This window comes from Aquabacterium sp. (assembly GCF_044226965.1).
Taxonomy (GTDB): domain Bacteria; phylum Pseudomonadota; class Gammaproteobacteria; order Burkholderiales; family Burkholderiaceae_C; genus Pseudaquabacterium.
Genome location: NZ_JBGAGA010000013.1, coordinates 1 through 55375 on the forward strand (window position 1 = coordinate 1; position 55375 = coordinate 55375).

Below are 55375 nucleotides of genomic sequence, written 5' to 3' on the forward strand. Positions count from 1 at the left end.
GGTGGTCACGGTGCGCGCGAAGCTGGACAGCCCTTCGTGAGCCTGCGCGCGCTCTACGAGGTGCCGGCGCCGGCCAAGCTGAATCTCTTCCTGCACGTGATCGGCCGCCGTGCCGATGGCTATCACCTGCTGCAGTCGGTGTTCGTGCTGATCGACTGGTGCGACACGCTGCACTTCGAACGTCGCGCCGACGGTCGCCTGCAGCGTCACGACCTGGGCGCCGCCTTGCCGGAGGACGACCTGAGCCTGCGCGCGGCGCGCGCACTGCAGGCGGCAAGTGGCTGCCGGTTCGGTGCCGACATTTCGCTGCTCAAATCCGTGCCCTGGGGTGCGGGGCTGGGCGGCGGCAGTTCGGATGCGGCCAGCACCTTGCTGGCGCTGAACCGCCTGTGGGACCTGCACTGGCCGCGCGAGCACCTGCTGCGCATCGCGCTGACGCTGGGCGCCGACGTGCCGTTCTTCGTCGGCGGCCACAACGCATTCGTCGAAGGCATCGGCGAGCTCTTGCACCCGATGCCGTTGTCGGCGCAGCGCTTCGCCGTGGTCAAGCCGGCCGAATCGATTGCCACGCCTTCAATTTTTCGCAGCCCCTTGCTGCGACGCGATACGGAAGCTGCTATAGTCGCAGGCTTTCTCGCAGACACCCAGCTGCAGCAGAAGTTGATCGAAGGGTACGGTTGCAATGACCTGCAGCCACCGGCCGAACAGCTCTGCCCCGAGGTGACGCAAGTCGCCCGCTGGCTGGAAGCCCGCTTCGGCAACAGCCGCATGTCGGGCTCCGGCAGTGCAGTGTTTGCGAGAGTAGGCACAGGCAACCCGCCTGGGGCGACTGAGATGACGGAGCCGTTGAAGGATCTGCCAGCTCACTGGGTCGGTCGCATGTGCCGCAGCTTGCCGCAGCATCCGCTGGTTGGCTGGGCAGGCTGAACAGGTTTGAAGGGTTCGGCGCGAGCCGGGTCCTGTGTAGGGGAGTCGCCAAGTTGGTTAAGGCATCGGATTTTGATTCCGACATGCGAGGGTTCGAGTCCTTCCTCCCCTGCCAAACATCTGATACGCACCCTTCCCAGCAGCCTTGAAAGCCCCCACGGAGCGCGCCGTGCTGTTCAACACCGTGCTGTTCACCGGCAACGCCAACCCTGGCCTGACGCAGGAAATCGCCAAGAGCCTGGGCGTGGAGGTCGGCAAGGCCAGCGTCGGCCGATTCTCCGACGGCGAAGTCACCGTCGAGATCCAGCAGAACGTTCGCGCCCGTGACGTGTTCGTCGTGCAGCCCACCTGCGCGCCGACGAACGAGAACCTGATGGAACTGCTGATCATGGTCGATGCGTTGAAGCGCGCCAGCGCGCGCCGCATCACCGCCGTGATCCCCTACTACGGCTATGCCCGGCAGGACCGCCGCCCGCGTTCGATGCGCGTGCCCATCAGCGCCAAGGTCGTCGCGAACCTGCTGGAAACCGTCGGCGTCGAGCGCGTGCTGACGATGGACCTGCACGCCGACCAGATCCAGGGCTTCTTCGACATCCCGGTCGACAACATCTACGCCTCCCCGGTGCTGCTGTCCGACCTGAAGAGCAAGGCCTATCCCGACCTCGTGGTCGTGTCGCCCGACGTCGGCGGCGTGGTGCGCGCACGCGCGCTGGCCAAGCAGCTGGGTTCGGACCTCGCCATCATCGACAAGCGCCGCCCGAAGGCCAACGTGTCCGAGGTGATGCATGTCATCGGCGAGATCGAAGGGCGCAACTGCGTGATCATGGACGACATGATCGACACCGCCGGCACGCTGGTGAAGGCGGCCGAGGTGCTCAAGGAGCGCGGCGCCAAGCGCGTCTTCGCGTATTGCACGCACCCGATCTTCTCGGGCCCGGCGATCGAGCGCATTGCCAGCAGCAAGCTCGATGAGGTCGTCATCACCAACACCATTCCGCTGTCCGAGCCGGCAGCGGCCTGCAAGAAGATCCGGCAGCTGTCGGTGGCCTTCCTGTTCGCCGAGACCATCCGCCGCATTTCCGATGGCGAGTCGGTGACCTCGCTGTTCGCGGAGCAGAACAATAACTTCTGAGTGAAGCGGGTCGCGTTGCGGCCCGTTTCGCATTTGTCGGCGGCCTGCGTGCCGCCTTTACCTTGATGCCTGGTCGCGGGCATCCCACATGGAGCACACCATGAAATTCGTCGCTTTCGAGCGCAACCTGCAGGGGACCGGAGCGAGCCGCCGCCTGCGCATTGCCGGCAAGGTGCCGGGCATTGTTTACGGGGCCGGCGAGCCGAAGATGATCGAGCTCGACCACAACGCGCTGTACTTCGCGCTGAAGAAGGAAGCCTTCCATTCCTCGATCCTCGAGATGGATCTGGCCGGCGCCACGCAGAAGGTGCTGCTGCGCGACTTCCAGATGCATGCCTTCAAGCAGCAAGTGCTGCACGTCGACTTCCAGCGCGTGGACGACACCACCCGCCTGCACAAGAAGGTGCCGCTGCACTTCCACGGCGAAGAGAATTCGGTGGCCGTGAAGACCGACAAGTGCCTGGTCAGCCACGTCGCCAACGAGATTGAAGTGGAATGCCTGGCCACCCAGCTGCCCGAGTTCATCGAGGTGGACCTGGCCGGCCTGACCAAGGGCCAGTCGCTGCACGCCACCGACATCAAGCTGCCCGCCGGCATCAAGCTGGTGCGCCACGGCAGCCTGAACCCGGTGATCGTGTCCGCCACTGCGCCGAAGGCCGAAGAGGAAGCCGCGCCGGAAGCCGCTGCAGCCGCACCGGCCGCCCCGGCCAAGGGTGGCAAGGCGCCCGCCAAGGCCGCGCCGGCCAAGGACGCCAAGAAGAAGTGAGTCTCGACGGGCCTGCAACACAGGCCCCGCGAAGCGAAGGGCCCCGCCGCGTGCGGGGCTTTTTCTTGGCCGCTCTGGATCGCGCCTAGGCAATCAGCTGCTCGGCCGGCACATAGCGGTAGCCCAGCTGCTCGGCCACCGGTGCGCAGGTCACCTGGCCCTGCGCGACGTTCAGGCCCGCGCGCAAGTGCGCGTCGTCCTTCAACGCCTTGCGCCAGCCCTTGCCGGCCAGCGCCAGCGCATGACCCAAGGTCGCGTTGTTCAATGCGAACGTCGACGTGCGGGCCACGGCACCGGGCATGTTGGCCACGCAGTAGTGCACGACCCCGTCCACGACGAAGGTCGGCTCCGCATGCGTGGTGGCATGCGAGGTCTCGAAGCACCCCCCCTGGTCGATGGCCACGTCCACCACGACCGCGCCGGGCCGCATGCGCGACACCATCTCGCGCGTCACCAGCTTCGGGGCCGCGGCACCGGGGATCAGCACGCCACCGATCACCAGATCGGCCGCCAGCACCGATTCCTCGACGCTGTGGGCGGTGGAGTACAGCGTGTGGATGCGGTTGCCGAACACCAGGTCCAGTTGCCGCAGCCGGTCGACGTTCTTGTCCAGCACCGTGACGCGTGCGCCCATGCCCACCGCCATCTGCAACGCGTGCGTGCCGACCACGCCGCCGCCGAGGATCACCACCTGCGCGGCCTCCACGCCTGGCACGCCGCCCAGCAGCACGCCACGACCGCCCTTGGACTTTTCCAGATGCGCCGCGCCGGCCTGTACCGCCATGCGGCCCGCCACCTCGCTCATCGGTGCCAGCAGCGGCAGGCCGCCGCCAGGACCGGTGACCGTCTCGTAGGCCACGCAGACGGCGCCCGACTTCACCAGCCCGGCCGTCTGTGCCGGATCGGGCGCCAGGTGCAGGTAGGTGTACAGCAGCTGGCCCTCGCGCAGCATCGCGATCTCGCCGGGCTGCGGCTCCTTGACCTTGATGATCATCTCGCCGCGGGCAAAAACCTCCTGCGCATCGGCCGCCAGCTTCGCCCCGGCGGCCAGGTATTGCTCGTCCGGCAGGCCGATGGCCGCGCCGGCGCCGGCCTGAATCCACACCTCGTGGCCATGAGCGACCAGCTCGCGCGCGGCGGCCGGCGTCAGGCCGACGCGGTACTCGTGGTTCTTGATTTCCTTGGGGACTGCGATGCGCATGGTGAATGCCTCCTGGGCTCCTCGTTGAAACTGGGCGCGATTGTCAAAACGCGACGCCGCGCCACGAAGCTGCATCGCGAGATGTGCGACTACATTAGCGCCACTGATTCGCCCCCTCCATTCACGGGATGCACGCCTTCGACCCCGCCGCGCTCGAGTGCCTGGCCGCGTTGGCCGACGGCGGCAGCTTCGACCGCGCGGCGCAGCTGCTGTCGATCACGCAGTCGGCGGTGTCACAGCGGCTGCGCGCACTGGAGACCAGCCTGGGGCGCCTGCTCGTCGTTCGCTCTCGCCCGCTGCGGCTGACCCCGGCGGGCAAGGTGATGCTGCGCTATGCGCGGCAGATGCAGGCCATGCGTGCGGACCTGTCCCACGAACTGGGCGCCACGCTCGGCCAGGACGAACGCCTGCCCATCGCGGTGAATGCCGACAGCCTGGCCACCTGGGTGCTGCCCTCGCTCGATCCGGTGGTGCAGGCCGGTCATCGGGAGGGCTATGGGCTGGAGCTGATCGTCGACGACCAGGACTTCACGCACGACTGGCTGCGCGAAGGCGCGGTGCTCGGCTGCGTCAGCACGGTGGCCGAAGCGCTGCGCGGCTGCAGCGTCGAGCCCCTGGGCGCGATGCGCTACATCGCGGTCGCCAGCCCGGCGTTCTGCCAGCGCCAGCTGCCGCAGGGCCTGAACCGGGGCAATTTCGCGCAGGTGCCATGGCTGGTGTTCAACCGCAAGGACGACATGCATGCGCTGTGGGTCGGCCTGGCCTTCGGGCTGCGCGGCCCGCACCTGGTGGAACGTTACGTGCCCTCGACCGAGGCGCACGTGCGCGCCGCGGTGATGGGCTGGGGCATCGGCGTGATGCCGGAGCAAATGGCCGCCCCCTGGCTCGCCGCGGGCCAGTTGCAGGCGCTGTTCCCCGAGGTGTTTGTCGACGTGCTGCTGCACTGGCACCAGTGGCGGCTGCGCGCGGACGACGCGCCCGAGCCGCCCGCGCTGCGCGCCGGCGCGCTGGACCGCATCGGCCAGGCCTTGATCGAGGGGGCGCGCAGGGCCTTGCGACACCTGCCGCCCGGATAATCCCATCATGATCAGCCCCCAGCTCACTCTGTTCGCGCCCCCCGAGGGGGGCTTCGTGCCCTTCGGGCGGCCGGGCGGGCACGAATGATTCGCTTGCTGGTCGGCCTGGGCAATCCGGGCGCTGAATACGAGGGCACCCGTCACAACGCGGGCTTCTGGTGGATCGACGCCGCGGCCGACAAGCTCGGTGCGCGGCTGGCCTACGACCGGGCCTACCACGGCATCGTCGGGCGCGTGAATCCACCGGGTCTCGACGGCCCGGTGTGGTTGCTGCAGCCGCAGACCTACATGAACCTCTCGGGCAAGTCGGTCAGCGCGCTGGCGCGCTTCTTCAAGATCGAGCCGGCGCAGATCCTCGTGATCCACGACGAACTGGACCTGCTGCCCGGGCAGATGAAGATCAAGCAGGGCGGCGGCGTGGCCGGCCACAACGGCCTGAAGGACATCCAGGCCCAGTTGGGCACGGCCGAGTTCTGGCGCCTGCGCATCGGCATCGGCCACCCGGGGGTACGGGCCGAAGTGGCCAACTGGGTGCTGCGCAAGCCGGCGCCCGAGCATCGCGAGGCGATCCTGCAGTGCATCGCGCAATCCATCGAAGCGCTGCCGCTGCTGCTCGAAGGGCCGATGGACCGGGCGATGATGAAGATCCATGCCAAGCCGCCGCGGCCCAAGGCGCCGCCGGCGAACAAGCCAGCGGAGGAGACGCCTTGAATCGACCACCACGCGCGGCCCTCGCCGCCCTCTGCGCCGGGTGGCTGGCGCTGGGCAACGCAATGGCCCAGTCAGCGAGCACCGACACGGTCTACCGCTGCGGCCCGGACGGTCGCAGCTACTCCAGCACCCCGTGCGCCAGCGGCAAGCCGGTGGCAGTGGCCGACCCGCGCAGCGAGGCCCAGCAGCAGGCCGCACGGGATACCGCGCAACGTGAGCGTCAGCTGGCCGACAGGATGACGGCCGAACGGGTGCAGCGCGAGAAGTCCATCGTCCCGGCCGCGGCCGGCAACCTCGGCCCCCACACGCCCGCTCCCAAGGCCTCGGCGCCCAAGAGCGCCAAGCCGAAGAAGAAGCACGGGAAGCACCGGCCGTCGGCCGATCCTATGACGCGTTAGGCGCCACCAGCAGCCGGTACTTGGCCCAGAGCTCGTCGCGCGTCTCGATGTGCTGCGGGTTCACCGGGATGCAGGCCACCGGGCAGACCTGCACGCACTGCGGCTCGTCGAAGTGGCCGACGCATTCGGTGCACTTCTTCGGGTCGATCTCGTAGATCTCTTCGCCCAGCGAAATCGCCTGGTTCGGGCACTCGGGTTCGCAGACGTCGCAGTTGATGCAGTCGTCCGTGATCATCAAAGCCATGGTGGCAACGCGCGTCAGGCCTCCGGGTTGTTGGCCACGCGCTCCTTCAAACGGTTGAGCACCGACGGTGCCACGAACTTCGAGACATCACCGCCCAAGGTGGCAATCTCGCGCACGAAGGTGCCGCTGACGAACTGGAACTGGTCCGAAGGCGTCAGGAACAGCGTCTCGACATCGGGCATCAGCTGGCGGTTCATACCGGCCATCTGGAACTCGTACTCGAAGTCGCTGACCGCGCGCAGCCCGCGCACCACGACCTGGCCCTTGTTGGCGACGACGAAGTCGCGCAGCAGGCCGCGGAAGGCGACGACCTCGACATTGCGGTAGGGCAGCGCGATCTCGCTGGCGATTTCCAGCCGCTCGGCGATCGTGAACATCGTGCGCTTGTGGTGGCCGGCGGCCACCGCGAGGATGAGCTTGTCGAACAGCCGCGAGGCCCGGCGCATCAGGTCTTCATGGCCCAGTGTCATCGGGTCGAAGGTGCCCGGATAGACGGCAATCAGCGGCTTGGGGTGGTCCAGCACTCAGCGCTCCTCGTCGGCTGGCGGCGAGTTTAGCTGCTGCGCCGCAGCAAGTGGAAAGCCACCTGGCCGGCGCGGCCGGCGCGCCAGAGCTCGAATCCCGGCGGCGCTTCGGTCAAGGCTTCGCCGCACTCCAGGTACAGGAAGCCGCCCGGCACGACGAGCGGCTGCGCGGCGGTCAAGGCCGGCACCGCAAGGCCGGCATCGAAGGGCGGATCGAGCAGCACGAGCTCGAACCGGTCCGGCGCGCAGCGCCCCATCCAGGCCAGCGCATCGGCAGCTTCGATGCACAGCGCAGACGCCTTCAAGCGCGCCTGGCTCATGCGCAGGCTGCGCACCAGCTCGGCATCGCGCTCGATCATCACCACCTCGGCGGCACCGCGCGAACCGGCCTCGAAGCCCAGTGCGCCGCTGCCGGCGAAGGCGTCCAGGCAGCGCCAGCCGGTGAGGTCCTGGCCGAGCCAGTTGAACAGCGTCTCGCGCACGCGGTCCGGGGTGGGCCGCAGGCCCGGCTTGTCCGCCACCGGCAGCTTGCTGCGCTTCCACTGCCCGCCGATCAGCCGCACCTCATGCGGCGGCGCGACGCGGCTGCGCCTTGGCGCGGTCAAGGCCGCACCGGAATGCCGCGGCTGGCGAGCAGGGCCTTGGCCTGGCCGACGCTGAACTCGCCGTAGTGGAAGATGCTGGCCGCCAGCACCGCATCGGCCCCGCCGATCTGGATGCCTTCGGCCAGGTGCTCGAGCGCGCCGACGCCGCCAGAGGCAATCACCGGCACGGGCACGGCGTCGCTGACCGCCCGCGTGAGCGCCAGGTCGAAGCCGATCTTGGTGCCGTCGCGGTCCATGCTCGTCAGCAGGATCTCGCCGGCGCCATGCTCGGCCATCTGCCGCGCCCAGGCGACCGCATCGAGCCCCGTGTTCTTGCGTCCGCCATGGGTGTAGACCTCCCAGCCCTGGCCATCGGCCCGCGCCTTGGCGTCGATCGCCACGACGATGGCCTGCGCCCCGTACTTGCCCGAGGCGTCGCGGATCACCTGCGGATTGGCCACCGCGGCGGAATTGAAGCTCACCTTGTCGGCGCCGGCATTGAGCAGGCGGCGCACGTCTTCCACCGTGCGCACACCGCCGCCCACGGTCAGCGGAATGAAGACCTGCGAGGCCACCGCCTCGATGATGTGCAGGATCAGGTCGCGACCGTCGCTGGTGGCGGTGATGTCCAGGAAGGTCAGCTCGTCGGCGCCCTGCTCGTTGTAGCGCGCGGCGATCTCCACCGGGTCGCCGGCATCGCGCAGCTCGACGAAGTTGACGCCTTTGACGACGCGGCCACCGGTCACGTCGAGGCAGGGAATGATGCGTTTGGCCAGCATGCTCAGCTGCCGAGTTCGTCCGCGCGCTGCTGGGCGGCCGCGAAGTCGAGTGCGCCGGTGTAGATCGAGCGGCCGCAGATCACGCCTTCGACGCCTTCCCTTTCCACCGCGCACAGGCGTTCGATGTCGGCGATGTTCGACAGCCCGCCCGATGCGATCACCGGAATCGACAGGGCCTGCGCGAGCTTCACCGTGGCCTCGATGTTGATGCCGGTGAGCATGCCGTCACGGCCGATGTCGGTGTAGATCACGCCTTCGACGCCATAGTCCTCGAACTTCTTCGCCAGATCGACGACCTCATGGCCGGTGAGCTTGCTCCAGCCATCGGTGGCGACCTTGCCGTCCTTGGCATCGAGCCCGACGATGATGTGCCCGCCGAAGGCGCTGCAGGCGTCCTTCAGGAAGCCGGGGTTCTTGACCGCCGCGGTGCCGATGATGACGAAGCTCAGCCCGTCGTCGAGGTAGCGCTCGATGGTGTCGAGATCGCGGATGCCACCGCCCAGTTGCACCGGGATCTCGTCGCCGACCTCGGCCAGGATGGCCTTGATCGCCGCCTCGTTGACCGGCTTGCCGGCAAACGCACCGTTCAGGTCCACCAGGTGGAGGCGCCTGGCGCCGGCGTCGACCCATCGCCGCGCCATCGCAGCCGGATCCTCGCCGAAGGTGGTGGAGGCATTCATGTCGCCTTGCTGGAGGCGCACGCACTTGCCGTCTTTGAGATCGATCGCTGGAATCAGCAGCATGGCTGGTGGGCGGTGCTGGAAAAGGAAGGGGCCGGCTGGGGTGTCGGCGCGCTCAGGCCGTCGATGCGCGTGCTCAGGGCTTCCAGGCAAGGAAGTTCCGATACAGGCTCAGGCCGTGGGCCGCGCTCTTCTCGGGGTGGAACTGGGTGGCAAAAATGTTATCCCGCGCCACGGCGCAGGTAAAGCGGCCGCCATAGTCGGTCTCGCCGGCGCTGTGGCGCGCCAGTGACGGCCGCACGAAGTAGCTGTGTACGAAATAGAAGTAGCTGCCATCGGGCACGCCCTGCCAGATGGGGTGCACCGCGCCGTCGTGCACGGTCTGGTAGACCTGGTTCCAGCCCATCTGCGGCACCTTGAAGCGACTGCCATCGGGCTGCAGCCGACCTTCGAGCCGGAAGCGCTCGACATTGCCGGGAATCAGGCCCAGGCCCTGCGTGTCCTGCTCGTCGCTGTGGTCCAGCAGCATCTGCATGCCGACGCACACGCCCATCAGCGGCTTGCGTGCCGCGGCATCGAGCACCGCGTCCTTCAGGCCCGAGTCGTGCAGCTCGCGCATGCAGTCGCGGATTGCGCCCTGGCCCGGCAGCACGACGCGCTCGGCCGCCATCACTTCCTCCGGCCGTTGGGTGACGACGACCTCGTAGCCGGATGCGGCCGCCACGTGCTGCACCGCCTGCGACACCGAGCGCAGGTTGCCCATGCCGTAGTCGACCACCGCAACGGTGCGTGCCATGGTCAGAGGCTCCCCTTGGTCGAGGGGATCACGCCGGCCGAGCGCGGGTCGAGCGTCAGCGCCATGCGCAGCGCACGGCCGAAGGCCTTGAACACGGTCTCGGCCTGGTGGTGGGCGTTAGCGCCCTTCAGGTTGTCGACGTGCAGGGTCACCAGGGCGTGGTTCACGAAGCCTTGGAAGAATTCGTAGGTCAGCTGGGTGTCGAACGCGCCGACCATGCCGGCCTTGAACGGGATGTCCAGGTGCAGGCCGGGGCGGCCGGAGAAGTCGACCACCACCCGCGACAGCGCCTCGTCCAGCGGCACGTAGGCATGACCGTAGCGGGTGAGGCCTTTCTTGTCACCCACCGCCTGCGCCACCGCCATGCCGAGCGTGATGCCGACGTCTTCCACCGTGTGGTGGCCGTCGATGTGCAGGTCGCCCTGGGCTTCGATGTCCAGGTCGATCAGGCCATGACGCGCCACCTGATCGAGCATGTGGTCGAAGAACCCGATGCCGGTGGCCAGCCTGGCCTGCCCGGTGCCATCGAGGTTCAGGCGCACGCGGATCTGCGTTTCCTTGGTGTCGCGCCGGACGTCGGCAATGCGGTCCATGGTGGGTCTCTGCTCTTTCACAACGAAGCGCGCAAGGCCTCGATCATCTGCGGATTCTCGTCCGGCGTGCCAATCGTCAAGCGCAGGCAGTTGGCCAGCAGCGGGTGCAGCGCCGAGACGTTCTTCACCAGCACGCCACGCTGCTTCATGCCGGCAAAGGCCTTCGCCGCATCGGGCACGCGGGCCAGGATCATGTTGGCCTGGCTCGGGTATGGGCGCACGCCCGGCAATTGCTGCAGCTGGGTGAACAGCCTGTCGCGTTCGCTGCGGATCGCCGCGGCCTGGCGCGCGTATTCGTCCACATGCTCGAGCGCGAACAGCCCGGCCTCTGCATTCAGCACGCTGACATTGAACGGCGGGCGCAGCTTGTCGATCTCGCCGATCAGTTCACGCTGGCCGATCAGGTAGCCGATGCGCACGCCGGCCAGGCCGAACTTGCTCATCGTGCGCATCAGCAGCACATGCGGGAAGCGCCGCAGCCTCGGCATCGAATCGCGGGCCGCGAAGGGCTGGTAGGCCTCGTCCATCACCACCAGGCCGTTGACATGGCCCATGGCCTCGACGAGACGATCGATCACCGCGTCGTCCCACAGGTTCGCGGTGGGGTTGTTCGGATAAGCCAGGTACAGCAGCGTGGGCCGGTGCTGCTCGATCGCGGCGAGCATCGCCGCCTCGTCGAGTTCGAAGTCGGACGTCAGCGGCACCCCGACGAACCGGATGCCCTGCAATGCCGCCGACAGGCCGTACATCACGAAGCCCGGCAGCGGTGCCATGAACACCGCGCCCGGCACGTCGCAGGCCATGCTGAGCATCGTGATCAGCTCGTCCGACCCATTGCCCAGCGTGAGCGCGCAATCGGCCGGCATGCCGGCATGCGCGGCCAGCGCGGCGCGCAGGTCGTCGGTGCGCTCGGCCGGGTAGCGGTTGATCGCGATGCGGCCCAGCCGTTCGCCCAGCGCCTGCTGCAAGGCCGGCGGCAGGCGGTAGGGGTTCTCCATCGTGTCCAGCTTGACCAGGCCGGCACTGGGCTGCACCGCATAGGCGTGCATGCCCTGGATGTCGCTGCGGATCGTGCGGCTCATGCAGGCGGCGAGGTCGCTCATGGCAGATGTCGTTGGGTGGAGGTGCCGGGGTGTCAGCGCGACGGCAGGCGCAATTCCGCGGCGCGGGCATGGGCCTGCAGACCTTCGCCGTAGGCCAGTTCCGCCGCGATCGGCCCTAGCTGGCGCGCACCGGCTGCGCTGACCTCGATCAGGCTGCTGCGCTTCTGGAAGTCGTAGACGCCCAGCGGCGAGCTGAAGCGCGCGGTGCCCGAGGTCGGCAGCACGTGGTTCGGCCCGGCGCAGTAGTCGCCCAGGCTCTCGCTGGTGTAGGCGCCGAGGAAGATGGCGCCGGCATGGCGCAGAAGCGGCTCCCAGCGCGCGGGCTCGCGCGAGCTCACTTCCAGGTGCTCGGGCGCGATGCGGTTGCTGATCTCGCAGGCTTCGTCCATCGAGCGCGTATGGATCAGCGCGCCACGGCCTTCGAGCGAGGCGCGGATCACGGCATGGCGCGGCATGCCGGGCAGCAGGCGGTCGATGGCCTCCTTCACCGCGGCGATGTAGCCGGCATCGGGGCTCAGCAGGATGCTCTGCGCCAGCTCGTCATGCTCGGCCTGGCTGAACAGGTCCATCGCCACCCAGTCCGCCGGCGTGCTGCCATCGGCCAGCACGAGGATCTCGCTCGGGCCGGCGATCATGTCGATGCCGACCTGGCCGAACACGCGGCGCTTGGCCGACGCGACGTAGGCATTGCCGGGGCCGGTGATCTTGTCGACGCGCGGGATCGTCGCGGTGCCATAAGCCAGGGCAGCCACCGCCTGCGCACCGCCGACGGTGAAGGCGCGTGTCACGCCGGCCACGTAGGCCGCGGCCAGCACCAGCGCGTTCTTCTCGCCGCGCGGCGTGGGCACGACCATCACGATCTCGCCGACGCCGGCCACCTGCGCCGGCAGCGCGTTCATCAGCACCGACGAGGGATAGGCTGCCTTGCCGCCCGGCACGTAGATGCCGACGCGGTCGAGCGGCGTGACCTTCTGGCCCAGCAAGGTGCCGTCGGCGTCGCGGTACTGCCAGCTCAGGCCGCAGGCCTGCAGCTGACGCTCGTGATAGGCCCGCACGCGTTCGGCGGCGGCCTGCAGCGCGCTGCGCTGCGCGGGGGTGATGGCATCGAGCGCGGCACGCAGCTCGTCGCGGGTCAGCTCCAGCTGCTGCATGCTGCTGGCCGGCAGGCCATCGAAGCGCGCGGTGTAGTCGAGCACCGCGGCATCGCCACGCGCACGCACGTCGGCCAGGATCTCGGCGACACGCTGCTCGATCGCCTCGTCCGTTTCGGCCGACCAGTGCAGCACGCGCGTGAACTCGGCGTCGAAGTCGGCGGCGGCGGTGCTGAGCTGGCGGATGTTGACGGCAGACATGGCGGGCAGTCAGGATGGGCGATCAGGCGGGTTGCGTGGCGCGGGAGAACGCGTCGATCAGCTGGCGGATCGGCTCGCGCTTCAACTTCAGCGCGGCCTGGTTGACCACCAGCCGCGAGCTGATGTCGAGGATGCGCTCGACCTCGACCAGGTTGTTGGCGGCCAGGGTGCTGCCGGTGGACACCAGGTCGACGATGGCATCGGCCAGGCCGGTCAGCGGTGCCAGCTCCATCGAGCCATAGAGCTTGATCAGGTCGACGTGCACGCCCTTGTCGGCGAAGTGCTGGCGCGCGAGCTGCGTGTACTTCGTGGCCACGCGGATGCGCGAACCCTGCTTCACCGCGGCGGCGTAGTCGAAGTCGGCGCGCGTGGCCACGCTCATGCGGCAGCGGGCGATGCCCAGGTCCAGCGGCTGGTACAGGCTGGCGCCGCCATGTTCCAGCAGCACGTCGAGCCCGGCCACGCCCAGGTCGGCACCGCCTTGCTCGACATAGGTCGGCACATCGGTGGCGCGCACCAGCACCACCCGCACGTCCGGTCGGTTGGTCGGCAGGATCAGCTTGCGGCTCTTCTCGGGGTCCTCGGTCACCGCGATCCCTGCGGCGCCCAGCAGCGGCAATGTTTCGTCGAAGATGCGGCCCTTGGACAGGGCCAGGGTCAACAAGCCTGCGCTCATGCGATCCTCTCGCTCGGTTTCGGTGCCGGTGGTCGGTGCCGCGTCACGTGGCTTCCAGGCTGCCAGGGCAGCCACGCGGCGCCGGGTCTCAGTGGCTGGGTTGATGCGGCGCGGCCGCCCATTCGGTGGGCGTCAGGGTCTTCATCGACAGCGCATGGATCTGCTCGCGCATGCGATCGCCCAACGCGGCATACACACGCTGGTGGCGCGCAACGCGGCTCTTGCCGACGAAGTCGGCCGACACGATGGTGGCGAAGAAATGTCGGCCGTCGCCCTCCACCTCGAGGTGTTCACAAGGCAGGCCCGCGGCGATGAAGCTGCGGACGTCGGCGGCGCTGGGTTCGGACATGATGGCCCGGATTATCGCAAACGCTATTGACGCAGCTTGTAGCCGATGGCGAGCAGCCGCACTGCCAGCCCCGAGACGAGCAGGAAGCTCGTGCCAACGATGGCCAGGCTCAGCCACGGTGACACGTCGCTGTGCCCGAAGAAGCCGCGCCGGAAGCCGTCGATCATGTAGAAGAACGGGTTCAGGTGGCTCACCGCCTGCCACACGGTGGGCAGCGACTTGACAGAATAGAACACGCCGGACAGGAAGGTCATCGGCATGATGATGAAGTTCTGGAACGCGGCCATCTGATCGAACTTCTCGGCCCACAAGCCGGCGATCAGGCCCAGCGAGCCCAGCATGCCGGCGCCCAGCGCGGCGAACACCAGGATCCACCACGGCTCGGCGAACGAGGGTGGCGCGAACCACACGGTGACGAGGAACACGCCGCAGCCCACCGCCAGCCCACGCACGACCGAGGCGCCGACATAGGCCGCGAACCAGGCCCAGTGCGACAGCGGCGTGACCAGCAGGAACACCAGGTTGCCGGTGATCTTGCTCTGGATCAGGCTGGACGAACTGTTGGCGAAGCTGTTCTGCAGCACGCTCATCATCACCAGGCCGGGAATCAGGAAGCTGGTGTAGCCCACGCCCTGGAACACCTGCACGCGGTCTTCGAGCACGTGGCCGAAGATCAGCAGGTACATCACCGCGGTGAGCACCGGTGCGGCGACGGTCTGGAACGCCACCTTCCAGAAGCGCAGCAATTCCTTGTAGAACAGCGTGCGGGCGCCGGCGAGCTTCATGCGGCCACCTCCGCGTGGGCCGGGGACTGCATGATGTCGAGGAACACGTCCTCCAGGTCGGCGCGGCCGATCTCCAGGTCTTCGACCTGCACGCCGGCGGCGCGCAGCGCGGCCAGCAACTGCTCGACCTCGGCGGCGTCATGCGCCTTCAGCTGCACGATGCGACCGGTGACGCGCGCCTGCGACGCGAGGGCCGGCGGCAGCGCCTGGTCGGTCTTGAAACGCAGCATCGTGCTCGCCATGCCGCGCAGCAGGTCCGCGGTACGATCCAGCGCCACCAGCCGGCCCTGCTTGAGCATGCCGATACGGTGGCACAGCGCCTCGGCCTCCTCGAGGTAATGCGTGGTCAGCAGCACCGTGTGGCCTTCGCGGTTCAGGCGCGCGATGAAGGCCCACAGCGTCTGCCGCAGTTCGACGTCGACCCCGGCTGTCGGCTCGTCCAGCACGATGACCGGCGGCCGGTGCACCAGCGCCTGCGCCACCAGCACGCGGCGCTTCATGCCCCCCGAGAGCTGCCGCATGTTGGCACCAGCCTTGTCGGCCAGGCCCAGGTTCTCGAGCAGCTCATCGATCCACGCGTCGTTGTGCTGCACGCCGAAGTAGCCGCTCTGGATGCGCAGCGTCTCGCGCACGCTGAAGAAGGGGTCGAACACCAGTTCCTGCGGCACGATGCCGAGCGACTTGCGGGCTTGCGCATAGTCCTCCCGCACGTCGTGGCCCATCACGGTGACCCGGCCCTGGCTGGCCCGGGTGAGGCCGGCGAGGATGCTGATCAAGGTGGTCTTGCCGGCGCCGTTGGGCCCGAGCAGGCCGAAGAACTCGCCCTGCTGGATCTCGAAACTGACACCGGCCAGCGCCTGGAAGCGGCCGCGCGGCCCGACATAGGTCTTCTCGACCTCTTGAAAACAGACGGCGGGCATCAGGGACGGCAAGGTACGCTGGAAGGCGGGATGGCGCGGGATTGTAGGGAGAGCGCTCGGTTCCTGCAGGCGGGCTTGATGCTAGATTCCCGCGAGCCCTTTCGCACCCATGCAAGCCCCGCCCAAGAAGCCCCGCCGCACGGCTGAACGCATCCTCGAGGTGACGCTCGACCTGTTCAACCGTTTTGGCGAGCCCAACGTCAGCACCACGCTGATCTCGGCCGAACTGGGCATCAGCCCCGGCAACCTCTACTACCACTACCCTGCCAAGGACGAGCTGATCAACGCGCTGTTCGATCGCTACGAACGCTCGCTGTCCGAGTTGCTGCACGCGGCGGACAACGTTGGCAACGTCGAAGACGCGTGGCTGTTCTTCCACATGATGTTCGAGCTGGTGTGGCAGTACCGCTTCCTGTACCGCGACTTGAATGACCTGCTCAGCAAGAACCGCCGGCTGGAGACGCACTTCCAGTTCGTGCTGAAGAACAAGTCCCGCGCGGTGCAGGCGGTGCTCGATGGCCTGACGCGCGGCCGCAAGCTGAAGATCGACCCGCGCGAATCCGATGCGGCGGCGAATGCCATGGTCGTCGTGCTGACCTACTGGCTGAGCTACGAGTACGTGCGCGACCCGCGCAAGGCCCTGGAGCCCGAAAGCGCCTCGGCGGCCCTGTCACGCGGTGCCTACCATGTGCTGAGCCTGTTGATGCCCTACCTCGACCCACAGGCCCGTGAGCACCTGTTCGAGATTGCCGGCGCCTACCGCAACGGCAACACCTGATTCCCACCCGACGAGGAGACACCGGCATGGCCAAGTGGACCGCATTTCCCTATGACAACGGCGACTACCAGTACGACGCCGCCGCCCTCAAGAAGCAATGGGCACGGCTGCATGCGGGCGACGCCGAGCCGTTGCCGAAGGACGAGAAGGTGTTGGCCGCCTGGAGCCTGTTCCACGCCGGGGAATTCCAGAAGGCCTGCGAGGCCGGCCTGAAGGCAGGCGGCGCCGGCATCACGGTTGCAAACAAGGCGCAGGCCATCTATGCGAACTACCTGGAGAAGAGCGAGAAGACCAAGCTCGCGATGTTCCAGGAGGTGGCCGAGCGCGCCGAAGCGCAGGCCGCCGAGGACCCCAAGAATCCCAACGCGCACTACTGGATGGCCTACGCACTGGGCCGCTACAGCCAGGGCATCAGCGTGGCCAAGGCCCTGGCCCAGGGCCTGGGTGGCAAGGTGAAAGCGGCGCTCGAGACCACGATCAAGCTCGCGCCGAAGCACGCGGATGCCCACATCGCGCTCGGCGCCTTCCATGCCGAGGTGATCGACAAGGTCGGCAAGCTGCTGGGCAAGACCCAGGGCGCGGACGCCGCCACCGGGCTCAAGCTCTACCAGCAGGCGCTGAAGTTGAACCCGGGCTCGGCGATCGCGATGGTCGAGTACGCCAACGGGCTGGTGATGCTCGAAGGCGACAAACGCATGAAGGAGGCCGAGAAGCTGTATGCCCAGGCCGCCGAATGCGAAGCTGCAGATGCGATGGAACGGCTCGACGTGGAGATGGCCAAGGCCGAGCTGGAAGACGACTGAACCTGCGCTCAGGCCGCCGCGGACAGCACCAGGTTGTCGCGGTGGATCAGTTCGTTCTCGTTGACGAAGCCGAGCAGGCCGGCAATCTGTGACGAAGGCTTGCGCGCGATCAATCGTGCCTCGGCCGACGAGTAGTTCGCCAGGCCGCGTGCAATCTCAACGCCGGCCGAGGAGCGCACCGCGATGACGTCGCCGCGGTGGAATTCACCCTCGACCTCGATGACGCCGATCGGCAGCAGGCTCTTGCCTTCATCGCGCAGCTTGATCGCCGCCCCATCATCGACCGTGACCGCGCCGCGCAATTGCAGGTGGTCGGCCATCCACTGCTTGCGCGCGGCCACCTTCGCGGTGCCGGCGACCAGCGCGGTGCCGATTGGTTCGCCAGCCGCCAGGCGCAGCAGCACATCGGGCTCGCGGCCCCAGGCAATCACCGTCGACGCGCCGCTGCGCGCCGCTCGCTTGGCCGCGAGCACCTTGGTGATCATGCCGCCCTTGCCGATCGACGATCCGGCGCCGCCCGCCATCTGTTCCAGCGCGGGATCGCCAGCCAGGGCCTCCTCGATGAACCGCGCCGCCGGATCCTTGCGCGGATCGGCCGAGTACAGGCCGCGCTGATCCGTCAGGATCACCAGCAGGTCGGCTTCGACCAGGTTGGCGACCAAGGCGCCCAGCGTGTCGTTGTCGCCGAACTTGATCTCGTCGTTGACCACGGTGTCGTTCTCGTTGATCACCGGGATCACCTGCAGGTCCAGCAACGTCAGCAAGGTCGAGCGCGCGTTCAGGTAGCGTTCGCGATCGGCCAGGTCGGCATGGGTCAGCAGCACCTGCGCGCTGCGCATGCCATGGCGCGACAACTGGGTCTCGTACATCTGCGCCAGGCCCATCTGGCCCACAGCCGCAGCGGCCTGCAGCTCGTGCAGCTCGGTGGGGCGCGAGGCCCAGCCCAGGCGCTTCATGCCTTCGGCAATGGCGCCGCTGGAAACCATCACGAGCTCACGGCCCTGGCCCGCCAGCGCGGACAGCTGGCGCGACCAGTTGCCCACCGCCTCGGCGTCGATGCCCTTGCCCTCGTTGGTGACCAGGCTCGAGCCGACCTTGACGACGATGCGGCGCGCGTGCTTCACCACTTCAGCCATCGGCGACTCCCGCCTCGGCGTCGAAACGCGGATCCACTTCCGGTGGCGGCGCCGCCTTCTGGGCCGCCACATGCTCGTAGATCGCCTGAACCATGGGATCGAGGCCATCGCGCGCGAGCGCAGAGATCTCGAACACCGGCCCCTTCCAGCGCAATCGCTTGACGAAGTCCTTCACTCGCGCGGCGCGCTCTTCAGCCGGCACCATGTCCAGCTTGTTCAGCACCAGCCAGCGAGGCTTCTGGTACAGCGCTTCGTCGTACTTGCGGAGTTCCTTGACGATGGCCTTGGCCTGCGCCACCGGATCGACCGCATCATCGAAGGGCGCCAGGTCCACTAGGTGCAGCAACAGCCGAGTGCGCTGCAGGTGGCGCAGGAACTGATGACCGAGGCCGGCACCTTCGGAGGCCCCCTCGATCAGGCCCGGGATGTCGGCCACGACGAAGCTGCGCTCGGGGCCGGCACGTACGACGCCAAGGTTCGGGTGCAGGGTCGTGAACGGGTAGTCTGCAATCTTGGGCCGGGCATTCGAGATCGCGGAGATCAAGGTGGACTTGCCGGCATTCGGCATGCCCAGCAGTCCGACATCGGCCAGCACGCGCAGCTCGAGCTTCAGCTTCTTTTGCTCGCCCGGCCAGCCGGGCGTCTTCTGTCGCGGCGCACGGTTCGTGCTGCTCTTGAAGTGCAGGTTGCCGAAGCCGCCGTCGCCGCCCTTGGCCAGCATCACCGGCTCGTCCGGTACCAGCAGCTCGGCGATCACCTGGTCGGTCTCGAAGTCCTTGATGATCGTGCCCACCGGCATGCGCAGCAGGATGTCGTCGGCCGCCGCACCGAACTGGTCCGAGCCGCGGCCAGGCTCGCCATTGCGCGCTTCGTGGCGGCGCGCGTATCGGAAGTCGATCAGCGTGTTGAGGTTGCGATCGGCCACCGCGTACACGCTGCCGCCCTTGCCTCCGTCGCCGCCATTGGGCCCGCCGAACGGAATGAACTTCTCGCGCCGGAAGCTGACGCAACCGGCCCCGCCGTTGCCGGCCGCGACATCGATGGTGGCTTCGTCGACGAATTTCATGGTGGCAGTGTCAGGGCTGATCGGGCAAAACAAAAGCCCCGGCGGGCCGGGGCTTCGAACTCACCGCCTGACGAAGATGTCAGACCGGGGTGATGTTGACCGTCTGGCGGTTCAGCGCGCCTTTGACGCCGAAGCTGACCTGGCCATCGACCAGCGCAAACAGCGTGTGGTCCTTGCCCATACCGACGTTCACGCCGGCGTGGAACTTGGTTCCGCGCTGCCGCACGATGATCGAGCCTGCCGAGACCGTCTCACCGCCAAAGGCCTTGACGCCCAGCATCTTGGGTTGCGAATCGCGGCCATTGCGAGTCGAGCCGCCGCCCTTTTTCTGTGCCATGGTTCAGAACTCCTGGAGTGCGCTCAGACGCTGACGGCGCCGATCTGGATTTCGGTGTACGGCTGGCGGTGGCCACCGTGCCGCTGGTAGTGCTTGCGGCGACGCATCTTGAAGATGCGCACCTTGTCGTGCTTGCCATGTGCAACCACCGTGGCTTTCACGCTGGCGCCGGCCACCAAGGGAGTCCCGACCGTCAGGTCTGCGCCGTTGCCGACAGCCAGAACCTGGTCGATGGTGATCTCTTGGCCCACGTCCGCAGCAATCTGTTCTACTTTGATCTTTTCGCCGGCAGCAACCTTGTATTGCTTGCCACCGGTTTTTATGACCGCGTACATATGTGCCTCTTTTGCAAAGGGTGCGAATGACTTTGAAGCTCCCCCGAACCCCATGAGGCCGAAGGAACCGAAAATTCTAGCATGACCATCGGGACTTCCACCCGAGCCCGGCAATGGGCGCCGTGTCAGATGGCGCCAGATGGCCGCTCCCTATAATTTCCCGCTGACTTCAGCACCCGCAACGTGACCGATCTTTCTGCTCCTTCGCTGGCTGTCGCCGATCCGATGGCTGCCGAGATGCAGCAGGTCGACGAGGTCATCCGCCGCCGCCTGGCCTCCGAGGTGGCGCTGATCAACCAGATCTCCCACTACATCGTCAGCGCGGGCGGCAAGCGCATTCGGCCGCGGCTGGTGCTGCTGTTTGCCGCCGCCCTGGGCCATGAGGGGCCGGCGCGCTACGAACTGGCCGCCACGGTCGAGTTCATCCACACCGCAACGCTGCTGCATGACGACGTCGTCGACGAGTCTTCGTTGCGACGCGGCCGCCAGACAGCCAATGCCTTGTTCGGCAACGCCGCCAGCGTGCTGGTCGGCGATTTCCTGTACTCGCGGGCCTTCCAGATGATGGTCAGCGTCGAGCGCATGCGCGTGCTGGACGTGCTCGCCAACGCAACCAACGTCATTGCCGAAGGCGAAGTGCTGCAGCTGATGAACATGCACGATCCGGATATTTCGGTGGACGACTATCTGCGGGTCATCCGCTACAAGACGGCCAAGCTGTTCGAGGCCAGCGCACAGTTGGGGGCCGTCCTGGCCGATGCCAGCCCTGCCCTGGAGGAGGCCTGTGCCGACTATGGGCGCTCGCTGGGCACCGCCTTCCAGCTGGTGGACGACCTGCTGGACTACGAAGGCGACACGAGCGCGCTTGGCAAGAACGTCGGCGACGACCTGCGCGAGGGCAAGCCGACCCTTCCGCTGCTGCTGGCCATGCAACGGGGCAGCAGCGCCCAGCGCGAGATGATTCGCCACGCCATCGAGCACGGCGAGACCGAGCGCCTGCCGGAGGTGATCGCCGTCGTCCGCGAGACCGGCGCTCTGGCCGCCACGCGTGAGGCCGCGCGCGCCGAGGCGGACAAGGCCCGCCGATGCCTGCAAGCGCTGCCGGAATCAGAAGCCAAAAAAGCTCTGCTAGAATTATGTGTTCGGTCAGTCGAGAGATCGTCCTGATCGACAAGACGGCAGGTACCACGCGCTGATTTCAGCGTTGCACAACCTGCCACTTCGGGGTGTAGCTTAGCCTGGTAGAGCGCTACGTTCGGGACGTAGAGGCCGGAGGTTCGAATCCTCTCACCCCGACCAGTTTTCCTGGTCATCTTCCCTGGTTCCGATGTTGGCTGTCGGCAGCGCGTCGTTCATGCGAGGACGCGGTCGTGCAGCAGTAACCTTGCGTGAACTGGGCTCGGAAGGTACTGCTTCTTCGGTTTACAGTGCGCAAGGGATCGGTGATCATGCTCTGATCGCCACAGTCTCAGCCTGTCCGAAAGCCGCGTGGATACATTGGTCGATAGCCCTCAGTCGAGCCTCTCCGGCGTTGCCAGAGTGCTGGTGCACGCCGGCAAACTGAGCGCCAAGGCTGCCGAAGACCTGTCGAAGATCGCCGCGGAGCGCAAGATTGGCTTCGTCGCGTCGGTGATCGCCTCGGGGGCGGTCTCGGCTGCCGATCTGGCGCACACCTTGTCGTCCACGCTGTCGGTGCCGCTGGTTGACCTGAACGCCGTCGATGCCGAAAAGATGCCCAAGGGCATCATCGACAACAAGCTCACGCAGCAGTACCAGGTCGTCGCGCTGGCCAAGCGTGGTAGCCGGCTGTTCATCGGCGGGGCGGACCCCACCGACCAGGAGGCCGGCGAACGCATCAAGTTCGCGACCCAGTTGTCGCCGGAATGGGTGATCGTCGAGTACGACAAGCTCGCCCGCATGCTCGAGTCGCAGGGCGCCAGCGCCAACGAGACGCTCGAGAACATCGCAGGCAGCGACTTCGAGTTCGACGTCACCGAGGAAGACGCGACGGCCGAAACGACGGAGGTCGTGTCGGATGTGGAGGATGCGCCGGTCGTGCGCTTCCTGCAGAAGATGTTGATCGACGCAATCAACATGCGCGCGTCCGACCTGCATTTCGAGCCGTACGAGAGCATCTACCGCGTGCGCTTCCGGGTCGATGGCGAATTGCGCGAAATCACCCAGCCGCCGATCGCGATCAAGGAAAAGCTGGCCTCGCGCATCAAGGTCATCAGCCGACTCGACATCTCCGAGAAGCGGGTGCCGCAAGACGGCCGCATGAAGCTGAAGTTCGGCAGCAAGGCCATCGACTTCCGCATCTCGACGCTGCCGACGCTGTTTGGCGAGAAGATCGTGATCCGTATCCTGGATCCGTCCAGCGCCAGACTGGGGATCGAGGCCCTGGGCTACGAGAAGATCGAGAAAGAGCGCCTGCTGGCCGCCATCGTGCGGCCTTATGGCATGGTGCTGGTCACCGGCCCCACCGGCTCAGGCAAGACCGTCTCGCTGTACACCTGCCTGAACATCCTGAATCAGCCCGGCGTGAACATCTCGACCGTGGAGGACCCGGCTGAAATCAACCTGCCCGGGATCAACCAGGTCAACGTGAACGACAAGGCGGGGCTGAATTTCGCCGCCGCGCTGAAGTCCTTCCTGCGTCAGGATCCCGACATCATCATGGTCGGCGAAATCCGCGATCTGGAAACGGCCGACATCGCGATCAAGGCTGCACAGACCGGGCACATGGTGATGTCCACACTGCACACCAATGACGCACCGACCACTCTGACGCGCCTGGCCAACATGGGTGTCGCGCCCTTCAACATCGCGTCCAGCGTGATCCTGATCACGGCGCAGCGCCTCGTGCGGCGCTTGTGCGAGAACTGCAAGCAGCCGGCTGAATACCCGCGCGAGGCGATGCTGCGTGCAGGCTATCGGCCGGAAGACCTCGACGGCAGCTGGAAGCCCTATCGCGCGGTCGGCTGTTCGGCCTGCAATGCGGGCTACAAGGGCCGGGTCGGCATCTACCAGGTCATGCCGATCACAGAGGCGCAGCAACGCATCATCCTGGCCGAGGGCACCGCGATCGACATTGCCGAACAGGCCACCAAGGACGGTGTGCGCGATCTTCGTCAGTCGGGCCTGGTGAAGGTCCGCCTCGGGGCAACGTCGCTCGAGGAAGTGATCGCAGCCACCAATGAATGAGCGCCCGGCCCCAAGGTCTGGCGCGTGACATCCGAAAGCTGGAGTAGCCATGGCGACTGCACAAGCCGCAAGAAACATCAAGGAAATGGTGTTCGAGTGGGAAGGCCGCGACAAGAACGGCAAAGTGGTTCGCGGAGAAGTGCGCGCTGGCGGGGAAGCCGCCGTCAGCGCGAGCCTGCGTCGCCAAGGCATCCTGCTGACCAAGCTGAAGAAGCGCCGCACCACCGGCGGCCGCTCGGTCAAGCAGAAGGACATCGCGCTGTTCACACGCCAGTTGGCAACGATGATGAAGGCCGGTGTTCCGCTGCTGCAGTCCTTCGACATCGTGGCCCGTGGCGCAACGAATCCAAGGCTGACCCGGCTGCTCAATGAGATTCGTGCCGATGTGGAGACCGGCACCAGCCTGTCCGCCGCTTTCCGCAAGCACCCCATGCACTTCGACGGGCTCTACTGCAACCTGGTCGAGGCCGGCGAAGCCGGCGGTATTCTTGAAGCGCTGCTCGATCGCCTGGCCATCTACCAGGAAAAGACGCTGGCGCTGAAGAGCAAGATCAAGTCGGCGCTGATGTACCCGATCTCGGTGATCGTCGTCGCGTTCATCGTGCTGACGGTGATCATGATCAAGGTCATCCCGGCGTTCAAGGATGTGTTCAAGTCCTTTGGCGCCGACCTGCCCGCGCCGACCCTGTTCGTGATCGCGATGAGCGAGTTCTTCGTCTCCTACTGGTACATCATCTTCGGTGTGCTGATCGGCGGCAGCTACATGTTCTTCCAGACCTGGAAGCGATCGGCCAAGATGCAGATGGCGATGGACCGCCTGCTGCTGCGCATACCGGTCTTCGGATCGCTGATCAACAAGTCGGTGATCGCGCGCTGGACACGTACTTTGGCCACCATGTTCGCCGCGGGTGTCCCGCTGGTGGAAGCGCTGGATTCGGTGGGCGGCGCATCTGGCAACGCAGTCTATGCCGAGGCCACCCAGGCGATCCAGCGCGACGTCTCGACCGGGTCCGCCTTGACGACCGCCATGCAGTCGACCGGCGTGTTCCCGAACATGGTCCTGCAGATGACCGCCATCGGCGAGGAAGCCGGCTCGCTCGACCACATGCTGAGCAAGGCAGCCGAGTTCTACGAGGAAGAAGTCGACGACATGGTCAAGGGCCTGTCCAGCCTGATGGAGCCGTTCATCATCGTAATCCTGGGCGTGCTGATCGGTGGCATCGTGGTATCCATGTACCTGCCGATCTTCAAGCTCGGCGCGGTGGTCTGATCGCCCATGCAAGGCTTGGCGTGGGAGTGGCTGCTGTCGCCTCTGATCCTTGGCGTGCTGGGGCTCATGATCGGCAGCTTCCTGAACGTCGTGATCCATCGCAAACCCTTGCTGCTGGAACGCGAGTGGCTGGGCGACGCGGCTGCCTATCTGCAGGACGGCGCGGCGATGCAACGTGTGCTCGGCAAGGGCGCGAAACGCCTGTCGGAGCTTGCGGCGTTCGGCCAGTCATTGGCCGGTGAGGTCGAGAAGCTTCCGCCGCTGAGCCTCTCGCGCCCGCGATCACGCTGCCCGCAGTGCGGGCACGCCATTGCCTGGCATGAAAACATTCCCGTACTGAGCTGGCTTCGCCTGCGCGGCCGCTGCGCTGGCTGCGGCACCCGGATCTCGGCGCGCTACCCGATCATCGAATTGCTGACGGCGGCCCTGTTCGCGGCCGTGGCCTGGCGCTTCGGCACCAACCCGGCGACGTTGGTGTACTGCCTCGCGATGGCGCTGCTGGTGGCCGCGGCTTTCATCGACCTGGACACCACGTTGCTGCCCGACGACCTGACCTTGCCGATGATCGGGTTGGGCCTGGTCGCAGCGTGGCAGCAATGGATCCCGGTCTCGCTGCCGGATGCAGCGCTTGGCGCCTTCTTCGGCTACTTCTCGCTGTGGGCCGTTGCGCGACTGTACAAGCTCATCCGTCGCGTCGATGGCATGGCCGAGGGAGACTTCAAGCTGCTGGCGGGTTTGGGCGCCCTGCTCGGCTGGCAAGTGCTCGCCGCGATCATCCTCCTGTCGTCGGCCGTCGGCGCCTGCATCGGTGTGTTCATGATCGTGGCGCGCGGGCATGGCCGCAGCGTGCCAATCCCGTTCGGTCCCTACCTGGCCGGCGGCGGTGTCGCAGCGCTGTTCTATGGCCAGCAGCTCAGCCGCCTGTGGATGCCGGGATGAACGCAGTGCGCCGACGCTGGCGCGTCGGACTGACCGGCGGCATCGGCAGCGGCAAGAGCACGGTCGGCGGCATGCTGCAGGACCTGGGTGCCACTCTGGTGGACACCGATGCGATCGCGCACACGATCACCGCCGCCGGCGGCGCCGCCATGCCGGCACTGCGGGAGACGTTCGGCGACATGGTCGTCGGCCAGGATGGCGCACTTGATCGTGCGCAGATGCGCGCGCTGGTCTTTGCCAACCCGGACGCCAAGCGCCGGCTTGAAGCGATCCTGCATCCGCTGATCGGCCACATTGCGCAGCAGCAGGCCGAGGCGGCACCCGGCGTAGTGGTCTTCGACGTCCCGCTGCTCGCCGAATCCAGCGCGTGGCGCGCGCGATGCGACCGCCTGCTCGTCGTCGACTGCAGCGTTGCCGTCCAGATCGAACGCGTGGTCGCGCGCTCCGGCTGGGCCGAGTCGCAGGTGCGGCACGTCATCGCCCAGCAGGCTTCGCGCGAACGGCGCCGAGCCATTGCCGATGCGATGATCCACAACGAAGGGCTGTCACTCGCATCGCTGCAGTCACAGGTCGCGAACCTGTGGCAACACTGGCTGGGCGTGCCGCCACCCGAGCCGCCGCCGGGGCTGTGAAACAATCCCGCGACGTGGCCGGCCCTCCCGCCGCCGGCTGACAAGAAAGCGTCCCTTGGTTCTGTACGAGTACCCCTTCAACGAGAGCATCCGCACGATGCTGCGGCTGGAGCATCTTTTCGACCGGCTCGGACAGCTGATGCCGCGCGACGCCGCGGTGGACCACCACTTCGCGCTGGTCACGCTGTTCGAGATCATGGATGTCTCGGCCCGCGCCGACCTCAAGTCCGATCTGCTCAAGGAACTGGAGCGGCACAAGGCCCAGTTGATGGCCTACCGCGGCAGCCCGCAGGTTTCGCAGGCAGCGCTGGACCAGGTGATCGCCCGCATCGATCATGCATTCGACGGCCTGAACCACCAGGCCGGCAAGGCAGCACAGTCGCTGTCGAACAATGAATGGCTGATGAGCGTGCGCAGTCGGATCAGCATTCCCGGCGGCACCTGCGAATTCGACCTGCCCGCCTACTATGCGTGGCAGCAGAAGGACGGTGCCCAGCGTCGGGCCGACCTGAACAGCTGGGTGGCCGCGCTGGCGCCTCTGGCCGAGGCGCTGCAGGTGCTGTTGCAGTTGCTGCGCGATGCCGGCGCCCCGCACAAGGTGATGAGCACGGGCGGCCAGTACCAGCAAAGTCTCCCGCAGGGCCGCAGCTACCAGTTGCTGCGCATGCGCATCGACGAGACGACCGGCCTGATCCCGGAGATCACCGGCCACCGCCTGATGGTCTCCATCCGGCTGATGCGCTGCGAGCCCGACGGCCGCATGCGGCCGGCCAACGAAGACAGCGCCTTCGAACTGAGCCTGTGTTCCTGAGCGCGTCATGAGCATCCACCGCACGTCGCCACCTGACGGCGCACGCCAGGTGCCTTGCCCCACCTGCGGGCAGCCGTCGCGATTCGCGCCCGAGAACCCCTGGCGCCCGTTCTGCAGCGAGCGCTGCCGAAGCGTCGACTTCGGCGCCTGGGCCAGCGAGCGCTACCGGGTCGCGGCGCCCCCCGGGCCGGACGACGCGCCGGACGGCAGCGCGCACTGACCGGCGATTGCTGCGCCCCCCCTTGAAGCGCTCCGCCGCGTCCCTATAATCCGTCTGCTAGCACTCGACAGGCTTGAGTGCTAACAAGCCTGGCAGCCTAAGGCAGCCAAGCGATCCCAAACATGCGAATAGGCGCTCACTTACCGAGCGCCTGCCTGTTTCAGCTGACTGCGACATCAAAGGAGATGTGATGAAACTTCGTCCGTTGCACGATCGAGTGATCGTCAAGCGCCTGGAAAACGAAACCAAGACCGCCTCGGGCATCGTGATCCCCGACAACGCCGCCGAGAAGCCCGACCAGGGTGAAGTGCTGGCCGTCGGCCCCGGCAAGCGCAACGACAAAGGCGATTTCGTCGCCCTGAACATCAAGGTTGGCGACCGCGTGCTGTTCGGCAAGTACAGCGGCCAGACCGTCAAGGTCGATGGCGACGAACTGCTGGTGATGCGCGAGGAAGACCTCTTCGCCGTCGTCGAGAAGTAATCCGACCCCGGCATTCCGCTACCCCCTTACCGATTCCTGGAGAGAAACAACATGGCAGCAAAAGACGTTGTCTTCGGCGCTGACGCGCGCCACCGCATGGTCGAAGGCGTGAACATCCTGGCCAACGCGGTCAAGGTCACGCTGGGCCCCAAGGGCCGCAACGTGGTGCTCGAGCGCTCGTTCGGCGCCCCCACCGTCACCAAGGACGGTGTCTCGGTCGCCAAGGAAATCGAGCTGAAGGACAAGCTCCAGAACATGGGCGCGCAGATGGTCAAGGAAGTCGCTTCCAAGACCAGCGACAACGCCGGTGACGGCACCACCACGGCCACCGTGCTGGCCCAGTCGATCGTCCGCGAAGGCATGAAGTTCGTGGCCGCCGGCATGAACCCGATGGACCTGAAGCGCGGCATCGACAAGGCCGTGACGGCCCTGGTCGAAGAGCTGAGGAAGGCTTCGAAGCCCACCACCACCAGCAAGGAAATCAGCCAGGTTGGCGCGATCTCCGCCAACAGCGACGAGTCGATCGGCAAGATCATCGCCGACGCGATGGACAAGGTCGGCAAGGAAGGCGTGATCACGGTCGAGGACGGCAAGAGCCTGAACAACGAGCTGGATGTCGTCGAAGGCATGCAGTTCGACCGCGGCTACCTGTCGCCGTACTTCATCAACAACCCGGACAAGCAGGTCGCGCTGCTGGACAACCCCTTCGTGCTGCTGTTCGACAAGAAGATCAGCAACATCCGTGACCTGCTGCCCACGCTGGAGCAGGTTGCCAAGGCCGGTCGTCCGCTGCTGATCATCGCCGAGGAAGTCGAAGGCGAAGCGCTGGCCACGTTGGTGGTCAACACCATCCGCGGCATCCTGAAGGTCGTCGCCGTCAAGGCCCCGGGCTTCGGTGACCGTCGCAAGGCCATGCTCGAAGACATCGCCATCCTGACCGGCGGCAAGGTCATCGCCGAGGAAGTCGGCCTGACGCTCGAGAAGGTCACGCTGGCCGACCTGGGCCAGGCCAAGCGCGTCGAAGTGGCCAAGGAAAACACCACGATCATCGACGGCAACGGTGCCGCAGCCGACATCGAAGCGCGCGTCAAGCAGATCCGCGTGCAGATCGAGGAAGCCACCAGCGACTACGACCGCGAGAAGCTGCAAGAGCGCGTGGCCAAGCTGGCCGGCGGCGTGGCTGTCATCAAGGTCGGTGCCGCCACCGAAGTCGAGATGAAGGAAAAGAAGGCGCGTGTCGAAGACGCGCTGCACGCCACCCGTGCGGCCGTTGAAGAAGGCATCGTGGCCGGCGGCGGCGTGGCGCTGCTGCGTGCCCGTGCTGCCGTTGGCGCGATCAAGGGCGACAACCCCGACCAGGACGCCGGCATCAAGATCGTGCTGCGCGCGATCGAACAGCCGCTGCGCGAGATCGTGGCCAACGCCGGTGGCGAGCCCAGCGTCGTGATCAACAAGGTGCTGGAAGGCAAGGGCAACTTCGGTTTCAATGCCGCCAACGACACCTATGGCGACATGATCGAGATGGGCATCCTGGATCCGACCAAGGTGACCCGCACCGCGCTGCAGAACGCCGCGTCGGTGGCCTCGCTGATGCTGACGACCGAGTGCATGGTCGCCGAAGCGCCGAAGGAAGAAGCTCCCGCCATGCCTGGCGGCGGCATGGGTGGCATGGGCGGCATGGGCATGGACATGTAAGTCCGGGCTGACGCTCCACTTGCCGGGCAGGCCTGCCGCCTGCCCTGACGGGCCACCTTCGGGTGGCCCGTTTCACTTGATGGCATCGGCAGCAACGATCGATTGATAATGCCGGCAAAGCCGTACCTGCCGATGAACCGTCGTCCGACCCTGCAAGACTTCGTTGAAGACGAGATGCTGCGCGCGCCGCTGCTGTTCGACCAGGTGGTCGATGCGGTCCAGGAACAGTGGCGACAGGCACTGGGGCCGCATGCGCGGCACACCGCGGGTGAAGCTGCCCGCACGCTGCAATTGAACCGCGGCGACCTGGTGAACCGCGCGGTTCGTTCGCTGCGCACCCACGTGCAAGGCGAAGTCAGCGGGCGTGCCGCGGGCGCGATGCCTGCCGCGCCCGCGGCGCCGGCCGCACCTGCCCGACTCGAGCTGGCACTGATCGATGAAGACGCGGTGAATTCCGACATCGAGGTTTCGCGCGCCGTCGAGCGCATCAAGTCGATGGCAGAGTTCGAGTTGCGCGAGCTGCAGGCCTTCACCTCGGCGCTGATCGGCGATTTCAACGTCGCACGCGACAGCAACCCGTTCCGCCCCGAGGCCTACGTGCGGGCGCTGTGGGACGGCGTGCAGGTGCTGCCGATGAGCCGCTCGGCCCAGGCCGCCTTCCTGCACGATGCGGCCGATCCGCTGGCGCGCACCTTGCGCCAGTCCTATGCCGGCGCCTGCACCCGGCTGGAAGACCAGGGCGTGGAGCCTGCGGTCCACCGCACGATCGTCGTCACGCCGACGCTGCGGGGCGCCGGCATCGGGGCCCTGGTCGATGGCGGGCCGATCACCGTCGCGCAATCGCTGCAGGAACTTCGCGACAGCCTGCCGATGCCCCTGGACGAACTCCCCCCAGGTCCTGCTGCCGCGCCAGGCCCGCGGGTGGACCAGCAGCTGATCGAGCTGCTGTCCCGCCTGTTCGACGCCATCCAGTCCGACCGGGCCGTGCCGCCCGACTGCGTGCCCCTGCTGCTGCGCCTGCAGCCCACGGCCTTGCGCCTCGCGGTGCAGGACACCTCGATGCTGGACGACTACGACCACCCCATCTGGCGCTTCATGGACCGGCTGGCGTTCCTGTTGACCACCGTGCAGGTGGCCGAACTCGAGCGCTGCCTCCATTTCGCGCGCCAGCTCGTGGATCACCTGGTCGCCGACGGCGCGGCCGACAGCGCCCGTTTCGAGTGGGCGATCGGCCGCATCGCGGCCTTCGAGCGTCACAGCTTCGACCGCGCGGTGCTGGTGGCGCAACCGGAGATCACCCAGCTCCAGCTGCCTGTCGACGAGACCAGCGAGCCGATCGACATCGGCACGCTTGACACCGTGCCGGCCGAGCTGATGCCCGAAGACAGCCCGCCGCACACGGCTTCCGCACCGCCGGCGGCCCTGTTGAGCCTGCAGCCCGGCGGCTATCTGCGCGCCTACCTGCAAAGCGAGTGGCGCTTGCTGCAGCTGCTGTGGGTGGACCGAACCGGCGCGAGCTGGCTGCTGCGCGACGCCAGCGCGGCCCGCCACTGGGCGCTGCGTCTGCGCGCGATCGAGCGGCTGTTCGAGGCCCAGCTGGCCGACGTGCTGACACCACGCTCGCTGGTGCGCAGCGCCGCCGGCCGCGTGCTGCGCGCGATGCACCCGGCGCCGGCGCGCTGACCGCGCGCGGGCTACCCGCCGGCCGCGTCTGCCAGCGCCGCGCGAATCGCCGCCACCACCAGGTCCGGCCGCTCGTGCACGATCCAGTGCGACGCGCCCGCCACCTGCTGCACCTGGACCCGCGGCACCCAATGCGCCAGCCCCTCCAGCAGCGCAGGCAGCAGCGCATGGTCCTCCAGGCCCCAGAGCACGCGCGTCGGCACGCTGACCTCGACCACCGACGGCGGCAGCTGCAGCGCCAGCAGGCTGCGGTCTTCCGGCGTCGGCGGGCGCAGCGGCGACGCGCGGTAGTAGTTCAGCGCGCCCTCCAGGCCGCAGGCCCAGACTTCCCGATAGCGCTGGCGCATGGCCGGCGTCAGCCACGCCGCCGGGCCGAAGCGTGACAGCGTGCGGAACAGCGGCTCGAAATCGTTGGCCGCCAGGCGGGCAGCCGCCTCCGGCCTGACCAGCTCGTTCATGTACGCACTGGCGGCCTGCTGGGCCGGGTTGTGCTGCAGCTCGCGCAGGAAGGCCCCCGGATGCGGCGAATTCAGGATCACCAGCTGCCGCAGCAGTTGCGGCTTCAGCGCGGCCAGGTTCCAGGCCACGCCCCCACCCCAGTCGTGGGCCACCAGCACGTCGATCGGCGCGCCGAGCTGCTCGATCAACGCCGCCAGGTCGGCCACCAGGTGCTTTGCGCGATAGGCCTCCAGGCCCGCCGGCGCGCTGGAGTGTTCGTAGCCCCGCAGGTTGGGCGCCACGCAGCGCGCCTGCGGCGCCAGCGCGGCCATCACCTCGTCCCAGACGAAGGCGGCCTCGGGGAAGCCGTGCAGCAGCAGCACGCGTTGGCGTGCATCGCGCGCGCCGGCCCCGCGGCAGGACAGCTCGATGCCGTGCGGCAGGGTCAGGCGGAAGGTGTCGATGGCGTCCATGCGCGCAGCGTACAGGCCGCGTCGCCCAGGCCCTGTCGCGTAAGTGCCGAAAACAGCGTGATGCCGATGTCCGAATGTTCGGTGGCGATCTCGCCCAGCACCTTCTGCGCCTGCTGCAGCGAACGGGCCGCCTCGTTGCGGCTGAGCTTGTCGGCCTTGGTCAGCAGGACCAGCAGCTTGACCTCGCCGACGCCCACCCGCGGCATCACGAACTCCAGCAGCTGCCGGTCCAGCGCCGTGAAGCCATGGCGCGCGTCGACCATCATCACCACGCCGGCCAGCGCATGACGGTTGCGCAGGTAGTCGGCCATCACCTGCTGCCAACGCAGCTTGGCATCGCGGGCCACCGCGGCGTAGCCGTAGCCCGGCAGATCGGCCCAGCGCGCATCCGGCGCATCGGCCGGACCCAGCTCGAACAGGTTGATGTGCTGGGTGCGCCCGGGCGTCTTCGACGCAAAGGCCAGCCGCCGCTGCTGCGCCAGCAGGTTGATCGCGGTGGACTTGCCGGCATTGCTGCGACCCACGAACGCCGTCTCCGGCAGGCCGGGCGGCGGCAGCTGGTTGAGCTGACTGGCGGTGGTCAGGAAACGGGCGCTCTGGGTCCATGCCAGGGCGGCGCGTTGTTCCGGCGTGGGCTCGGCGGGGGTATCGTGCATGGAGCATTGTAAAATCGTCGGGTTTGCCCAAAACCCCAAGGTCCCTCCGACATGAAGTCGCTGCTTGCCCTGACGCTGCTGGCCGCCGTGGTTGCTCTCCCGGCATCGCCCACCCTCGCTGCCGAAACCCATGCGGCCGCGGCCAAGCCCGATCTGGCCAAGGGGCAGGCGATCTCCGGGCAGGTCTGTGGTGCCTGCCACACGGCGGATGGTTCGCGCGGCAGTTCCGCCAACCCGATCCTCGCCGGCCAGCACGCCGATTACCTGTTCAAGCAACTCGATGAGTTCAAGGCCGGCAAGCGCAAGAACGCGGTGATGAACGGCATGGCCGCACCGCTGTCGCCGGAGGACATGAAGAATGTCGCGGCGTTCTACGCCAGCAAGCAGGCCAAGCCCGGCTTCTCCAAGAACAAGCAGATCGTGCAACTGGGCGAGAAGATCTACCGGGGTGGCATTGCATCCAAGCAGGTGCCCGCCTGCGCCGGCTGCCACAGCCCCAACGGCGCCGGCATCCCGGCGCAGTACCCGCGCCTGGCCGGCCAGCATTCCGACTACACCGAGGCGCAGCTGAACGCCTTCCGCAGCGGGGCGCGCGCCAATTCGCCGCAGATGATGGCCATTGCCAGCAAGCTCAGCGACAACGAGATCAAGGCGGTGGCCGACTACATGGCCGGCCTGCGCTGAACGGCGCCCCGATCCCGAAGCAAAGGCCGGTCGCTGACCGGCCTTTTTGTTGGTGCCGACTGCGGAACGCTGTAAGGCCTGCCAGAGTCCGACCGACTACCCGGCAGCAAGGAGTAACCCCCACATGCGTTCCGACCGGCACGGCTTCGTGCACCCGACTTCCTCCGACATCACACCGCGTGCCGCCTACGAAGGTCGCCGCCGCTGGCTGCAGCAGGTGGCCGCCGGTGCGCTCGGCAGCACCTTGGCGGCCTGGGCCGCACGCGATGCACTGGCCCAGGACAAGCTGGCTGCTCTGCCCGGCACCCGCAGCACGGTGCCCGGCGCGATCCTGATGGACAAGCCCACTCCCCGGGCCGATGCCACCTCGTACAACAACTTCTACGAGTTCGGCACCGACAAGTCCGACCCGGCGCGCAATGCGCACACACTGAAGACCCGGCCCTGGACCGTCGCGGTCGAGGGCGAGGTCCGCAAACCCAAGGTCTTCGACCTCGACGAACTGCTCAAGCTCAGCCCGATGGAAGAGCGCATCTACCGGCTGCGCTGCGTCGAAGGCTGGTCGATGGTGATCCCCTGGGTCGGCTATTCGATGGCCGAGCTCATCAAGCGGGTCGAGCCCACCGGCAATGCGAAGTTCGTCGAGTTCGTGACCTTGGCCGATCCCAAGACCATGCCCTACGTCGGCTCGCGCGTGCTCGACTGGCCGTATGTCGAAGGCCTGCGGCTGGACGAGGCCCAGCATCCGCTGACCCTGCTGGCCTTCGGCATGTACGGCGAGGTGCTGCCGAACCAGAACGGCGCGCCGGTGCGGCTGGTCGTGCCCTGGAAATACGGCTTCAAGAGCGCGAAGTCGATCGTCAAGATCCGCTTCGTCGAGAAGATGCCGCGTACCGCCTGGGTCAAGGCCGCCGCGCAGGAATACGGCTTCTATTCGAACGTCAACCCGCATGTCGACCACCCGCGCTGGAGCCAGGCCACCGAGCGACCGATCGGTGAAGGCGGGGGCATCTTCGCCAAGCGCAAGCCCACGCTGATGTTCAATGGCTACGAAGCCCAGGTGGGCCAGCTCTATGCCGGGCTGGACCTGGCAAAGAACTACTGAACACACGGCCAAGCGCACACCGATGAACAAGCTGCTGCTGCACCCGGCCGCCAAGCCCCTGCTGTTCCTGCTGGGCCTGGCGCCCTTCGCCCACCTTGCCTGGGGCGCATTCGCCGACGCGCTGGGCCCGAACCCGGCCGAGGCGCTGATCCGCGGCAGCGGCGACTGGGTGCTGCGGCTGCTGTGCATCACGCTGGCGGTGACGCCGCTGCGCGAGCTCAGCGGCTGGAGCGCGCTGGCGCGCTTTCGCCGCATGGCGGGGCTGTATGCCTTCTTCTACGGTGCCGTTCACTTCCTGTGTTATGCGTGGCTGGACATGAGCCTGGTGCTCGAGGACATCCTGCGCGACATCGCCAAGCGCCCGTTCATCCTGGTCGGCACGCTGGCGCTGCTGCTGATGGCGCCGCTGGCCGCCACCTCGTTCAACCGTGCGATCAAGGCGCTCGGCGCGGCGCGCTGGAAGACGCTGCACAAGCTGGTCTACGGCATCGTGCTGCTGGGCCTGCTGCACTTCTTCTGGATGCGCGCGGCCAAGCACAACTTCGGCGAATGGTCGGTCTATGCGCTGCTGGTCGCCGCGATGCTGGGCTGGCGCCTGCGCAACTGGAGCCGCAGGGGCTCGGCCGGCCGCAGGGTGACGTTCAGCACCGCCCGCGGGGGCGCCATGCCCGGCATGGCGGACAGCTCGAACCGCTGAAGCAGCAGCGCCGCCACCAGCGTCATCTCGGTGCTGGCGAACAGGCTGCCGATGCACACCCGCGGACCGGTGCCGAAGGGCAGGTAGGCGCCACGCGGCAGGTCCGGCGCGCCGGGGCCGAATCGCTCGGGCAGGAAGCGCTCGGGCTCGGGGAACCAGCGCGCGTCGTGGTGCAGCACCCAGGGCGTGATGCGCAGCATCGCCCCCTTGGGCAAGGGCCAGCCGCCGATCGTCACCGGTTCGATCGCGCGCCGCGTCATCAGGCCGGCGGCCGGCGGGTACAGCCGCATCGCCTCCTTCAAGGTCTGACCCAGATACGGCAGGGCGGCCACGTCGTCGTGTCCCGGCGCGCGGCCACCGAGCACGCGCTGCAGCTCGTCCGCCACGCGCTGCTGGCACGCAGGATGAGCGGCCATCAGCCAGCTCCACCAGGTCAGCGCGGTGGCGCTGGTCTCGTGCCCCGCCTGGAAGATGGTGACGCACTGGTCGCGCACCTCGCGCTCGCTCAGCCGCACGTCGCCATCGCGTGCCGCGAGCAGGTGCGCCAGGATGTCGTCGTGCCCGGCCGCGGCGCCCTGCTGCTGCCGCTGCCGGATGTGCCGCCACACCAGGCCGTCCTGCAGCCGCAGCGCGCGCCGCTTCGCGGCCTTGCCCGGCAGCGGCAGCCAGTCGGGCAGGGTCCAGGGCCTGAACATCTCGCGCATCGCCACGCGCGACAGCGTCTGCACCGAAGCGCCCACCGCGCGCGCATCGGCCGCCGATGTACTGCTGAACAGCGTGTGCATGATCACGTCCATCGTCAGCCCGGTGAACCAGTGCTCGATGTCCACCGGCTGGACGTCCATCTCTGGCGGCAGCGCGTCCAGCGCCCGCTGCGTGGCCGCCACCATCGTCGCGGCATAGCCGGCCACGCGGCGCGCCGCGAACACCGGTTGCAGCAGCCGGCGCTGGCGCTGCCAGGTCTCGCCCTCGGTGGTCAGCACGCTGCGACCCATCGACTGCGCGAACACCTCGATGCCGCGCTCCCAGCGGATGAAGCTGCCCGCCTTGTCGACCAGCACCTCGCGCACCAGGTCCGGCGCGAACACGTCGTAGGTGCGCTCGAAGCCCAGGCGCATGCGTACCAGGTCGCCATGGCGGCGCTGCAGGTCCTGCGTGAAGCCGAGGTAGTCGGCGGCCATGCGCCGCAGCAGCGGCAGGCCGAACCAGGCCGTGTCCGGGCCGGGGGGTGCGAAGGTCGTCATCGAAGCTCAGGCGGTGGTCGGGTACACGTCCGGCAGCGTAGGGCTGCGCCGGCGCGGTGTCTTGAACGAATCCGACACCTGCGCGTTGGCGACAATGCGGGCCGTGCCGACCTCCGCGCATCTCGATCTGCCGCCCGCCGCGCTGTCGCGTTGCGTGCGCGCCGTCTTTCGCCGCAGCACGCTGGGCGCCGCACTGCCGGCGGAGCAGCGCTTCAACCACTTTCCCGCCTCGCCGCTGTGCGGGCTGACCTGGTTCCTCAGCGGCAGCGGGATTGCCCTCGACCCCGAGCAGCCGCCGGCGGTCCTGCCGCCCGTCGGCCGGCCGCTGCCGCCCATCGTCTTCGGCGGGCCGCAGCGCGGACCCACGCTGTGCTGGAACCCGGGCGAGGTGCACAGCTTCACGCTGCTGCTGATGCCTGATGCGCTGGCCGCGATGGCCGGCGTGAACCCCGAGCAGTGGGTCGACCGCGTCGTCGACGCGCACGAGGTGCTAGCGCCTGAATGGCACGGCCTGCTGCAGCAGGTGCAGCAGGCGCCGGACGACGCGGCGCGGCTGGCCCTGGTGTGGCAGGCCTTCGGTGCGCGCTGGGCCGCCAGCCAGGAACCGGGCGGCGGTGGCCTGCTGCGCTATGCCGACTGGGCCCGCCACCTGGCCCTGCGGGCAGCCGGCTCGCGCCTGGGCCGCAGCACGCGCCAGGCCGAGCGCCGGCTCAAGGCCTGGGCCGGCCAGCCGCTGCGCGGGCTGCTCGGCATCGGCCGCGCCGAGCAATCGTTCCTGCTGGTGCGCGCGGCCCATGCCGCAGGCCATGTCGACTGGGCCGATGTCGCGTCCATTGCGGGTTATTCCGACCAGGCCCACCTGTGCCGCGAGACGCGCCGCTTCACCGGCTTCAGCCCGCGGGAGTTGCGCCTGCGCATCGCGCGGGACGAAGCCTTCTGGGTCTACCGCCTGTGGCAGTAGCCGGTGCGTCGGCCGTGAAGCCCGTCACGAAGGCCCCCCGGGGATGCGGGGAAGCCAGCGCCGGGCACGCGGCCTAGCATCCGTTCATGAAAGTTTCGCCTCGTCCCGCCGCCCCGTTGCCGATCGACCGCGCCGACCCCGGCCTGCCCGACGGCTTCGCCCGCGAGGCGCTGAGCCTGGCGATGCGCTCGCTGGACCTGGCCGAGCGCCTGCAGCAGCCCAACAGCATGAGCCTGGCGCTGGCCCAGGTGGCGCGCAGCCTGAAGGCGCTGGGTGCCTTCGGACCGGCCGAGACCTACCTCGGCCAGGCCCTGCGCTGGGCCGGCCTGCTGCCCGGCAGCGATGCCCGGGTCGACCTGATCTGCGAACTTGCCGAGGTGTGCTGTGCCGCGGCCGAGGCCGAGCAGGCCACCCACGAAGACGATCGCCATGCCGGCCGTGCCGAACGCGAGCGCGCCCGCGACCATGCGTTCGAGGCCGCCGGCCTGGCCGGCCAGACCGCCGACGCACACTGGGAGGTGAAGGTGCTGCTGCGCGTGAGCGACGTGCTCGACCGCTGCGGCGACCACGAGGATGCCGCCTCGATGCAGAACCGCGCGATCAGCCTGATGGGCCTGTGCCCGGACGGCGACGCGCTGCCGCCCCAGGAAGCCGCCGCCACGCCCGAGCCGGGCTGGCTGCTGGCGCCGGGCTCGACGCTGCTGATGTGAGCCCGGCTAGGGCAGGCTGATGCGGTAGCAGGTGCTGAATCCGGCCGGCGCAGGCCGCTGCTCGAACCGGCCGCCGTGCACCGCGGCCACCTTGTCGATCACCCGATGGCCCAGCCCCAGGCCCAACGCATGCCGGGCGGCCGCCCCCTGGGCCGCTGGCGCCGGCGCGGGCTTCTGCGCGGCCAGGGCTCCGTCGTCGCAGACCTGCAGCCAGCGCTCGCCGGCGTCCAGCTGCACCGCGATCGAGGTGCCCGGCGGCGTGTGCGCCAGCGCGTTGTCGATCAGGTTGCGCAAGGCCAGCTCCATCAGCACCGGATGCCCGGACAGGCCCCAGCTGGGCGGGGCCTCGACCACCAGTTCGTGGCGGGCGTCCAGCGCCGCCTGCGCGTACTCGGCCACCACGCGGCGCGCCAGCGCGGCCAGGTCGAAGGGCTGCGCCGCCTCGGCCAGCTCGGTGCGGCTGGCGCGCGCCAGCGTCAGCAGCTGGCCCAGCAGCTGGCCCGCGCGCAGGGCGTCCTGCTCGATGCGCTGCAGCGACTGCTGGCGCTCGGCCTCATCGGCCGTCTTGCCGCGCAGCAGGCGCGCATGCAGGCTCAGCGAGGCCAGCGGCGTGCGCAGCTCGTGCGCCAGTTCGCTGGCCAGCTGCTGCTCGCGCGCCAGGGCGGCGTGGTAGCGCGCCACCAGCGTGTCGATGGCCCGGACCACGGCTTCGAACTCCTGGTGCCGCAGCCGTGGCTGCAGTGGCGCGGCGCGCTGCACGTCCAGCGCCAGCACCTCGGCCGACAGCGCATCGAGCGGCCGCAGGCCGCGCCGGATCGCCAGTCCCAGCACCAAGGCCACCACCGGCAGGCCCCACAGGCCCGGCTCGGCCACCTGGGTGCCGATGTCCCAGGCCAGGTCGTCCCGCTCGGCCACGCTCAGCAGCACCATCACGCGCCGGTCATGCGCCGGCGCACGCCAGCGGGCGAAGCTGCGCCAGGGCACGGCCGGCGTGCCCAGCTCGAGGGTGGCAAAGCCCTCGGCGATGGCAAAGGGTGGCAGCGGCGCATCGCCGGTGCGGCTGATCAGGTGGCCACCGGCGTCCCACACCACGACGCTGAGCGACTGCTGGTAGTCGTGTGCGCGCAGGTTGTCGCCGTCGCTGGTGGGAATCACCCGGCGTGGATCGGCGAAGTCGTTGGTCGCCTCGCTCAGCAGCAGCGCAGCCACGCTGGCGAGGTGGCCGTCGGTCAGCTCGTCGGCCTCATGCTGGCCGGTGCGGAAGCCCACCACCACGAAGCCCAGCCACAGGGCGGCCAGCGCGCCCAGCGCCCAGGCCAGCAGGTGGCCCGACAGCGTGCGCTGCCCTGCAGCCAGGGCACTCATGCCTCGGCCGGCACGAAGTAGCCGACGCCGCGCAGCGTGCGAATCACCTCGTCGCCGAGCTTGCGCCGCAGGTAGTGCACGTGCACCTCGATGGCGTTGCTGCCCGGGCCGCCGTTCCATTCGTACAGCCGCTCCTCCAGCTGCTGGCGCGACAGCACGCGCGGCCGCACCTCGGCCAGCGCCAGCAGCAGCGACCATTCGCGCGCGGAGAGCTCCACCGGCACCCCGGCGCGGGTGACGCTGCGGGTGGCGGGATCGATGCGGATGTCGCCGATCTGCAGCTGCGGCTGGGCGCGGCCGGCTGCGCGCCGGCGCACCGCCCGCATGCGCGCGGCCAGCTCGTCGCTGTCGAAGGGCTTGGCCACGTAGTCGTCGGCCCCCATGTCGAGCGCCGCGATGCGCGAGGCCACCTCGTCCCGCGCGGTCATGATCAGGATCGGCGTGTGCGGGTCGGGCAGCCGACCGCCGCCCTGGCGCCGCACCCGCTGCAGCAGCGTGCTGCCGTCGCCGTCGGGCAGGCCCAGGTCCAGCAGCACCAGGTCGAAGGCCTCGGCCTGCAGCGCCGCCCAGGCGGCTGCCAGCGTGCCGGCCAGGTCCACCACGCAGCCGTGCTGGCGCAGGTGCGCGCGCAGGCCCTGGGCAATGCCTTCGTCGTCTTCGACCACCAACACTCGCATGGCCTGCATTGTGCGGGTGCCGGGCCAGGTTAAGAGTGGCTTAAGCAGGCGGGCCTAGGGTGGGCGCCGATGCAAGAGAACCATAAGAGAGACCGCGTCGTCGTTGGACTGAACCTCGCGCTGCCGCTGGCCCTGGCCGCCTGCGAACTGGGCCACCTGGACATGCCGCTGGCGCGCCTGTTCGGCGGCCCGGCCGGCTTTGCACTGCGCGAGCACTGGATGCTGGCCGAGGTGCTGCATGGCGGCGGCCGCGTGCTGTCGTGGACGCTGGCGCTCGGGCTGTGCCTGGGCGTGTGGTGGCCGTTCGGCTGGCTGCGCCGGCTGGCACTGTCGCAACGGCTGCAACTGGCGGTGGGCACCCTGGCGGCGGTGATCACGGTGTCGCTGGTGAAGAACCACAACGGCACCAGCTGCCCCTGGGACCTGACCGACTTTGGCGGCCTGATCCCGCCTGCCTCCCACTGGCTGGGTTTCCTCACGCCGGACGGCGGCAGCGGCCGCTGCTTCCCGGCCGGCCATGCGTCGGCCGGCTTCGCCTTCGTGGCCGGCTATTTCGCGTTCCGCCATGCCGATCCCGTGCTGGCCCGCCGCTGGCTGGCCGCGGCCCTGCTGGCCGGGTTCGTGCTGGGCATGGGCCAGCAGCTACGAGGGGCTCACTTCATGAGCCATACTTTGTGGTCCGCTGCACTGTGCTGGTGGGCCGCCCTGGCGCTGGATGCGCTGTGGCGCCCGCTCCAGCGGCTGCAGCAAGGCCTTTCCCCGTACCAGGGCAATCCCCGACTGCCATGACCCGGTTCTTCCCGACGCGCCGGCCGGCCGACGGCCCGCGCGGCGGCGCGCATCCCGCCCGATCGATCCTGTACTCCAGCCTGTGGATGGCCAGCGCCGGCAACCTGGCCCTGGGCCAGGCGCTGCACCGGGCGCAGCTGCTCGACGGCTGGCGCGGCGCCGGCTTCGCCCTCGGCTTCGCGCTGGCGATTGCCGCGGTGATGGCGCTGCTGCTGTCGCTGGTGGCCTGGCGCGTCACCTACAAGCCGGTGCTCACCGCGCTGCTGCTGGCCACGGCCTTTGGCGCCTATTTCATGCTGAGCTACGGCGTGGTGATCGACAGCACGATGATGATCAACGTGCTGCAGACGGACCTGCGCGAAACCCGCGACCTGCTGAGCCTGCGCATGCTGCTGACCGTGCTGCTGCTGGCCGGCCTGCCGATCTGGCTGCTGTGGCGGCGGCCCATCGCGTGGCCGCACTGGTCGCGGCAGCTGCGCAACAACCTGCTCGGCGTCGTCGCTGCACTGGCGGTGCTGGCGGCCGCGCTGCTGGCCATCTTCCAGCCGCTGGCCGCCAGCATGCGCAACCACCATGAGCTGCGCTACCTGGTGAACCCGCTGAACTCGCTGTACGCGCTGGGGCAGTTGGTGGCACCGGCGCGCCGCGGCGGACCCCGCACGCTGCAGCCGCTGGGCCAGGACGCCACCCTGGCGAATGCCGCACCGGCACGCCCGCCGCTGCTGCTGCTGGTGCTGGGCGAAACCGCACGGGCCGATCACTTCACGCTCAACGGCTATGCCCGGCCCACCACGCCCGAGCTCGGCACGCTGGAGGTCTTCAGCCAGCGCCAGGCCTTCTCCTGCGGCACCAGCACCGCTGCCTCGGTGCCCTGCATGTTCTCGCACCTCGGCCGCGAGGCCTACGGGCAGCGCGCGCAGGACCACGAGACGCTGGTCGACGTGCTGCAGCACGCAGGCCTCGCGGTGCTGTGGCTGGACAACCAGGCCGGCTGCAAGGGCGTGTGCGACCGCGTGCCCAACGTCAACACCAGCGCGCTGAAGCATCCCGTGCTGTGCCCCGACGGCGAATGCTTCGACGAGATCCTGCTCGACGGCCTGGACCAGCGCATCGCCGCCCTGCCGGCCGAGCGGCGCGCCCGCGGCATCGTGCTGGTGTGGCACCAGATGGGCAGCCACGGCCCGGCCTATCACCTGCGCTCGCCGGCCGCCTTCAAGCGCTTCCAGCCCGAATGCCGCAGCGCCGCGCTGCAGGACTGCCAGCGCGAGGAGGTGGTGAATGCCTACGACAACAGCATCGCCTACACCGACCACCTGCTGGCCGGCGCGATCCGCTGGCTCGAAGGCCAGGCCGCCGGGCACGACACCGCGCTGCTGTACGTCTCCGACCACGGCGAATCACTGGGCGAGAACAACCTCTACCTGCACGGCCTGCCCTACGCCATTGCGCCCGATGCACAGAAGCATGTGCCCTGGATCGGATGGTTCTCCCCGGGCTTCCGCCAGAGCACCGGGCTGGACGCCGCCTGCCTGCGGCAGGGCCAGGACCTGCCGCTGTCGCACGACCAGTACTTCCATTCGGTGCTCGGGCTGATGGGCGTTCAGACCAGCGCCTACCGCGCCGACTGGGACTTCTACCGCCGCTGCCGCAAGCCTTGAGGAGCCCGGCTGGTGCACACTGGCCGCCTGGTCCACGACCCCACGGAGCGGTCACCATGCAAGCACCGGCCCGGTACCTCGTGATCATCGACTCCGACGGTGCCAGCACCGCGATGCTGTTCAACGCCCAGCGCCAGCGCGTCGCCGATTTCGACGCCGGCACCGAGGAGATCGCGGTGATGACCACCGGCCTCAGCCCGACGCGCAGCGCCGCCAACCCCGAATGGGACCGGGCGCTCGCCGGCAGCACGGCGGCGGCGCGTGCGGCGGCCGAGGTCTATGAGCTGGACGTGTGAGACCGCCTGAGGCGGCCTCCTGCCGCCGAATGGCCCGCCGGCCATCCGGCCCGGCCAGCGCCGCCACCTGACCTGCGCCCCCAACAGCATGCGTTGGTGAGCCGACGCAAGGCGGACCGGGACCCTGCGTGCCACTGTGCAGCAGGTTCCGGTCCCCCTCGACAACTGCTCGCCTTCATGACGCAGGCCCCTGCGACACCGTTCATCAACGCCCTGCACGGCTTGCGCGGACTCCTCGCGCTCTGGGTCGTCCTGTACCACGCCAGCCCCGGCCTGGCCCTGGTGAGGCATGGCTACGTGGCCGTGGACGGCTTCTTCATCCTGAGCGGCTTCGTGCTCATGCGGGCGCACGCTTCGGAGCTGTCCCCGTCCAGCATCGGCGATGCCGCGCGCTTCCTTCGGCTGCGCTGGTGGCGCACCTACCCTCTTTACGCTGCCTGCCTGGTGCTGACGCTGCCCTTCTTCGCCACGGCATCGCTGCCGTCCGGTGCCGAGGTGCTGGCCGCCCTGCTGCTGCTGGAGGGTTGGGCCCTGCCCGGGCTCGGCATCAACGCCCCGGTGTGGTCGCTGGGTGTCGAGTGGTGCGGATACCTCGCGTTTCCCCTGCTGGCCTGGTGCATCGCCGGCCTGAGCCGCCCGACGGCCGTGAAGTGGATCGTCTTCGCCGCCGTGGCCGAGATCCTGCTGATGGTCGCCGTGCTCGAGGCTTCGCTGGGCGACTTCGTGGGCTGGCCGGCGCTGACGCGGATGTTCGGGGGCTTCAGTTGCGGCTGCCTGCTCAGCGTCGTGCACCAGCGAGCCGGCAGCACCGCGGGCGGGCCGCGGCAGGACGCCTGGCTGCTGGCAGCCTGCGTCGCCGCACTGCTCGTCCTGTGGACGCTGCCCGCGGCCTACGTGCTGCCGGCCCTGGTGCTGGTCGTCCACTTCACGGCGCAGCCCGGCCCTGTCACCCGCCGCGCGCTGGGCGGCGCCACCGGGATGTTCCTCGGGCGCATCTCGTTCGCGCTGTACCTGTCGCACTTCCTCGTGCTGAAAGTGGCGATGGCGGCCCAGCCAGCCGTCATCGACCTGCTGGGCGCACCGGGCATCGGACGCGCTTTTTGCACGCTAGGCGGCCTGCTGGCGTCCGTCGGCATGGCGACCTTGCTCTGCGTGCTTGTCGAGGAGCCCGCACGGCGCTACGGGCGGCGCTACGCGTGAGTCCTGGGCTCAACGCCCCAGCACCGGCTTCAGCGCACGCCCGGTATGCGTGCCGCGCTGCACCAGCAGCTCGGGCGGACCGGCGGCCACCACCGTCCCGCCGGCCGAACCGCCCTCGGGGCCGAGGTCGATGACCCAGTCGGCCTCGGCGATCACGTCGAGGTCGTGCTCGATCACCACCACGCTGTGGCCGCCGTCGACCAGGCGGTGCAGCACGCGGATCAGCTTCTCGACATCGGCCATGTGCAGGCCCACCGTCGGCTCGTCCAGCACGTACAGCGTGTGCGGCGGCTTCTGGCCGCGGCGGGTGACGTCGTCGCGCACCTTGCTCAGCTCGGTGACCAGCTTGATGCGCTGCGCCTCGCCGCCGCTCAAGGTGGGCGAAGGCTGGCCCAGCGTCAGGTAGCCCAGGCCCACGTCCTGCAGCAGCTTCAGCGGATGCGCGATGCTGGGCATCGAGGCGAAGAACTCCACCGCCTCGTCGACCTCCATCTGCAGCACCTCGCCAATGCTCTTGCCGCGCCAGCTGACTGCCAGCGTCTCGGGGTTGAAGCGCATGCCGTGGCACTGGTCGCAGGGCACCTTCACGTCGGGCAGGAAGCTCATCTCGATGGTGCGCATGCCCTGGCCTTCGCAGGCCGGGCAGCGGCCGTCACCGGTATTGAAGCTGAAGCGCGCGGCCGCATAGCCGCGGGCCTTGGCTTCGAGCGTCTCGGTGAAGAGCTTGCGAATCTGGTCCCAGAAGCCGATGTAGGTGGCCGGGCACGAGCGCGGGGTCTTGCCGATCGGCGTCTGGTCGACTTCGAGCACGCGGTCGATCAGCTCGTAGCCACTCAAGCCCGCGCAGCCGGTCAGCGCCAGGCCCTGGGCCAGCTGCTCGCGCCCGGCCTTGCTGGCTTTCAGGCCCACCGCGGTGTGCACATTGGCCAGCAGCACGTCGCGCGCCAGCGTGCTCTTGCCCGAGCCCGAGACACCGGTGACCGCCACCAGCCGCTGCAGCGGCACCTGCACGTCGATGCCGCGCAGGTTGTGCAGGCTGGCGCCCTGCACGCCGAGCTGGAAGGTGGCCAGGTTCACCGTGCGGCGCGTGGCCATCGGGTGCTTCAGCGGCTGCGCCAGGAAGCGGCCGGTCAGTGAGTCCGGATGCCGCGCCAGCTCGCTGGCCAGGCCCTGCGCGATGAGCCGCCCGCCGCGCTTGCCGGCGCCGGGGCCGATGTCGATGATGTGGTCGGCACGGCGGATGGTGTCCTCGTCGTGCTCCACCACCACCAGGGTGTTGCCCTGGTCCGAGAGCCGGCCCAGCGCCTTCAGCAGGATGCCGTTGTCGCGCGGGTGCAGCCCGATGGTCGGCTCGTCCAGCACGTAGCACACGCCCTGCAGATTACTGCCCAGTTGAGCGGCCAGGCGGATGCGCTGCGCCTCGCCGCCCGACAGCGTGGGCGCGGCACGGTCCAGCGTCAGGTAGCCCAGGCCGACCTCCTCGAGGAACTCGAGCCGGTTGCGGATCTCGACCACCACGTCGCGCGCGATCGCGGCATCGCGGCCTTCGAGCTGCAGCCCCTCGACCCAGCGCCGCGCATCGCCCACCGACCACTGCGCCACCGCGGTGATGGCGTGACCGTCGAAGCTGATCGCGCGCGAGACCGGGTTCAGCCGGGTGCCGGCGCAGTCCGGGCAGGGCTCGCCGCCGACGCCTTCGACCTCCGGCTCCTCGGACGGGAAACTCTGCTCGCGGCCCTTCTGGTCGTCGTCGCGCACCGAATCGTCGTAGGCCTTGCGCTGTTCGCGCGTCAGCGTCAGGCCGGTGCCGACGCAGCTGGTGCACCAGCCATGCTTGCTGTTGTACGAGAACATGCGCGGGTCCAGCTCGGCGTAGCTGGTGCCGCACTGCGGGCAGGCGCGCTTGGTCGAGAACACCTTCAGGCTGCCGATGCGGTGGGTGGTGCCGCCGGCGGCCATCGCGCCGGCCAGGCCGTCGAGCGGGCTCAAGACATGCAGCACGCCCTTGCCCAGGTCCAGTGCCTTGGCCAGCAGTTCGCGCAGGGCCGCTTCCTCGCGTGCGCTGACGATCAGGTCGCCCACCGGCAGCTCGATGGTGTGCTCCTTGAAGCGGTCAATGCGCGGCCACGGGTCGACCTTCAGGAACTCACCATCCACCCGCAGGTGCGTGTGGCCGCGCGCCTTGGCCCATTTCGCGAGGTCGGTGTAGACGCCCTTGCGGTTGACCACCAGCGGCGCCAGCAGGCCGATGTGCTGGCCTTTGTACTCGCGCAGGATCTGCGCCGCGATGCTCTCGACGCTTTGCGGCCGCACCTCGGCGCCGTCGTGCACGCAGCGCTGCAGGCCCAGCTTCACCCACAGCAGGCGCAGGAAGTGCCAGACCTCGGTGGTGGTGGCCACCGTGCTCTTGCGGCCACCGCGCGACAGGCGCTGCTCGATGGCCACGGTGGGCGGAATGCCGTAGACCGCATCCACCTCCGGCCGCCCGGCCGGCTGCACGATGCTGCGCGCGTAGGCGTTCAGCGATTCGAGATAACGCCGCTGGCCTTCGTTGAACAGGATGTCGAAGGCCAGCGTGCTCTTGCCCGAGCCCGAGACGCCGGTGATGACGCTGAACTTGCCGCGCGGGATGTCGACGTTCAGGCTCTTGAGGTTGTGCTCCTTGGCGTTGACGATGCGGATGGCCTCGTCCACCACCTTCTGCGCATCGCGCCGCGCCTTGGCCACCAGCTGCAGCGGCCTTCCCTCTTCCACCGCATGGCCGCCCAGGCCGAGCGTGGTGTCGTACTCGCGCAGCGCGCGGCCGGTGTGCGAGCTGGGGTGCTGCTTCACGTCGTCCGGCGTGCCGGTGCACACCACCTCGCCGCCGGCATCACCGCCTTCGGGGCCGAGGTCGATGATCCAGTCGGCCGAGCGGATCACGTCGAGGTTGTGCTCGATGACGATCAGCGAGTGGCCGGCATCGAGCAGCTTGCGCAAGCTGCGCATCAGCTTGGCGATGTCGTCGAAGTGCAGGCCGGTGGTCGGCTCGTCGAACAGGAACAAGGTGCCCTTCTTCGCCGCCGGCTGCTTAGGCCCGCTGGCCGCTTCGGCCAGGAAGCCCGCCAGCTTCAGGCGCTGCGCCTCGCCGCCCGAGAGCGTGGGCACCGGCTGGCCCAGGCGCACATAGTCGAGGCCGACATCGACGATCGGCTGCAGCCGCGCCACCACCGCCGGGTCGCCGCTGAACACGATGCAGGCCTCGGACACCGTCAACTCCAGCACGTCGGCCACCGACAACTGGTAGTGCCCGCGCACCAGCTTCACCTCCAGCAACTCGGCGCGGAAGCGCCTGCCGTCGCAATCGGGGCAGCGCAGGTACACGTCGGAGAGGAACTGCATCTCCACATGCTCGAAGCCCGAGCCGCCGCAGGTGGGGCAGCGGCCGTCCCCGGCATTGAAGCTGAACATGCCGGCGCCGTAGTTGCGCTCGATGGCCAGCGGCGCCTGCGCGAACAGCTTGCGGATCTCGTCGAACGCGCCGACGTAGCTCACCGGGTTCGAGCGCGCGGTCTTGCCGATCGGGCTCTGGTCGACGAACACTGCATCGGCCAGCCAGTCCATGCCCAGCAGCCGGTCGTGCTCGCCGGCGCCTTCGGTCGGCTTGCCGAAGTGGCGCAGCAGCGCCGGCACCAGCACGTCCTGCACCAGGCTGCTCTTGCCCGAGCCGGAGACGCCGGTCACCACCGTCAGGCGCTGCAGCGGGAACGCCACCTGCACATCCTTCAGGTTGTGTTCGCGCGCGCCTTCGAGGATCAGCTTCGGGGTCGAATCGTTGACCACGCGCCGCAGCCCGATGCCCACATGCTTGCGCGCGCCGAGGTAGGCGCCGGTCAGGGTATCGGCCTGGCGTGCCGTGTCAGGCGTGCCGTCGAAGACGATCTGGCCACCGCGCTCACCGGGGCCGGGGCCCATGTCGATCAGCCGGTCGGCGGCCAGCATCACCGCCGGGTCGTGCTCCACCACCACCAGCGTGTTGCCGGCATCGCGCAGCCGGTGCATGGCCTCGACGATGCGGTTCATGTCGCGCGGGTGCAGGCCGATGCTGGGCTCGTCGAGCACGAACATCGTGTTGACCAGCGAGGTGCCGAGCGCGGTGGTCAGGTTGATGCGCTGCACCTCGCCGCCGCTGAGCGTGCGGCTCTGGCGGTCCAGCGTCAGGTAGCCCAGGCCGACGTCGCACAGGTACTTCAGCCGCGTGCGCACCTCGTCGAGCAGCAGCTTCAGCGCCTCGTCGAGCATCGAGGAAGGCAGCGTCAGGCCGTCGAAGAATCGTCGAAGACGCTCGATCGGCAGCAGCATCAGGTCGTGCAGGTTCAGGCCTGGCAAGGCCTCGAGTTGCGCGCGCGACCAGCCGGTGCCCTTGGGCAGGACGCGTCTTTCAGGCGTCATCACGCCATCGGCATCGGCCTTCGAGCCCAGGCGCCACAGCAGCGCCTCGGTCTTCAACCGCGCGCCGCCGCAGGTCTCGCAGGGCGTGTAGCTGCGGTACTTCGACAAGAGCACGCGGATGTGCATCTTGTAGGCCTTGCTCTCGAGGTAGGCGAAGAAGCGGCGCACGCCGTACCACTGCTGGTTCCACTTGCCGTTCCAGTGCGGCGAGCCCTCGATCACCCAGTCGCGCTGGGCTTGGCTGAGCTGGCTCCAGGCGGTGTCGCGCGGGATGCCGGCCTCGCCGGCGTACTTCATCAGGTCGTCCTGGCATTCCTTCCAGGCCGGCGTCTGCATCGGCTTGATCGCGCCGGCGCGCAGGGTCTTGCGGTGGTCCGGGATCACCAGGCCGAAGTCGACGCCGATCACGCGGCCGAAGCCGCGGCAGGCCTCGCAGGCGCCGAAGGCCGAGTTGAAGCTGAACAGCGCCGGCTGCGGGTCGGCATAGCGCAGGTCGCTCTCGGGGCAATGCAGGCCGCTGGAGTAGCGCCACAGGTCCGGCTCCTCGCCTTCACCCTTCATCGCGTAGACGTTGACCCGGCCACTGCCGCGGCGCAGCGAGAGCTCGATGGCTTCGACCACCCGCGCCTTCTCGGCGCCGCCCAGACGCAGCCGATCGGCGACGACATCCAGCACCTTGCGGTGGTTGACGATGCGCTCGGCCTGCACGCGCGTGAATCCGGAGGCCGACAGCCATTGCTCGACCTCGCCGGCGGTCACGTTCTCGGGCAGTTCCACCGGGAAGGTGATGATCACGCGCGGATCCCCGGCCGCCGCGGCACGCGCGACCAGATCCGCATGGATGCTCTCCGGCGTGTCGTGCCGCACCGGCCGCGCGGTCTCGCGGTCGAACAGCTCGGCCGCGCGCGCGAACAGCAGCTTCAGGTGGTCGTTCAGCTCGGTCATCGTGCCGACCGTCGAGCGCGAGGTGCGCACCGGGTTGGTCTGGTCGATGGCGATGGCCGGTGGCACGCCTTCCACCTTGTCGACCGCCGGCCGGTCCATGCGGTCGAGGAACTGGCGCGCGTAGGCGCTGAAGGTCTCGACATAGCGCCGCTGGCCTTCGGCATACAGCGTGTCGAACACCAGGCTCGATTTGCCGGAGCCCGAGGGGCCGGTGACGACCGTCATCTCGCCGGTGCGGATGTCGAGGTCCAGGTTCTTCAGGTTGTGCTGGCGGGCACCTCGGATGCGAATGACGCCACGGCTCATCAGACAGGTTCCCAGGGGACAGGGCGGAACATTCTAGGAACTGTGCCGCGAACGGCCCGTTCATCTGCGTATTAGCCCGTAGCCCGGGGCGGTTTCACTGGTCCAGAATGCCTCGCACATCGGGGCCTGGAACCCCGGGGAGTGGCCGATGAGACAACTGTGGGGCCGGCTGCTGCTGGCCGCGAGCCTGGGCCTGGCGACCGCCGCGTCGCAGGCGCAGATCAAGGTGGGCCAGACCGCCGGCTTCACCGGCCCGGTGGCCGCCGGGGTGAAGGAGATCACCGACGGCGCCAAGCTCTACCTCGACGCGGTGAACGCCAAGGGCGGCATCAACGGCCAGGCCATCGAGCTGCTGTCGCTGGACGACAAGTTCGAGCCCAAGCTGGCCGCCGAGAACGCGAAGAAGCTGATCGACGAAGGCGTGATCGCGCTGTTCCTCTCCCGCGGCACGCCGCATTCGCAGGCCATCCTGCCGCTGCTGGAGCAGCACAAGCTGACCTTGATCGCCCCCTCCACCGGCGCGATGGTGCTGCACCAGCCGGTGAACCCCTGGGTCTTCAACGTGCGCGCCACCTACCAGCGCGAAGCCGAGAAGGCGGTGCAGCACCTGTTCCTGATCGGCATGCAGCGCGTGGCCATCGTGCAGGTCGACGACAGCTTCGGTGCCGACGCCGCCACCGGGGCGCTCAAGGGCTTCGAGGCGCTGAAGAAGCAGCCGGTGGTGCACGAGAAGTACGACCGCACCAAGCCCGACTTCAGCAAGATCGTGCCCAAGGTGGTGGCCTCCGATGCGCAGGCGGTGCTGTTCATCGGCTCGGGCACCGCGGTGGTCGACGGCGTCGAGCAGCTGCGCGCCGCGGGCTCGCGGGCGCAGCTGGTCACGCTGTCGAACAATGCCTCGTCGGGCTTCGTCAAGTCGCTGAAGGACAACGCGCGCGGCACCATCATCAGCCAGGTGTTCCCGTACGAACGCTCGCTGGCCGCGCCGATCGTGAAGGAAGCGCACGACCTGGCCATGGCCAAGGGCCAGGCCGAGGTGACGCCCGCGATGCTGGAAGGCTTTGCCGCCGCCAAGGTGCTGGTGGAAGGCCTGCGCCGCGCCGGCAAGGACCTCACGCGCACCGGCGTGCAGAAGGCGCTGGAAGGCATGCAGAAGGTCAACATCGGCGGGCTGGACATCAGCTACGGCCCGAAGGACCACACCGGCCTGGACTACGCCGAGCTGTCGATCATCGGCGCCGACGGGCGGTTCAAGCGCTAGCCAGCTCCCCCTTGCCATGCGGACCGATCCCGACGCCCTGCATCGCCTGCAGCGCTGGGATCGGGTCACCGCCGGCTCGACCGACGGCTACTGGGAGCGCAACCTCCGCACCAACGTCAGCTGGTATTCGCCCAGCTTTCGCACGCTGTTCGGCTTCGGGCCCGATGAGCTGCCCGATGACCGCGATGTGGTCAACGCCCGCATCCATCCCGACGACCTGCCGGGCTTCCTGCACGGCTACCAGCAGGCGCTGGCCAGCAACGGCCGCTTCCGCTACGAGCTGCGCTTCCTCGACGCCCGGGGCCAGTGGCGCTGGGTGCGCGGGCGCGGCCAGGTGTGGCCGGGCGCGGACGGCCAGCCGCACTACATCGCCGGCGCGGTTAGCGACGTGCAGGCCGAGCAGGAAGCCCGGCAGTCGCTGGAGGCGCTGAAGCAGCGCTTCGAGAGCGCGATCGACGCCTCGGCCGAGGGCCTGTTCGAGCGCATCGTCGGCGAGGAAGCGCTGTACATGTCCGACCGCTACCTGCAGCTGATCGGCAACCGGCGCGACGAGGTGCCGCCGCTGCGCTCGGCGATCCTGGCGCGTTTCCACCCCGACGACCTGGCGCATGCGCTGGCGGTCAACCGCGTCGCCGAAGCCGGGCTGCAGCGCTGGGAACTGCTGCTGCGCTTCCGGCATGCCAATGGCGAGTACCGCTGGTACCGCCAGCGCGGCATTGCCGAGCGCATGCCCGACGGCCGCACCAAGGTGACCGGCATGATCGCCGACGTGCACGAGCAGGTGCTGCAGCGCCAGGAGCTCGAACGCACGCAGGCCCAGCTGGAAGCGCTGGTGGCCGAGCGCACCGCCAAGCTCGAGGCCGCGCTGGCGCTGGCACAGGAGCGCCAGCTCGAGGCCGAGCGCGCCAACGCCGCGAAGTCGCGCTTCCTGGCCCACATGAGCCACGAGATCCGCACCCCGCTGAACGGCGTGCTCGGCCTGGTGGAGCTGGCGCAGCGGGTGGCCCAGTCGCCCGAGCAGCAGCGCTACCTGGAAACCGCGCAGCGCGCCGGCCACACGCTGGCGCAGGTGATCAACACCGTGCTCGACTTCTCGCGCATCGAGGCCGGCCGCGCCGAACTGCGGCCGCGGCCCTTCGACCTGGCGCAGGCGCTGATCGAGACCATGCGCAGCGTGATGCCGCTGGTGCGCGAACGCGGCCTGCTGATGATGTTCGACTGGCCCGAAGGCCCGTGCGAGTTCGTCGGCGACGAAGTGGCGATCCGCCAGATCGCCACCAACCTGATCGGCAATGCCGGCAAGTTCACGCAGCGCGGCTGGATCCTGGTGACGGGCCAGGCGCGGCTGCTGCAGGGCGACCAGTACCAGGTGGAGGTCAGCGTCGCCGACAGCGGCCCCGGCATCGCGCCGGGCTTGCGCGAGCGCGTCTTCGACGCCTTCGTGCAGGGCGACGACAGCCTGACCCGCAGCCATGGTGGCACCGGCCTCGGCCTGCCGATTGCGCAGGGCCTGGCGCAGGCGATGGGCGGCGAGATCAGCCTGGCCACGCCGGACGGCGGCGGCAGCCGCTTCACGCTGCGCCTGCCGCTGGCCGTGGCGCCCGGTGCGCTGCGCGCGCCACCCGCGGGCGCCAACGGCATGGCCTGGCTGGTCAGCACCACCGAGATGGGCGGCGCCTGGCTGTCCCGCCGCATGCAGCGCGCAGGCTGGCACATCCGCATCCTGCCCAGCATCGAAGCACTGCTGCAGGCGGCGCAGGAAGGACCCGCGCCGCGGCTGGTGCTGCTGTCGGAGTTCGCGCTCTTCAGCGGCCTGGACCTGGGGCCGGTGCGCCGCGCGCTGCCGGGGGTGGCGATCCGCCTGATCGTGCGGCCGGACTGGCACGAGCCGCAGCTCGAAGCCCACGCCCGCACGCTGGGCATGACCAGCATGCTGACGCCGATGAGCCCGCGCGACCTGCTGCACCTGGCCGACGTGCCGCCGTCGGCCGAGGACACCCTGCCACCGGCCGGCGCAACGCAGCCGCCCGCCTGGCCGCCGGGCACCCGCGTGCTGCTGGTCGAGGACAACCCGGTGAACCAGCTGATCGGCCAGGAGTTCCTGCGCGTGCTCGGCCTGCAGGTGCGCACCGTGGCCGATGGCGCACTGGCCCTGCAGGCCTGCGTGGAGGAGCCGCCCGCGCTGGTGCTGATGGACCTGCAGATGCCCGGCATGGACGGCCTGGAAGCTGCGCGGCGGCTGCGCGTGCTGCAGCGCGAAGGCGCCTGGCCCGGGGCGCCGATCGTCGCGCTGACCGCCCACGCCGGCGCGGCCGACCGGGCCGCCTGCCTGGCCGCGGGCATGGACGGCGTGCTGACCAAGCCGCTGACGCTGCAGCAGCTGCGCGAGGAGCTCGGGCACTACCTGGGTCGCCCTGGCCGCAGCAGCCCGGGCTGACCCTCACTCCCCCGCCAGGAAGCGCTCCACCAGCGCGAACTGCTCCGGCGTGTTCAGCGCCGGCGCATGGCCGCAGCCGTCGATGGTGGCCACCACCGCGCGCGGGCCGCGGCTGCGCATCGCGTCGGCCGCCTCGGGCAGCAGCAGGTCCGAGTCGACCCCGCGCAGCACCAGCACCGGCAGCTCCAGGCTGTCCCAGGCAGGCCACTGGTCGTAGTCGTTCGGGTGCACGATGAACTGGCGCACCATCGCCGGGTCGTAGTGCGGCGTCACCCGGCCGTCGGGCAGGCGGCGCACGCTGGTCTCGGCCAGGCGCCGCCACTGCGCGTCGCTCAACCAGCCGTAGGGCTTGTAGACCGTGCGGAAATAGGCCTCCAGCTCGGTCACGGTGTCGAAGGCATCGGGGTTGCCGGCATAACTCCGGATGCGAGCGACCGCGGGCGCCGCCAGCTCCGGCCCGATGTCGTTCATCACCAGCCGGCGGATGCGCCCGCGCAGCGCGCCGGCGGCCACGTGCAGGCCGATCGCGCCGCCCATCGAGGTGCCCAGCCAGTGGCATTGCGAGATGCCCAGCTGGTCGACCAGCGACACCGCGAGCCGGCCGTAGAACGAGAGCTGGTACTCCTCGTCCGGCCGCGGGCTCCACTGGCTCAGGCCGCGGCCGATGGTGTCCGGGCAGATCACGCGGTAGCGCTGCGACAGCTGCGCGGCGATGTCGTCCATGTCGCGGCAGGTGCGCGCCAGGCCGTGCCAGGCGATCACCACCTCGTCATGCTCGGCACCCCACTCGGTGTAGTGCAGTTCGCGGCCTTCGCAGCGCAGGTAATGGGAGGAGAAGCTCATGGGCGGGTCGTCGTGGACGTCAATCGGGCACGTTGATCGTGGAACCGGTGAAGCTGATGGCATCGGCCGCCGTCGGCGCCGCGGCGATCGGCGGCACGTTGGCCGCGGCCAGCGCCGGCGCGCTGCCGGGCGTGCCGCCGCGCGGCACCGTGCGCACCACCTGGCTGGGCGGCAGCGCGGCGCCGGACGTGAGGTTCGCGTACACCGCGTCGAGCGCACGGTTCAGGTAGACGTGCAGCGGGATGAAGCGGCTGTCGTAGCCCGGCAGCACGGCCGGCAGGCCGATGAAGCCGTCGAAGTGCTGCGCGTTCGTCACCTCGATGTACGACAACCTGCTGGCCGCGCCCTCGACCACCTTGTTCAGCGCGGCGTACGGCCGCGACGTGTGGTTCACCGGTAGCAAGGCATCGGAGCGGCCATGGACGATCAGCGTCGGCTTGCCGCCCAGGTTGCCGTTGCGGCGGGTCTCGTTCAGGCCGGTCTGCAGCGCCACCGCCTTGGCATCGGTGCCGGTCAGCAGGTTGCGCAGGCACAGCGCGCCGTCGAGGTTGAAGTCCTGCTTCAGCGTCGAGGGCGAGAACGAGAACAGGTCACGCAGCGGCGCGCCGGGGCTCAGGTTGTTGATCAGTTGCACGCCGGTGGAAGGCGGCACGCCATTGCCGGTGGCCCACATCGTCGGCAGGCCGGTGGCCAGCGCGTTCGGCACGCCCGCCGCGGTGGTCGAGCCGAAGCTGTAGCCGCACAGGTTGTCCTTCACGCTGGCGCGCGCCAGCGCGTTGGCGAAGGTCACGGTCACCGCCGGCGCCACCTCGAAGGCCGCATGCGAGGCATGCAGGATCGCGGCCTCGGGCTCCCAGCCGTAGTCGCGCAGCTTCTGCAGCGCCTCGTCGGCCTGCGCGGCCAGCGTGTCGCCGGCCAGCAGGCCCTTGGCCTTCAGCGACGCGCAGCGGTTGGCCGCGAAGGCCGGCACCGTGTAGGCCAGGCCCGGCGCATTGGCCACCTGCGCCGACAGCATCGCGCAGCTCTGGTACAGGTTGGCGTAGCTCGTGAAGTCCACGAGGGTCTTGCCGATGACGGGGTAGCTGGTCGCGCCGCGGCGCACCGAAACACCCGGGCTCGCCGGCAGTTCGACCGCCGGCTCGGCCACCGCCACGCCGTCGATCAGCCCGCTGCGGTCGAGCTCGGCCGCGGCAATGGCCGCGCCGCCGCCGTT

General features: G+C 68.8%; 54 protein-coding genes, 2 tRNA genes and 1 pseudogene (1 of these 57 cut by a window edge). 31 read left to right on the plus strand and 26 right to left on the minus strand.

All coding sequences use genetic code 11. The features are described 5' to 3' along the window. Positions 1-36: 36 nt before the first annotated feature. The 4 genes from ispE (at position 37) to ACILR4_RS08045 (ending at position 2825) form a co-directional block, all read left to right on the plus strand. Entirely contained in the window at positions 37-927 is an 891-nt protein-coding gene (ispE, locus tag ACILR4_RS08030; RefSeq protein WP_395700417.1) for a 4-(cytidine 5'-diphospho)-2-C-methyl-D-erythritol kinase, read from the plus strand. 38 nt (positions 928-965) lie between these two features. Continuing rightward, a tRNA-Gln gene (locus ACILR4_RS08035) sits at positions 966-1042 on the plus strand. Between the two features lie 54 nt (positions 1043-1096). Then, positions 1097-2059 (plus strand): ribose-phosphate pyrophosphokinase, encoded by a 963-nt coding sequence (locus ACILR4_RS08040; protein WP_395700418.1) that lies wholly within the window; start codon positions 1097-1099, stop codon positions 2057-2059. A 100-nt stretch (positions 2060-2159) separates the two neighbouring features. Further along, entirely contained in the window at positions 2160-2825 is a 666-nt protein-coding gene (locus ACILR4_RS08045) for a 50S ribosomal protein L25/general stress protein Ctc (RefSeq protein WP_395700325.1), read from the plus strand. Positions 2826-2910: 85 nt separating this feature from the next. Here ACILR4_RS08045 and ald read toward each other — a convergent pair whose 3' ends face one another. Then, positions 2911-4026, minus strand: a complete 1116-nt coding sequence (gene ald, locus ACILR4_RS08050) for an alanine dehydrogenase (RefSeq protein ID WP_395700326.1) — start codon at positions 4024-4026, stop codon at positions 2911-2913. 128 nt (positions 4027-4154) lie between these two features. On the opposite strand from ald, the gene ACILR4_RS08055 reads away from it, so the two are divergent. From ACILR4_RS08055 to ACILR4_RS08065, 3 genes are all read left to right on the plus strand, one after another. Further along, positions 4155-5102 carry a LysR family transcriptional regulator ArgP gene (locus tag ACILR4_RS08055; RefSeq protein WP_395700327.1) on the plus strand — a complete coding sequence of 316 codons (948 nt, stop codon included), beginning with the start codon at positions 4155-4157 and terminating at the stop codon, positions 5100-5102. Positions 5103-5186: 84 nt separating this feature from the next. Next, the gene (gene pth, locus ACILR4_RS08060; RefSeq protein WP_395700328.1) at positions 5187-5813 is read left to right on the plus strand and encodes an aminoacyl-tRNA hydrolase; all 627 of its coding nucleotides are present in this window, start codon (positions 5187-5189) and stop codon (positions 5811-5813) included. A 62-nt stretch (positions 5814-5875) separates the two neighbouring features. Then, positions 5876-6211, plus strand: coding sequence for a hypothetical protein (locus tag ACILR4_RS08065; RefSeq protein WP_395700329.1), 336 nt, complete (start codon positions 5876-5878; stop codon positions 6209-6211). Here ACILR4_RS08065 and ACILR4_RS08070 read toward each other — a convergent pair. From ACILR4_RS08070 to ACILR4_RS08130, 13 genes are all read right to left on the minus strand, one after another. Beyond that, complete coding sequence (locus ACILR4_RS08070) at positions 6198-6455, minus strand: YfhL family 4Fe-4S dicluster ferredoxin (protein WP_395700330.1); 258 nt, start codon at positions 6453-6455, stop codon at positions 6198-6200. The two genes, ACILR4_RS08065 and ACILR4_RS08070, sit on opposite strands and share 14 nt — an antisense overlap. A gap of 14 nt (positions 6456-6469) precedes the next feature. Further along, the gene (coaD, locus tag ACILR4_RS08075) at positions 6470-6976 is read right to left on the minus strand and encodes a pantetheine-phosphate adenylyltransferase (RefSeq protein WP_395700419.1); all 507 of its coding nucleotides are present in this window, start codon (positions 6974-6976) and stop codon (positions 6470-6472) included. 32 nt (positions 6977-7008) lie between these two features. Continuing rightward, complete coding sequence (gene rsmD / locus ACILR4_RS08080; RefSeq protein ID WP_395700331.1) at positions 7009-7584, minus strand: 16S rRNA (guanine(966)-N(2))-methyltransferase RsmD; 576 nt, start codon at positions 7582-7584, stop codon at positions 7009-7011. Continuing rightward, positions 7581-8342, minus strand: a complete 762-nt coding sequence (gene hisF / locus ACILR4_RS08085; protein WP_395700332.1) for an imidazole glycerol phosphate synthase subunit HisF — start codon at positions 8340-8342, stop codon at positions 7581-7583. The genes rsmD and hisF overlap by 4 nt, the downstream gene beginning before the upstream one ends. A gap of 2 nt (positions 8343-8344) precedes the next feature. Then, positions 8345-9085: a 1-(5-phosphoribosyl)-5-[(5-phosphoribosylamino)methylideneamino]imidazole-4-carboxamide isomerase gene (gene hisA / locus ACILR4_RS08090; RefSeq protein WP_395700333.1), complete on the minus strand. Its 741-nt coding sequence runs from the start codon at positions 9083-9085 to the stop codon at positions 8345-8347. Positions 9086-9158: 73 nt separating this feature from the next. Then, on the minus strand, positions 9159-9818 hold the full coding sequence (gene hisH, locus ACILR4_RS08095; RefSeq protein WP_395700334.1) for an imidazole glycerol phosphate synthase subunit HisH: 660 nt from the start codon (positions 9816-9818) through the stop codon (positions 9159-9161). 2 nt (positions 9819-9820) lie between these two features. Continuing rightward, positions 9821-10411 carry an imidazoleglycerol-phosphate dehydratase HisB gene (gene hisB / locus ACILR4_RS08100; protein WP_395700335.1) on the minus strand — a complete coding sequence of 197 codons (591 nt, stop codon included), beginning with the start codon at positions 10409-10411 and terminating at the stop codon, positions 9821-9823. Between the two features lie 17 nt (positions 10412-10428). Continuing rightward, entirely contained in the window at positions 10429-11514 is a 1086-nt protein-coding gene (hisC, locus tag ACILR4_RS08105) for a histidinol-phosphate transaminase (protein WP_395700336.1), read from the minus strand. Positions 11515-11546: 32 nt separating this feature from the next. Continuing rightward, complete coding sequence (gene hisD / locus ACILR4_RS08110) at positions 11547-12866, minus strand: histidinol dehydrogenase (protein WP_395700337.1); 1320 nt, start codon at positions 12864-12866, stop codon at positions 11547-11549. A gap of 22 nt (positions 12867-12888) precedes the next feature. Beyond that, positions 12889-13530: an ATP phosphoribosyltransferase gene (gene hisG / locus ACILR4_RS08115; RefSeq protein WP_395700420.1), complete on the minus strand. Its 642-nt coding sequence runs from the start codon at positions 13528-13530 to the stop codon at positions 12889-12891. Positions 13531-13630: 100 nt separating this feature from the next. Further along, positions 13631-13891, minus strand: a complete 261-nt coding sequence (locus ACILR4_RS08120) for a BolA family protein (protein WP_395700338.1) — start codon at positions 13889-13891, stop codon at positions 13631-13633. 23 nt (positions 13892-13914) lie between these two features. Further along, positions 13915-14676: an ABC transporter permease gene (locus ACILR4_RS08125; RefSeq protein WP_395700339.1), complete on the minus strand. Its 762-nt coding sequence runs from the start codon at positions 14674-14676 to the stop codon at positions 13915-13917. After that, entirely contained in the window at positions 14673-15596 is a 924-nt protein-coding gene (locus tag ACILR4_RS08130; RefSeq protein WP_395700340.1) for an ABC transporter ATP-binding protein, read from the minus strand. The genes ACILR4_RS08125 and ACILR4_RS08130 overlap by 4 nt, the downstream gene beginning before the upstream one ends. Before the next feature lie 109 nt (positions 15597-15705). Between ACILR4_RS08130 and ACILR4_RS08135 the strand changes: the two genes are divergently transcribed. Together ACILR4_RS08135 and ACILR4_RS08140 are read left to right on the plus strand one after the other, a co-directional pair. Further along, entirely contained in the window at positions 15706-16374 is a 669-nt protein-coding gene (locus ACILR4_RS08135; RefSeq protein WP_395700341.1) for a TetR/AcrR family transcriptional regulator, read from the plus strand. Positions 16375-16400: 26 nt separating this feature from the next. Further along, on the plus strand, positions 16401-17177 hold the full coding sequence (locus ACILR4_RS08140; RefSeq protein WP_395700342.1) for a hypothetical protein: 777 nt from the start codon (positions 16401-16403) through the stop codon (positions 17175-17177). An 8-nt stretch (positions 17178-17185) separates the two neighbouring features. Here the strand turns inward: ACILR4_RS08140 and proB are convergent, their stop codons facing one another. From proB to rplU, 4 genes are all read right to left on the minus strand, one after another. Continuing rightward, a complete protein-coding gene (gene proB, locus ACILR4_RS08145) occupies positions 17186-18313 on the minus strand; it encodes a glutamate 5-kinase (protein WP_395700343.1) in 1128 nt (375 codons plus the stop codon). Further along, the gene (gene obgE, locus ACILR4_RS08150; RefSeq protein ID WP_395700344.1) at positions 18306-19379 is read right to left on the minus strand and encodes a GTPase ObgE; all 1074 of its coding nucleotides are present in this window, start codon (positions 19377-19379) and stop codon (positions 18306-18308) included. The genes proB and obgE overlap by 8 nt, the downstream gene beginning before the upstream one ends. A gap of 79 nt (positions 19380-19458) precedes the next feature. Then, on the minus strand, positions 19459-19716 hold the full coding sequence (rpmA, locus tag ACILR4_RS08155) for a 50S ribosomal protein L27 (RefSeq protein WP_395700345.1): 258 nt from the start codon (positions 19714-19716) through the stop codon (positions 19459-19461). Positions 19717-19739: 23 nt separating this feature from the next. Then, a complete protein-coding gene (rplU, locus tag ACILR4_RS08160) occupies positions 19740-20051 on the minus strand; it encodes a 50S ribosomal protein L21 (protein ID WP_395700346.1) in 312 nt (103 codons plus the stop codon). Positions 20052-20276: 225 nt separating this feature from the next. On the opposite strand from rplU, the gene ispB reads away from it, so the two are divergent. From ispB to ACILR4_RS08215, 11 genes are all read left to right on the plus strand, one after another. Continuing rightward, a complete protein-coding gene (gene ispB / locus ACILR4_RS08165; protein WP_395700421.1) occupies positions 20277-21218 on the plus strand; it encodes an octaprenyl diphosphate synthase in 942 nt (313 codons plus the stop codon). Between the two features lie 55 nt (positions 21219-21273). Continuing rightward, positions 21274-21350: transfer RNA gene (locus ACILR4_RS08170), tRNA-Pro, on the plus strand. A 189-nt stretch (positions 21351-21539) separates the two neighbouring features. Beyond that, positions 21540-23255, plus strand: a complete 1716-nt coding sequence (gene pilB / locus ACILR4_RS08175) for a type IV-A pilus assembly ATPase PilB (protein ID WP_395700347.1) — start codon at positions 21540-21542, stop codon at positions 23253-23255. 49 nt (positions 23256-23304) lie between these two features. After that, complete coding sequence (locus ACILR4_RS08180; RefSeq protein ID WP_395700348.1) at positions 23305-24525, plus strand: type II secretion system F family protein; 1221 nt, start codon at positions 23305-23307, stop codon at positions 24523-24525. Positions 24526-24531: 6 nt separating this feature from the next. Continuing rightward, the gene (locus ACILR4_RS08185; RefSeq protein WP_395700349.1) at positions 24532-25464 is read left to right on the plus strand and encodes a prepilin peptidase; all 933 of its coding nucleotides are present in this window, start codon (positions 24532-24534) and stop codon (positions 25462-25464) included. Beyond that, complete coding sequence (gene coaE, locus ACILR4_RS08190; protein ID WP_395700350.1) at positions 25461-26096, plus strand: dephospho-CoA kinase; 636 nt, start codon at positions 25461-25463, stop codon at positions 26094-26096. Before ACILR4_RS08185 ends, coaE begins: the two co-directional genes overlap by 4 nt. Positions 26097-26151: 55 nt before the next feature. Continuing rightward, complete coding sequence (zapD, locus tag ACILR4_RS08195) at positions 26152-26907, plus strand: cell division protein ZapD (RefSeq protein ID WP_395700351.1); 756 nt, start codon at positions 26152-26154, stop codon at positions 26905-26907. Positions 26908-26914: 7 nt separating this feature from the next. Further along, the gene (locus tag ACILR4_RS08200) at positions 26915-27127 is read left to right on the plus strand and encodes a DNA gyrase inhibitor YacG (protein ID WP_395700352.1); all 213 of its coding nucleotides are present in this window, start codon (positions 26915-26917) and stop codon (positions 27125-27127) included. A gap of 190 nt (positions 27128-27317) precedes the next feature. Next, entirely contained in the window at positions 27318-27608 is a 291-nt protein-coding gene (groES, locus tag ACILR4_RS08205; protein WP_009856121.1) for a co-chaperone GroES, read from the plus strand. 51 nt (positions 27609-27659) lie between these two features. Next, positions 27660-29303 (plus strand): chaperonin GroEL, encoded by a 1644-nt coding sequence (groL, locus tag ACILR4_RS08210; protein WP_395700353.1) that lies wholly within the window; start codon positions 27660-27662, stop codon positions 29301-29303. Between the two features lie 132 nt (positions 29304-29435). Next, positions 29436-30986 (plus strand): DUF1631 family protein, encoded by a 1551-nt coding sequence (locus ACILR4_RS08215; protein ID WP_395700354.1) that lies wholly within the window; start codon positions 29436-29438, stop codon positions 30984-30986. Positions 30987-30997: 11 nt separating this feature from the next. On the opposite strand, the gene ACILR4_RS08220 is transcribed toward ACILR4_RS08215, so the two are convergent. Then, positions 30998-31897 (minus strand): alpha/beta hydrolase, encoded by a 900-nt coding sequence (locus ACILR4_RS08220; RefSeq protein WP_395700355.1) that lies wholly within the window; start codon positions 31895-31897, stop codon positions 30998-31000. Continuing rightward, the gene (gene yihA, locus ACILR4_RS08225; RefSeq protein ID WP_395700356.1) at positions 31870-32553 is read right to left on the minus strand and encodes a ribosome biogenesis GTP-binding protein YihA/YsxC; all 684 of its coding nucleotides are present in this window, start codon (positions 32551-32553) and stop codon (positions 31870-31872) included. The genes ACILR4_RS08220 and yihA overlap by 28 nt, the downstream gene beginning before the upstream one ends. 51 nt (positions 32554-32604) lie before the next feature. Here yihA and ACILR4_RS08230 point away from each other — a divergent pair, with 51 nt between their 5' ends. The 3 genes from ACILR4_RS08230 (at position 32605) to ACILR4_RS08240 (ending at position 35039) form a co-directional block, all read left to right on the plus strand. Then, positions 32605-33237 (plus strand): c-type cytochrome, encoded by a 633-nt coding sequence (locus tag ACILR4_RS08230; RefSeq protein WP_395700357.1) that lies wholly within the window; start codon positions 32605-32607, stop codon positions 33235-33237. Positions 33238-33361: 124 nt separating this feature from the next. Continuing rightward, positions 33362-34342 (plus strand): protein-methionine-sulfoxide reductase catalytic subunit MsrP, encoded by a 981-nt coding sequence (gene msrP / locus ACILR4_RS08235; protein ID WP_395700358.1) that lies wholly within the window; start codon positions 33362-33364, stop codon positions 34340-34342. A gap of 22 nt (positions 34343-34364) precedes the next feature. Continuing rightward, positions 34365-35039, plus strand: a complete 675-nt coding sequence (locus ACILR4_RS08240) for a sulfite oxidase heme-binding subunit YedZ (RefSeq protein WP_395700359.1) — start codon at positions 34365-34367, stop codon at positions 35037-35039. Here ACILR4_RS08240 and ACILR4_RS08245 read toward each other — a convergent pair. Next, positions 35024-36283: pseudogene (locus ACILR4_RS08245) on the minus strand (cytochrome P450); the annotation flags it as partial. The gene ACILR4_RS08240 and the pseudogene ACILR4_RS08245 overlap by 16 nt on opposite strands. A 103-nt stretch (positions 36284-36386) precedes the next feature. Between ACILR4_RS08245 and ACILR4_RS08250 the strand changes: the two are divergent. Both ACILR4_RS08250 and ACILR4_RS08255 read left to right on the plus strand, forming a co-directional pair. Continuing rightward, on the plus strand, positions 36387-37244 hold the full coding sequence (locus ACILR4_RS08250) for a helix-turn-helix domain-containing protein (RefSeq protein ID WP_395700360.1): 858 nt from the start codon (positions 36387-36389) through the stop codon (positions 37242-37244). Positions 37245-37330: 86 nt separating this feature from the next. Next, the gene (locus ACILR4_RS08255; protein WP_395700361.1) at positions 37331-37954 is read left to right on the plus strand and encodes a hypothetical protein; all 624 of its coding nucleotides are present in this window, start codon (positions 37331-37333) and stop codon (positions 37952-37954) included. Between the two features lie 6 nt (positions 37955-37960). Here the strand turns inward: ACILR4_RS08255 and ACILR4_RS08260 are convergent, their stop codons facing one another. Both ACILR4_RS08260 and ACILR4_RS08265 read right to left on the minus strand, forming a co-directional pair. After that, on the minus strand, positions 37961-39319 hold the full coding sequence (locus ACILR4_RS08260; protein WP_395700362.1) for a histidine kinase dimerization/phospho-acceptor domain-containing protein: 1359 nt from the start codon (positions 39317-39319) through the stop codon (positions 37961-37963). Next, positions 39316-39996, minus strand: coding sequence for a response regulator transcription factor (locus ACILR4_RS08265; RefSeq protein ID WP_395700363.1), 681 nt, complete (start codon positions 39994-39996; stop codon positions 39316-39318). The genes ACILR4_RS08260 and ACILR4_RS08265 overlap by 4 nt, the downstream gene beginning before the upstream one ends. Before the next feature lie 69 nt (positions 39997-40065). Between ACILR4_RS08265 and ACILR4_RS08270 the strand changes: the two genes are divergently transcribed. The 4 genes from ACILR4_RS08270 to ACILR4_RS08285 all read left to right on the plus strand — a co-directional run bounded on the left by ACILR4_RS08270 (position 40066) and on the right by ACILR4_RS08285 (position 43939). Further along, the gene (locus ACILR4_RS08270; protein ID WP_395700364.1) at positions 40066-40785 is read left to right on the plus strand and encodes a phosphatase PAP2 family protein; all 720 of its coding nucleotides are present in this window, start codon (positions 40066-40068) and stop codon (positions 40783-40785) included. Continuing rightward, complete coding sequence (locus tag ACILR4_RS08275) at positions 40782-42443, plus strand: phosphoethanolamine transferase (protein ID WP_395700365.1); 1662 nt, start codon at positions 40782-40784, stop codon at positions 42441-42443. Before ACILR4_RS08270 ends, ACILR4_RS08275 begins: the two co-directional genes overlap by 4 nt. Before the next feature lie 56 nt (positions 42444-42499). Further along, positions 42500-42739, plus strand: a complete 240-nt coding sequence (locus tag ACILR4_RS08280) for a hypothetical protein (protein ID WP_395700366.1) — start codon at positions 42500-42502, stop codon at positions 42737-42739. A 96-nt stretch (positions 42740-42835) separates the two neighbouring features. Then, positions 42836-43939, plus strand: a complete 1104-nt coding sequence (locus ACILR4_RS08285; protein WP_395700367.1) for an acyltransferase family protein — start codon at positions 42836-42838, stop codon at positions 43937-43939. A 9-nt stretch (positions 43940-43948) separates the two neighbouring features. Here the strand turns inward: ACILR4_RS08285 and uvrA are convergent, their stop codons facing one another. Further along, a complete protein-coding gene (gene uvrA / locus ACILR4_RS08290) occupies positions 43949-49621 on the minus strand; it encodes an excinuclease ABC subunit UvrA (RefSeq protein WP_395700368.1) in 5673 nt (1890 codons plus the stop codon). Between the two features lie 148 nt (positions 49622-49769). Here uvrA and ACILR4_RS08295 point away from each other — a divergent pair, with 148 nt between their 5' ends. Both ACILR4_RS08295 and ACILR4_RS08300 read left to right on the plus strand, forming a co-directional pair. Further along, positions 49770-50882: an ABC transporter substrate-binding protein gene (locus tag ACILR4_RS08295; protein WP_395700369.1), complete on the plus strand. Its 1113-nt coding sequence runs from the start codon at positions 49770-49772 to the stop codon at positions 50880-50882. A gap of 16 nt (positions 50883-50898) precedes the next feature. Continuing rightward, the gene (locus tag ACILR4_RS08300; protein ID WP_395700370.1) at positions 50899-53319 is read left to right on the plus strand and encodes a PAS domain-containing protein; all 2421 of its coding nucleotides are present in this window, start codon (positions 50899-50901) and stop codon (positions 53317-53319) included. Between the two features lie 3 nt (positions 53320-53322). On the opposite strand, the gene ACILR4_RS08305 is transcribed toward ACILR4_RS08300, so the two are convergent. Beyond that, positions 53323-54162 (minus strand): alpha/beta fold hydrolase, encoded by an 840-nt coding sequence (locus ACILR4_RS08305; RefSeq protein ID WP_395700371.1) that lies wholly within the window; start codon positions 54160-54162, stop codon positions 53323-53325. Positions 54163-54181: 19 nt separating this feature from the next. Continuing rightward, positions 54182-55375: the 3' portion of a 3-hydroxybutyrate oligomer hydrolase family protein gene (locus ACILR4_RS08310; protein ID WP_395700372.1), read on the minus strand. The gene runs 906 nt beyond the window's last position; only the last 1194 of its 2100 coding nucleotides appear in the window; its start codon lies off the right edge, out of view; it ends in the stop codon at positions 54182-54184.

Bases quoted from the DNA above. Each gene is read 5' to 3' on its own strand.
- proB (WP_395700343.1), bottom strand. From the start codon at position 18,313: ATGGCTGAAGTGGTGAAGCACGCGCGCCGCATCGTCGTCAAGGTCGGC.
- ACILR4_RS08280 (WP_395700366.1), top strand. From the start codon at position 42,500: ATGCAAGCACCGGCCCGGTACCTCGTGATCATCGACTCCGACGGTGCC.
- yihA (WP_395700356.1), bottom strand. From the start codon at position 32,553: ATGCACGATACCCCCGCCGAGCCCACGCCGGAACAACGCGCCGCCCTG.
- ACILR4_RS08270 (WP_395700364.1), top strand. From the start codon at position 40,066: ATGCAAGAGAACCATAAGAGAGACCGCGTCGTCGTTGGACTGAACCTC.
- pth (WP_395700328.1), top strand. From the start codon at position 5,187: ATGATTCGCTTGCTGGTCGGCCTGGGCAATCCGGGCGCTGAATACGAG.
- ACILR4_RS08260 (WP_395700362.1), bottom strand. From the start codon at position 39,319: ATGAGTGCCCTGGCTGCAGGGCAGCGCACGCTGTCGGGCCACCTGCTG.
- ACILR4_RS08180 (WP_395700348.1), top strand. From the start codon at position 23,305: ATGGCGACTGCACAAGCCGCAAGAAACATCAAGGAAATGGTGTTCGAG.
- ACILR4_RS08065 (WP_395700329.1), top strand. From the start codon at position 5,876: ATGGCCCAGTCAGCGAGCACCGACACGGTCTACCGCTGCGGCCCGGAC.
- coaE (WP_395700350.1), top strand. From the start codon at position 25,461: ATGAACGCAGTGCGCCGACGCTGGCGCGTCGGACTGACCGGCGGCATC.
- ACILR4_RS08120 (WP_395700338.1), bottom strand. From the start codon at position 13,891: ATGTCCGAACCCAGCGCCGCCGACGTCCGCAGCTTCATCGCCGCGGGC.
- ACILR4_RS08140 (WP_395700342.1), top strand. From the start codon at position 16,401: ATGGCCAAGTGGACCGCATTTCCCTATGACAACGGCGACTACCAGTAC.
- ACILR4_RS08275 (WP_395700365.1), top strand. From the start codon at position 40,782: ATGACCCGGTTCTTCCCGACGCGCCGGCCGGCCGACGGCCCGCGCGGC.
- ACILR4_RS08230 (WP_395700357.1), top strand. From the start codon at position 32,605: ATGAAGTCGCTGCTTGCCCTGACGCTGCTGGCCGCCGTGGTTGCTCTC.
- ACILR4_RS08130 (WP_395700340.1), bottom strand. From the start codon at position 15,596: ATGCCCGCCGTCTGTTTTCAAGAGGTCGAGAAGACCTATGTCGGGCCG.
- groL (WP_395700353.1), top strand. From the start codon at position 27,660: ATGGCAGCAAAAGACGTTGTCTTCGGCGCTGACGCGCGCCACCGCATG.
- ACILR4_RS08255 (WP_395700361.1), top strand. From the start codon at position 37,331: ATGAAAGTTTCGCCTCGTCCCGCCGCCCCGTTGCCGATCGACCGCGCC.
- hisD (WP_395700337.1), bottom strand. From the start codon at position 12,866: ATGTCTGCCGTCAACATCCGCCAGCTCAGCACCGCCGCCGCCGACTTC.
- ACILR4_RS08045 (WP_395700325.1), top strand. From the start codon at position 2,160: ATGAAATTCGTCGCTTTCGAGCGCAACCTGCAGGGGACCGGAGCGAGC.
- rpmA (WP_395700345.1), bottom strand. From the start codon at position 19,716: ATGGCACAGAAAAAGGGCGGCGGCTCGACTCGCAATGGCCGCGATTCG.
- ACILR4_RS08295 (WP_395700369.1), top strand. From the start codon at position 49,770: ATGAGACAACTGTGGGGCCGGCTGCTGCTGGCCGCGAGCCTGGGCCTG.
- ACILR4_RS08200 (WP_395700352.1), top strand. From the start codon at position 26,915: ATGAGCATCCACCGCACGTCGCCACCTGACGGCGCACGCCAGGTGCCT.
- ACILR4_RS08185 (WP_395700349.1), top strand. From the start codon at position 24,532: ATGCAAGGCTTGGCGTGGGAGTGGCTGCTGTCGCCTCTGATCCTTGGC.
- ACILR4_RS08055 (WP_395700327.1), top strand. From the start codon at position 4,155: ATGCACGCCTTCGACCCCGCCGCGCTCGAGTGCCTGGCCGCGTTGGCC.
- ACILR4_RS08220 (WP_395700355.1), bottom strand. From the start codon at position 31,897: ATGGACGCCATCGACACCTTCCGCCTGACCCTGCCGCACGGCATCGAG.
- uvrA (WP_395700368.1), bottom strand. From the start codon at position 49,621: ATGAGCCGTGGCGTCATTCGCATCCGAGGTGCCCGCCAGCACAACCTG.
- ACILR4_RS08300 (WP_395700370.1), top strand. From the start codon at position 50,899: ATGCGGACCGATCCCGACGCCCTGCATCGCCTGCAGCGCTGGGATCGG.
- ACILR4_RS08070 (WP_395700330.1), bottom strand. From the start codon at position 6,455: ATGGCTTTGATGATCACGGACGACTGCATCAACTGCGACGTCTGCGAA.
- hisH (WP_395700334.1), bottom strand. From the start codon at position 9,818: ATGGCACGCACCGTTGCGGTGGTCGACTACGGCATGGGCAACCTGCGC.
- hisF (WP_395700332.1), bottom strand. From the start codon at position 8,342: ATGCTGGCCAAACGCATCATTCCCTGCCTCGACGTGACCGGTGGCCGC.
- rplU (WP_395700346.1), bottom strand. From the start codon at position 20,051: ATGTACGCGGTCATAAAAACCGGTGGCAAGCAATACAAGGTTGCTGCC.
- ACILR4_RS08240 (WP_395700359.1), top strand. From the start codon at position 34,365: ATGAACAAGCTGCTGCTGCACCCGGCCGCCAAGCCCCTGCTGTTCCTG.
- groES (WP_009856121.1), top strand. From the start codon at position 27,318: ATGAAACTTCGTCCGTTGCACGATCGAGTGATCGTCAAGCGCCTGGAA.
- ACILR4_RS08125 (WP_395700339.1), bottom strand. From the start codon at position 14,676: ATGAAGCTCGCCGGCGCCCGCACGCTGTTCTACAAGGAATTGCTGCGC.
- hisB (WP_395700335.1), bottom strand. From the start codon at position 10,411: ATGGACCGCATTGCCGACGTCCGGCGCGACACCAAGGAAACGCAGATC.
- ACILR4_RS08305 (WP_395700371.1), bottom strand. From the start codon at position 54,162: ATGAGCTTCTCCTCCCATTACCTGCGCTGCGAAGGCCGCGAACTGCAC.
- hisA (WP_395700333.1), bottom strand. From the start codon at position 9,085: ATGCTGCTGATTCCAGCGATCGATCTCAAAGACGGCAAGTGCGTGCGC.
- ACILR4_RS08265 (WP_395700363.1), bottom strand. From the start codon at position 39,996: ATGCGAGTGTTGGTGGTCGAAGACGACGAAGGCATTGCCCAGGGCCTG.
- obgE (WP_395700344.1), bottom strand. From the start codon at position 19,379: ATGAAATTCGTCGACGAAGCCACCATCGATGTCGCGGCCGGCAACGGC.
- ACILR4_RS08135 (WP_395700341.1), top strand. From the start codon at position 15,706: ATGCAAGCCCCGCCCAAGAAGCCCCGCCGCACGGCTGAACGCATCCTC.
- ald (WP_395700326.1), bottom strand. From the start codon at position 4,026: ATGCGCATCGCAGTCCCCAAGGAAATCAAGAACCACGAGTACCGCGTC.
- ispB (WP_395700421.1), top strand. From the start codon at position 20,277: ATGGCTGCCGAGATGCAGCAGGTCGACGAGGTCATCCGCCGCCGCCTG.
- msrP (WP_395700358.1), top strand. From the start codon at position 33,362: ATGCGTTCCGACCGGCACGGCTTCGTGCACCCGACTTCCTCCGACATC.
- hisC (WP_395700336.1), bottom strand. From the start codon at position 11,514: ATGAGCGACCTCGCCGCCTGCATGAGCCGCACGATCCGCAGCGACATC.
- ACILR4_RS08215 (WP_395700354.1), top strand. From the start codon at position 29,436: ATGAACCGTCGTCCGACCCTGCAAGACTTCGTTGAAGACGAGATGCTG.